Source organism: Actinoplanes sp. NPDC048796 (assembly GCF_040650035.1).
GTDB lineage: Bacteria > Actinomycetota > Actinomycetes > Mycobacteriales > Micromonosporaceae > Actinoplanes.
Window position 1 is genome coordinate 1 of record NZ_JBEZGO010000016.1, and the last position, 57,671, is coordinate 57,671.

The 57,671-nt window shown below is 67.8% G+C and carries 48 protein-coding genes; 20 read left to right on the forward strand and 28 right to left on the reverse strand.

What is annotated here, in order from left to right; all coding sequences use genetic code 11:
* Positions 1–113: 113 nt before the first annotated feature.
* From AB0C26_RS39140 to AB0C26_RS39160, 5 genes are all read left to right on the forward strand, one after another.
* Positions 114–1,385, forward strand: coding sequence for a site-specific integrase (locus tag AB0C26_RS39140; protein ID WP_360258282.1), 1,272 nt, complete (start codon positions 114–116; stop codon positions 1,383–1,385).
* A 702-nt stretch (positions 1,386–2,087) separates the two neighbouring features.
* Positions 2,088–2,513: a hypothetical protein gene (locus tag AB0C26_RS39145; protein ID WP_360258284.1), complete on the forward strand. Its 426-nt coding sequence runs from the start codon at positions 2,088–2,090 to the stop codon at positions 2,511–2,513.
* A gap of 49 nt (positions 2,514–2,562) precedes the next feature.
* Positions 2,563–4,761 carry a DUF262 domain-containing protein gene (locus AB0C26_RS39150; RefSeq protein WP_360258287.1) on the forward strand — a complete coding sequence of 733 codons (2,199 nt, stop codon included), beginning with the start codon at positions 2,563–2,565 and terminating at the stop codon, positions 4,759–4,761.
* A gap of 289 nt (positions 4,762–5,050) precedes the next feature.
* A complete protein-coding gene (locus AB0C26_RS39155) occupies positions 5,051–5,917 on the forward strand; it encodes a hypothetical protein (RefSeq protein ID WP_360258290.1) in 867 nt (288 codons plus the stop codon).
* A 216-nt stretch (positions 5,918–6,133) separates the two neighbouring features.
* Positions 6,134–7,015, forward strand: coding sequence for a hypothetical protein (locus AB0C26_RS39160; protein ID WP_360258292.1), 882 nt, complete (start codon positions 6,134–6,136; stop codon positions 7,013–7,015).
* A gap of 574 nt (positions 7,016–7,589) precedes the next feature.
* Here AB0C26_RS39160 and AB0C26_RS39165 read toward each other — a convergent pair.
* From AB0C26_RS39165 to AB0C26_RS39200, 8 genes are all read right to left on the reverse strand, one after another.
* Positions 7,590–9,467, reverse strand: a complete 1,878-nt coding sequence (locus tag AB0C26_RS39165) for an adenylyl cyclase (RefSeq protein WP_360258295.1) — start codon at positions 9,465–9,467, stop codon at positions 7,590–7,592.
* Positions 9,468–9,682: 215 nt separating this feature from the next.
* On the reverse strand, positions 9,683–10,312 hold the full coding sequence (locus AB0C26_RS39170; protein WP_360258297.1) for an MBL fold metallo-hydrolase: 630 nt from the start codon (positions 10,310–10,312) through the stop codon (positions 9,683–9,685).
* Positions 10,309–11,427, reverse strand: coding sequence for an S-(hydroxymethyl)mycothiol dehydrogenase (locus AB0C26_RS39175; protein ID WP_360258299.1), 1,119 nt, complete (start codon positions 11,425–11,427; stop codon positions 10,309–10,311). The genes AB0C26_RS39170 and AB0C26_RS39175 overlap by 4 nt, the downstream gene beginning before the upstream one ends.
* A gap of 5 nt (positions 11,428–11,432) precedes the next feature.
* Positions 11,433–12,620, reverse strand: a complete 1,188-nt coding sequence (locus tag AB0C26_RS39180; protein ID WP_360258303.1) for a cytochrome P450 — start codon at positions 12,618–12,620, stop codon at positions 11,433–11,435.
* Between the two features lie 8 nt (positions 12,621–12,628).
* On the reverse strand, positions 12,629–13,573 hold the full coding sequence (locus tag AB0C26_RS39185) for a PDR/VanB family oxidoreductase (RefSeq protein ID WP_360258305.1): 945 nt from the start codon (positions 13,571–13,573) through the stop codon (positions 12,629–12,631).
* Between the two features lie 85 nt (positions 13,574–13,658).
* On the reverse strand, positions 13,659–14,426 hold the full coding sequence (locus AB0C26_RS39190) for an IclR family transcriptional regulator (protein ID WP_360258307.1): 768 nt from the start codon (positions 14,424–14,426) through the stop codon (positions 13,659–13,661).
* A gap of 19 nt (positions 14,427–14,445) precedes the next feature.
* Entirely contained in the window at positions 14,446–14,979 is a 534-nt protein-coding gene (locus AB0C26_RS39195) for a hypothetical protein (protein WP_360258309.1), read from the reverse strand.
* Positions 14,980–15,052: 73 nt separating this feature from the next.
* Positions 15,053–16,051, reverse strand: a complete 999-nt coding sequence (locus AB0C26_RS39200) for a LacI family DNA-binding transcriptional regulator (RefSeq protein WP_360258311.1) — start codon at positions 16,049–16,051, stop codon at positions 15,053–15,055.
* Between the two features lie 227 nt (positions 16,052–16,278).
* Here AB0C26_RS39200 and AB0C26_RS39205 point away from each other — a divergent pair, with 227 nt between their 5' ends.
* From AB0C26_RS39205 to AB0C26_RS39255, 11 genes are all read left to right on the forward strand, one after another.
* A complete protein-coding gene (locus tag AB0C26_RS39205; protein WP_360258313.1) occupies positions 16,279–17,601 on the forward strand; it encodes an extracellular solute-binding protein in 1,323 nt (440 codons plus the stop codon).
* A 62-nt stretch (positions 17,602–17,663) separates the two neighbouring features.
* On the forward strand, positions 17,664–18,548 hold the full coding sequence (locus AB0C26_RS39210) for a sugar ABC transporter permease (protein WP_360258315.1): 885 nt from the start codon (positions 17,664–17,666) through the stop codon (positions 18,546–18,548).
* Between the two features lie 2 nt (positions 18,549–18,550).
* Positions 18,551–19,453: a carbohydrate ABC transporter permease gene (locus AB0C26_RS39215; protein WP_360258317.1), complete on the forward strand. Its 903-nt coding sequence runs from the start codon at positions 18,551–18,553 to the stop codon at positions 19,451–19,453.
* Between the two features lie 2 nt (positions 19,454–19,455).
* Positions 19,456–22,050 (forward strand): glycoside hydrolase family 78 protein, encoded by a 2,595-nt coding sequence (locus AB0C26_RS39220; RefSeq protein ID WP_360258319.1) that lies wholly within the window; start codon positions 19,456–19,458, stop codon positions 22,048–22,050.
* Between the two features lie 62 nt (positions 22,051–22,112).
* On the forward strand, positions 22,113–23,126 hold the full coding sequence (locus tag AB0C26_RS39225; protein WP_360258321.1) for a LacI family DNA-binding transcriptional regulator: 1,014 nt from the start codon (positions 22,113–22,115) through the stop codon (positions 23,124–23,126).
* Between the two features lie 310 nt (positions 23,127–23,436).
* Positions 23,437–24,339 carry a LysR family transcriptional regulator gene (locus AB0C26_RS39230; protein WP_360258323.1) on the forward strand — a complete coding sequence of 301 codons (903 nt, stop codon included), beginning with the start codon at positions 23,437–23,439 and terminating at the stop codon, positions 24,337–24,339.
* 131 nt (positions 24,340–24,470) lie between these two features.
* Positions 24,471–25,601: an FAD-dependent monooxygenase gene (locus AB0C26_RS39235; RefSeq protein ID WP_360258325.1), complete on the forward strand. Its 1,131-nt coding sequence runs from the start codon at positions 24,471–24,473 to the stop codon at positions 25,599–25,601.
* A gap of 8 nt (positions 25,602–25,609) precedes the next feature.
* Positions 25,610–26,548, forward strand: coding sequence for a VOC family protein (locus tag AB0C26_RS39240; RefSeq protein ID WP_360258327.1), 939 nt, complete (start codon positions 25,610–25,612; stop codon positions 26,546–26,548).
* On the forward strand, positions 26,548–27,495 hold the full coding sequence (locus AB0C26_RS39245; RefSeq protein ID WP_360258329.1) for a fumarylacetoacetate hydrolase family protein: 948 nt from the start codon (positions 26,548–26,550) through the stop codon (positions 27,493–27,495). The genes AB0C26_RS39240 and AB0C26_RS39245 overlap by 1 nt, the downstream gene beginning before the upstream one ends.
* A 22-nt stretch (positions 27,496–27,517) precedes the next feature.
* Positions 27,518–28,663 (forward strand): alpha/beta fold hydrolase, encoded by a 1,146-nt coding sequence (locus tag AB0C26_RS39250; RefSeq protein WP_360258331.1) that lies wholly within the window; start codon positions 27,518–27,520, stop codon positions 28,661–28,663.
* Positions 28,660–29,628: a cyclase family protein gene (locus tag AB0C26_RS39255; protein WP_360258333.1), complete on the forward strand. Its 969-nt coding sequence runs from the start codon at positions 28,660–28,662 to the stop codon at positions 29,626–29,628. The genes AB0C26_RS39250 and AB0C26_RS39255 overlap by 4 nt, the downstream gene beginning before the upstream one ends.
* Before the next feature lie 492 nt (positions 29,629–30,120).
* On the opposite strand, the gene AB0C26_RS39260 is transcribed toward AB0C26_RS39255, so the two are convergent.
* The 3 genes from AB0C26_RS39260 to AB0C26_RS39270 all read right to left on the reverse strand — a co-directional run bounded on the left by AB0C26_RS39260 (position 30,121) and on the right by AB0C26_RS39270 (position 33,417).
* Positions 30,121–30,279, reverse strand: coding sequence for a hypothetical protein (locus AB0C26_RS39260; RefSeq protein ID WP_360258335.1), 159 nt, complete (start codon positions 30,277–30,279; stop codon positions 30,121–30,123).
* A 972-nt stretch (positions 30,280–31,251) separates the two neighbouring features.
* Positions 31,252–32,382: a tyrosine-type recombinase/integrase gene (locus AB0C26_RS39265; RefSeq protein ID WP_360258338.1), complete on the reverse strand. Its 1,131-nt coding sequence runs from the start codon at positions 32,380–32,382 to the stop codon at positions 31,252–31,254.
* A gap of 903 nt (positions 32,383–33,285) precedes the next feature.
* On the reverse strand, positions 33,286–33,417 hold the full coding sequence (locus AB0C26_RS39270) for a hypothetical protein (RefSeq protein WP_360258340.1): 132 nt from the start codon (positions 33,415–33,417) through the stop codon (positions 33,286–33,288).
* Between AB0C26_RS39270 and AB0C26_RS39275 the strand changes: the two genes are divergently transcribed.
* The 3 genes from AB0C26_RS39275 (at position 33,418) to AB0C26_RS39285 (ending at position 35,547) form a co-directional block, all read left to right on the forward strand.
* A complete protein-coding gene (locus tag AB0C26_RS39275; protein ID WP_360258343.1) occupies positions 33,418–33,567 on the forward strand; it encodes a hypothetical protein in 150 nt (49 codons plus the stop codon).
* Between the two features lie 124 nt (positions 33,568–33,691).
* Positions 33,692–35,209, forward strand: coding sequence for a hypothetical protein (locus AB0C26_RS39280; protein ID WP_360258346.1), 1,518 nt, complete (start codon positions 33,692–33,694; stop codon positions 35,207–35,209).
* 47 nt (positions 35,210–35,256) lie between these two features.
* The gene (locus tag AB0C26_RS39285) at positions 35,257–35,547 is read left to right on the forward strand and encodes a hypothetical protein (RefSeq protein ID WP_360258348.1); all 291 of its coding nucleotides are present in this window, start codon (positions 35,257–35,259) and stop codon (positions 35,545–35,547) included.
* A 164-nt stretch (positions 35,548–35,711) separates the two neighbouring features.
* Here AB0C26_RS39285 and AB0C26_RS39290 read toward each other — a convergent pair whose 3' ends face one another.
* The 8 genes from AB0C26_RS39290 to AB0C26_RS39325 form a co-directional block, all read right to left on the reverse strand.
* On the reverse strand, positions 35,712–36,710 hold the full coding sequence (locus AB0C26_RS39290) for an endo-1,4-beta-xylanase (protein WP_360258350.1): 999 nt from the start codon (positions 36,708–36,710) through the stop codon (positions 35,712–35,714).
* Between the two features lie 274 nt (positions 36,711–36,984).
* Positions 36,985–39,414 (reverse strand): family 78 glycoside hydrolase catalytic domain, encoded by a 2,430-nt coding sequence (locus AB0C26_RS39295; RefSeq protein WP_360258352.1) that lies wholly within the window; start codon positions 39,412–39,414, stop codon positions 36,985–36,987.
* Between the two features lie 247 nt (positions 39,415–39,661).
* Positions 39,662–42,025 (reverse strand): glycoside hydrolase family 3 N-terminal domain-containing protein, encoded by a 2,364-nt coding sequence (locus AB0C26_RS39300; RefSeq protein WP_360258354.1) that lies wholly within the window; start codon positions 42,023–42,025, stop codon positions 39,662–39,664.
* A gap of 65 nt (positions 42,026–42,090) precedes the next feature.
* Entirely contained in the window at positions 42,091–43,527 is a 1,437-nt protein-coding gene (locus AB0C26_RS39305) for a GH1 family beta-glucosidase (RefSeq protein ID WP_360258356.1), read from the reverse strand.
* Positions 43,520–45,409: a glycoside hydrolase family 3 N-terminal domain-containing protein gene (locus AB0C26_RS39310; RefSeq protein WP_360258359.1), complete on the reverse strand. Its 1,890-nt coding sequence runs from the start codon at positions 45,407–45,409 to the stop codon at positions 43,520–43,522. The genes AB0C26_RS39305 and AB0C26_RS39310 overlap by 8 nt, the downstream gene beginning before the upstream one ends.
* Before the next feature lie 6 nt (positions 45,410–45,415).
* On the reverse strand, positions 45,416–46,309 hold the full coding sequence (locus AB0C26_RS39315; protein ID WP_360258361.1) for a carbohydrate ABC transporter permease: 894 nt from the start codon (positions 46,307–46,309) through the stop codon (positions 45,416–45,418).
* Positions 46,306–47,241 carry a sugar ABC transporter permease gene (locus tag AB0C26_RS39320; RefSeq protein ID WP_360258364.1) on the reverse strand — a complete coding sequence of 312 codons (936 nt, stop codon included), beginning with the start codon at positions 47,239–47,241 and terminating at the stop codon, positions 46,306–46,308. The genes AB0C26_RS39315 and AB0C26_RS39320 overlap by 4 nt, the downstream gene beginning before the upstream one ends.
* Before the next feature lie 2 nt (positions 47,242–47,243).
* The gene (locus AB0C26_RS39325) at positions 47,244–48,605 is read right to left on the reverse strand and encodes a sugar ABC transporter substrate-binding protein (protein ID WP_360258367.1); all 1,362 of its coding nucleotides are present in this window, start codon (positions 48,603–48,605) and stop codon (positions 47,244–47,246) included.
* A gap of 104 nt (positions 48,606–48,709) precedes the next feature.
* Between AB0C26_RS39325 and AB0C26_RS39330 the strand changes: the two genes are divergently transcribed.
* Positions 48,710–49,333 (forward strand): TetR/AcrR family transcriptional regulator, encoded by a 624-nt coding sequence (locus AB0C26_RS39330; protein ID WP_360258369.1) that lies wholly within the window; start codon positions 48,710–48,712, stop codon positions 49,331–49,333.
* A gap of 271 nt (positions 49,334–49,604) precedes the next feature.
* Here the strand turns inward: AB0C26_RS39330 and AB0C26_RS39335 are convergent, their stop codons facing one another.
* From AB0C26_RS39335 to AB0C26_RS39375, 9 genes are read right to left on the reverse strand one after another with little or no spacing between them, the layout of a single operon-like run.
* The gene (locus tag AB0C26_RS39335) at positions 49,605–50,876 is read right to left on the reverse strand and encodes an FAD-dependent oxidoreductase (protein WP_360258371.1); all 1,272 of its coding nucleotides are present in this window, start codon (positions 50,874–50,876) and stop codon (positions 49,605–49,607) included.
* Entirely contained in the window at positions 50,873–51,196 is a 324-nt protein-coding gene (locus tag AB0C26_RS39340; protein ID WP_360258373.1) for a 2Fe-2S iron-sulfur cluster-binding protein, read from the reverse strand. Before AB0C26_RS39340 ends, AB0C26_RS39335 begins: the two co-directional genes overlap by 4 nt.
* Entirely contained in the window at positions 51,193–52,407 is a 1,215-nt protein-coding gene (locus AB0C26_RS39345; RefSeq protein WP_360258375.1) for a cytochrome P450, read from the reverse strand. The genes AB0C26_RS39340 and AB0C26_RS39345 overlap by 4 nt, the downstream gene beginning before the upstream one ends.
* Positions 52,404–53,318 carry an SDR family NAD(P)-dependent oxidoreductase gene (locus AB0C26_RS39350; RefSeq protein WP_360258377.1) on the reverse strand — a complete coding sequence of 305 codons (915 nt, stop codon included), beginning with the start codon at positions 53,316–53,318 and terminating at the stop codon, positions 52,404–52,406. Before AB0C26_RS39350 ends, AB0C26_RS39345 begins: the two co-directional genes overlap by 4 nt.
* Before the next feature lie 24 nt (positions 53,319–53,342).
* Complete coding sequence (locus AB0C26_RS39355; RefSeq protein WP_360258379.1) at positions 53,343–54,257, reverse strand: SMP-30/gluconolactonase/LRE family protein; 915 nt, start codon at positions 54,255–54,257, stop codon at positions 53,343–53,345.
* Positions 54,254–55,210, reverse strand: coding sequence for an alpha/beta hydrolase (locus tag AB0C26_RS39360; RefSeq protein ID WP_360258382.1), 957 nt, complete (start codon positions 55,208–55,210; stop codon positions 54,254–54,256). Before AB0C26_RS39360 ends, AB0C26_RS39355 begins: the two co-directional genes overlap by 4 nt.
* A gap of 12 nt (positions 55,211–55,222) precedes the next feature.
* The gene (locus tag AB0C26_RS39365) at positions 55,223–56,083 is read right to left on the reverse strand and encodes an SDR family NAD(P)-dependent oxidoreductase (protein ID WP_360258384.1); all 861 of its coding nucleotides are present in this window, start codon (positions 56,081–56,083) and stop codon (positions 55,223–55,225) included.
* Positions 56,080–57,210, reverse strand: a complete 1,131-nt coding sequence (locus AB0C26_RS39370) for a serine hydrolase domain-containing protein (protein WP_360258387.1) — start codon at positions 57,208–57,210, stop codon at positions 56,080–56,082. Before AB0C26_RS39370 ends, AB0C26_RS39365 begins: the two co-directional genes overlap by 4 nt.
* The gene (locus tag AB0C26_RS39375) at positions 57,207–57,641 is read right to left on the reverse strand and encodes a nuclear transport factor 2 family protein (protein WP_360258390.1); all 435 of its coding nucleotides are present in this window, start codon (positions 57,639–57,641) and stop codon (positions 57,207–57,209) included. The genes AB0C26_RS39370 and AB0C26_RS39375 overlap by 4 nt, the downstream gene beginning before the upstream one ends.
* Positions 57,642–57,671 lie beyond the last annotated feature (30 nt).

A 57,671-nucleotide genomic window follows, 5' to 3' on the forward strand; every position in this document is an offset into this window, starting at 1 on the left:
GCCCGGTTGACCCCTATCGACTACGAGACCATCATGACCCCACCGGCCAGTCAGGCCGCGTGACTTGATCTGTCACCTGCCGGTGCAGCAGACCCGCCACGGTCGCCGGACCGGTGGCGTGCCTCGAACGCGGTATACGACGGCAGCGACGGGCGAGCAACGCTCGGGGCATGGCACATGTAACCAAGCGAGGAACCTCGTTCTGTCTACGGTGGCGGTTCGCGGGCCGCCAGCAGTGCTGCACGTTCCGCGGCCCATCGGACGCGAAAGCAGCCGCTGCCAAGCAGTTCGCCGAAGCCCAGCAGCACAAGGTCACCAGTAGCCAGGTGTACGCGGCGTTCGACCCGGCGTTGGTGCGGCGCCGGCGGGCGCCGTTGCTGCGGGACTGGATCGAACGGTGGCTCGAACTGAAGATCGACGTCTCCCCCGCTACGCACGCCGAGTACGCCCGGATCCTGCGGACCCGTGTCACCCACGATCTCGGTGCGCTGCGCGTCGACGAGATCACCCGGCACGAACATCTGGATCCGTGGAAGGCCGCCCTGGCCCGGGAGTTGATGCCGACCGGGGTGAAGAAGCATTGGACGGTGTTGAGCCAGGTGATGCGTGACGCGGTCCCCCATCTGCGGGCCGACAACCCACTGCAGCGACTGCCCGGCCGTCGTGGCAACGGGTTGCCGCGCGAGCTCGCCCACAAGGCGTGTCTGCTCAGCGGCACCGAGGCCGGCATCCTCATCGCCAACTGCCGAGCGTCGATACGCACTCTGGTCATGACCGCGTTGGCCACCGGCATGCGCCGGGGCGAACTACTGGGCCTGCGCGTACGCGACGTCGACCTCGGTGGTCCGGTCCCGACCGTACGCATCGAGCAGGTCTTGCTGCGCGACGGTACATTCGCCGGGCCGAAGACCACCCGGTCCCGGCGCTCCGTCTCGCTGCCGTCCTCGCACACAGAAGACCTCGCCGTCCAGATCGATGGCAAGGCCGCGGACGAGCTGGCGTTCACCGCGCCCGACGGCGGCCCCTGGGACATGAGCAATCTGCGGCGGCGCTACTGGCGGCCCGCCGTGATCGAAGCCCAACGATGCGGGCAGCATCGGCCACGTCAGCTAGGAAGCGAAGCGGTGTCCCCGTGCCGCTGCCCGGGCAGACTGCACGTCGCGCCGCGGTTTCAGGACCTGCGTCATTCACATGTCGCGTACCTGATCGCCGCCGGCTGGGACTTCTACACCATCCAGTTGCGGCTCGGGCACGCATCGATCAAAACGACCTTCGACACCTACGGACACCTGCTCCCCCACGGCGAGCCTGCTCGGCTGGCGGCCCTAGATCGGCTCCTGCCCTCAGATGCTGGCAAGCCATCGGTCCAGGACCTCCGCGGCTGAAAGGGGAACTTTTTGCCGCCCAGGTGCTGAGCGGTCCAGCCATCCCCGCTGGCTCTGGCGCGCAAGCACCAAGGCGCGCCGCAGCGTGCGGCAGCCGTCAGGCCGAGCGTCGGAACGGATTACTCGCTGTCCGCTCCGGACAGCCAGCCGTCGACGAGGCCAGAAGCAAGGCCGTCCACCGTTGCGTCCCACGTCAATGTTCGCGCTCGGTGGAGTCGCTGAAATTCGCGTGGTGTGCCCAAAGCCGCGTCGCGCCGGGCTGCCGGCCTTCGCGCGGGCGCGGCAACATGCGCAACGAGCGGGGCAGTTTGAGTGCTCGTTACCTCACCGAGAGTGCGGGTCGATAGGGAGGTTGCTTGTCGAGTTCCGGACACCTCGGCCAGAAAATATCGACGGTTATCTTCACCAGGGCAGTGTTGAGCGACCGATTACGATGGGGTGCCGATGGGCGGGAACGTGCTTGTCAAGGACTTTCGTAACGACCCCGGCGCTACCTTCGTAGCGCTCATCCGTGACGCCGATCGGCCGGTTCGTCTCGGCGACCTCAGGCAGAGTCTGCAGTCAGCCGGTGTGCCAGCAGACGAGGTCAACCGGGAATGGAACCGGCTGCGAAGTTCAATTCAAGATCATCCCCGAATCACGAGGCCGGACACGTGGCAATACGAGTGGTCGCCGGTCAACCCACCGTCGGGGGACTCCTTTATGAAGCTGCTCGCGAAGGTGAGCAAGCGCGGCCAGGCGTGGTTGACCCAGGCGTACGCGGACAACGTCATGGACACGCTGGCGAGGGAGGAGACCTCAGGGGCTCGGGCACAGCTCGGGTGGTCGCAGCAACGGGAACGGGAGAAGGCGACTCTGCTGGCCGAGGTCGTCGCAACGGTCGAGATGCTGGCCGCCGAGGGTCAAGCTGCGTCGGCCATCGCGGACCATCTGCGGGAACGGGCACGCTCGCGTCAGCTCACGCCGATCGGCCGGATCGGCGAGACCGAGGAGTTCGACCGGTCCAGGCACGATCCGAACGGCGACCGCCAGCCCCGGGTGCGCCAACAGGTCCGAGTCCTACGGCCCGGCTTCGTCTGGTCGGGTGTCAGCGAGCCGGTGGTCGTGGCGAAAGCCCTCGTCGAGTAAGAGCCGACTGAACCCTTTTCATCGGTTCGCATTCAGATGAGGAGCGCTCATGAGCTGGGCGAGAGCCGGCGAGCCGATCGTCGAGGCCCGCGGGATCACGATCCGTACCCTATTCGACCAGCGGTCCTTCCACGTGGAGCCCTACCAGCGGGCGTACGCCTGGGAACGGGCCCAAGTTGACCGATTGATCGAGGACTTGTCCGGCGCGTTCCTGGCCCAGTGGGATCCCCGGGATGGCGACGCCGACGTCGACCGATACGACACCTACTTCCTTGGTTCGATCATCGTTTACACCAAGGACGACAAGGTCTATCTCGCCGACGGTCAGCAGCGGGTGATCACACTTTTGCTCCTGCTTCTGCAGCTGTACGTGCTGATCGAGGGTCGTGACGACGCCCGTGATCAAGAGGCCGTGCTACGCCTGCTGATTCGCGGAGATCACCGGTTCGGTCCCACGTTCGCCGTTCGGATCGACACGTACCGCGCCTGCTTCGACGCTCTGCTGCAGCACGAACCGTTCAGCACTGACGGTGTCCGGCCGGAGGTAAAACGCGCGTGGCATGCGTCGCAGCACATCGTCGAGGCTCTCCGCGGCGAACTGGGTGACGAGTTACAAGGCGAGGCGATACTGCCTTTTATCCGGTGGATCCTCAATCGTGTCTCCGTCGTAGAACTGGACGCAGACAGTCCACGACGAGGCAACGCGATGTTCATCGCCGTGAACGACAGAGGCAAACGGCTCGCCCCGCTCGATCTGCTTAAAGAGTTCATCCTCGATGACGCCCCTGGCGACCTGGAAAAGCTCGACACGCAGTGGCAAACGATGATTGCCACGCTCGAGGCGATCGACAAGGACGCCCCGCTCGATTACGTGCGGGCCGTCCTGCGAGCCCAGTACTTCGATGTCGACCCGACCGAGGAGTCGACCTGGGCACGGCACGAAACCCCGCACGAGTGGTTGAGCACCCACAAGAAAACGATCTGGCCCACAGCCAGAAAGGGCGCACAGGTCCGGTTGTTCACCGAACTGCTGGAACCCATGCACCAGCCCTATGCCGATCTGCTTCGTGCCCGCACCGTGTATACCCCGCGGCTGGAAGCGGTGTGGTGCAACGCCCTCAACGGGCTCACCCGTCAATTCGACCTCACCATGGCTGCCGTCCGCCCGGAAGACTCACCACCGACGTTTCTGCGCAAGGCGCGCACCGTCGCCAACTTCGTCGACCTCTTCGTGGTCACCCGCGGTATCAGCGATGACTCTTACAGCCAGTCAGAGCTGGACAGTGTCGTCGATGGACTGTTACCCGGCGTACGCGAGTCGCGAACGGAAGAAGGTCTTCGTGACCTGCTCGGTTCCGAGGCCGCGACCTGGAAGCCCGACTTCGCGGCGCTGACCGAACTCCGTTACCGGGAAAGCAGGAACCGGCCGTTCGTCGTGTATCTGCTGGCTCGGCTCACCGCCTGGCTGGAGAACGGGGTCGGCAAAGGCGACCCGACACCTCTACTGCTCGCCGAACCAGAGCGAAAACGGCCCCAAGAGGTTGAGCATCTCTTCACGAAACGATCCGGCGCATACCAGACCGCAGACCCGGCCGGCTCACCGTTCCAGCGCGTCAGAGCCCTGATAGGTGCGCTCGTCCTGCTCGACGGATCGGACAACGCGAGCCTCGGCGGCGGCCTGCTCCGCGACAAGACCGGAGCCTACCGAGCCGCGAACTGGCTCGCGGCCTCACTGGATCCTGCGTCGTACCAGCGAGGCAACACAAGATTCCGTGACTTCATCGAGGAGCAGGGCCTGACCGACATGTTCCGCGCCTACCAAGACGGCGAACCGATCGAGAACCTCATCCGGGAACGCGGCCTGCTCTACCGGGCAATCGCCCAGCGAATCTGGGCTCCGCAAATCCTCGGCCTCAACGCGCCGCGCACCGAACCCGCCGCCCAGGCCCCGGAACGAGCTGGACCCGACCGCCGACGAAGTAAAGTCACGCTGTTGAACCTTCTGAGGGCTGGCCTGCTCCGGGCCGACTCGGCCTTAATCGGCCGGCGCCAACGTATACAGCACCGCGCCACGCTGCTCGAAAACGGCAAAATCCGGATCGCCAGCGGCGAGCAACACGCCGCGCCAACCCGCGCCGCGGTGGAAGCAACCGGAGCACGCTCAGCGAACGGCTGGACATTCTGGCGCATCGAAACCAGCGGAGAAACGCTCGGCGCGGTGCGCGACCGTTTCCGGCCGCCCGGATAGTCAGGTCGTACGAGGATCCGACGCCGCAAACGGCTGCTCAAGGTCAACTCGCTCATGTGGCCCCCTCTGTGTCAAGAGACAGTGAGAAGCGGTGTCCAGGCTGGGGCTCGGTTGGGACGGACGTGACTTCTCCGAGTGTCGAAACACGATCGTTCGGTTCGGCAAGCGCGCCGCACCGCCGCCGGGCCGGTTCCGGCAGGCGGCCGTCATAGCCAAGACCAGTCGCCGTCGCTACGGTGCGAGGGTGTCCACAGACGTACCTCCGAGACGTGCTGCGACGCTGGCCGAGATGGCTTACCCCCGGCAGCGGATCTGCGACGAGCACATGTTCCGGCTGCCGGCCGGCGCACGGTATCGGGCGACGTTTCGGCTACAGCTGTTCACTGCACCGGGTGCCCGCCCAGTCGCGTTCGCCACGCAGATGACCGCCGACGGCGACGGTGCGTCACTGATGAACGTGGCCGAGGATGGCGCGGCTGCGGTCTGGCGCCGGTATTTCCCCGACGACGCCGCGCCGCCCATTTGGATCCAGCACATGATCATGGGTGAGCGGCGCCGACTGGCCTTGGTGAGGTTCACCCCGGGACCGGGTGAGCACACGCTGCGCAGCCCCCGGTGGACGCCTATTAGCGCGGACGATGTCGGCACGCTGGTCGGCGGATCGGTTGATCTCGAGCGTGGCGACGGTTTCGTGCCGGCCGAGCCGGATCCGGAGCCTGATTCGGCGTACGCGTTCGCGCTGGTGGTGTTGCTTCCGCGTCCGCGGCCGTTCCGGGAGAAACTGTGCATGGCGGTCGGTGTGCCATGGTGGCGTCGCATTGGCCGGCAGCTCGTGTCTCGCCGCGGTGGCCGTGGCTGCTGCTGGTATCACGGCGGGGACTGGCATGCGGTGTCCCGCACGGCCGTGCGGCTGGCCGGGCAGGCTCGTGCGGCAGGGGTCAGTTTCGAGAACACCGCAGCCTACGTCGGAGACCATCCGGACGTGCAAGCCTTCTCCGAGTGGGAACGTGAAGCCTTGTTGTCGCTGTTCGAGGACACTATCCGGCCATACGCGCGGTGGCCTTCATCCCATGGCTACAACAACGGCCAGCACCGTGCGCAGGCGCTCATCGACGCCGGCGTGCGCCGCACCCTGATTGAGAAGACCTCCGACTGAGCGACTGGCATGCCTCTGGCTGTGACAATGAAGCAGTATGGGCAGGTGCGCGGCCTCATCGGCTCCCGCAAGACGATCAGACGTGCTTCGCCGGTCATTTGCTGCGCTTCGAGGCCGAGCGGTTCAGCCGACGCTGGTGTGCACCTCGGCCGGGGACTACACCCGGGGTGCGACCTGTGCGCCGGGAATCTCGTCTTGCCCAGGCATAATTCACCGATGTCTGACCCTGAAGTCCGTCCTCCCGCCCGGCGCCTGCGCTACCAGGACGTCAGCGCCGAGGCGCGGGAGCTGCTCGCGTCCGAGGGCGAGTCCGACCGGTTCGAGTTCAAGGAGAAGGCCGACGCGGTCAAGGGCAAGGTTTTGGTCGCGGCCGCCAATGCCGTCGTGCTCGAGCGCATCGCCAGCGGCTACGTCACGATCCTGGTCGGTGTGAAGGAAGTCGCCGACGAGCTGACCGGGGTGGTCCGTGGCGAGGTGATCGGGCTGACCGGGATGAATGACTCGAAGGCGCGGCGGGCGTCGATCGAGAAGGCGCGGCAGAGTATTCAGAGCACCGCGGCGGAGACTTATCCCATCCCTGTTGGGCTGCGGATCATCGAGGAGGGTGTCGATACCACGGCGCCGTTCCTTCGGCTTGAAGTGTGGCCGACGCGGGCGCCGCACTATACGCGGGACGGGATGCGGGTCACTCGGGCCGGCGCGTCGACGCGTGCGATTACGGACGATGAACTCGTCGAGATGTATCTGGCGCGGGAGGCGGAGATCTTCCGTCAGCGGTTCAGCGACATCACCGCCGAATTGGCTCGCAGTATCGAGGATCCCGGCGAGAGCGTGCGTACGACAGCGGCGCAGATCGTCAAGGAGCTTCGCGCGGTCGAGGACAGCGCTGCCTTCGCAGGCGGTGAAGCGTCCGAAGCTGCGAGCACGCTGCGCGATCTGGAGATGCAAATCCAGGATCTGCCCACAGCCGACGAGCTTGTTGACTGGCTTGAGCAGGGTGAGCGCCATACCTCGCGGGTTGCCACGTACATCATCCGCCGGGTCACCGCGGTCAGCCGGAAGGCCGGCGGCTCACCTCTTGGACGGCCAAGCGGCTGAGGGTTTCTGCTCGTGCCCGACCGGTGCTAAGCCGTCGGAGGCTGGCCGTTGCGCGCTGTTCAGTGCAGCGACCGGCCGCCGCGCTACGAGTACCGGTTCATATTCGGCGTCTCCGTCCGCGCCGCCGGTTGCGCACGCTAGTGGGGCAGGTGGAAGGATCGCGATGTCTTGAGTGCGTGCCTCGGAACGGCAGATCGCGGCGACGCTCGGGGTGTGGGGGGTCATCGACGTCCACGGCACGGAAGGCTCGCCCGTGCCCTAGCCGAGCAGCAGGCTGGCATGCGAATCGACTGCGGTCGCGGTGAGATCGGCGGCGGCGACGATCGAGGCTCTTTGCCGACTACGATCGAACAGCGCTACGAGCCGCACCCTCGCCCTGCCTGACCGCCATCACCCGCCGACGCGAATCCGGGCCACCGGCGAAGTTTGAGCTGACCTCGCGACTCCGGCGGCAGAGGCGGACCGTTGTCAAAGGCTCGCCGACCCGAGAGGGTTTCCGGGGATGGTCACCGACCCGTGAGCGGTCGGTGACCATCGTGCGTCGCCATGCCTCGGTCAGCGCTCGGTCAGGTGATCAGTGGGGGTATGACGCCAACCGGGCGGATGCCGTGAAGCCGGGGACCACCTGGTTGGGCTGGGTCGAGTCCACGGCGGCGCCGGTGTCGTTGACGATGTGCCGGATGCCGCCTCCCAGAGCGATCACTGCGGTCGTCATCGATTTGAATCGGACGCTGGGGCGCTGGGGTGCCTCGATTGAGGTCCAAGCGTGTGCCGGTGCGCCGGCGAAGGTGGAGTCGAGGAACAGCGTGTAGATGGCCGTGCCGGTGGCGGAGTGGGTCGTCACGCTGGGCGAGACCTTGTAAGAGGTGTAACCCTCATTGGTTCCGTCCCTCCATGCGGCCTGGTTCGGCGGGTCGTACGGGAACTCACTTTGGTAGAAGACTGTGGTGCCGCGCTCGCCGTTCCAGATGACCTGGTTCTTCTGGTGGTGCTCGACGAACAGGCCGAGGGCGGTCACGTCCGTGCCGTTGACGACGAGTCCGGTGTCGCTGGTGTTGCTGGTCCAGCCCACGCCGGTGCCGTGGTCGGCGCGCCAGATCCAGTTGTCGTCGAGGATGACTTTGCTTTGGTTGACCTGCAGTGCGGTCTTGCTGGAACCGGCTTGGGCGCCTCCGATCCGAATGAACAGGTCGCTGAGCGTCGTGGGGTTCGTGGCGTCGCCGAGGTTGTTGGCGTTGCCCGTGCCGACCTTGACCAGGACGTTGGAGCCGGGGCCGGCGTCGACGAGCAGACTGGAGATGACGACGCCCTTGACGTCACCGACTTCGATCGCGGCCTGCCCGCCGGTGGGTGCCAGCGTCGCGTAGCCCATGCCCATGACGACCGTGTCGGGCCGGGTCACCTTGATCGGTGCGTTGAGGCGGTAGATGCCCGGCGTCAGGATGAGGTGTTTGCCGGCGGCCAGCGCTGTGTTGATTGTCGTTGCGGTGTCGGTGCCTGCTTTGGCGATGTGGAATCGGGAGATCGGGATGCTGATGCCGGCTGTGCTGTCGGTCGCCCAGTTGGCACCGGAGGCGTTGGTGCGTGCCTTCGGCACGAAGACCGAGTAGGCGTCGCCGCTCATGGTCAGGAATGGGGCGGACCTGGAGGTGGGGGTGGTCGCCAGGGTGGTGATGCCGCGGCCGTTGAAGTCGCCGGCTGGGGCACCCTGTACGCCGGAGAAGACCAGGTTGGCTGAGCCGCCGTTCCAGTTGCCGATCTGGCTGTCGCGCACGTAGTACTGGGCTTGGCCCGGTCCGGCGTTGCCGCCGCTGTTGACGCTGCCGGTGATGCGGCTGTCGGCCATTTCGGTGCCGAAGAGTGTGGCTCCGTAGGCACCGTTGAGGTCCAGGTTGCCCTTGATGTCGACCCGGCGCAGCGACGATGCCTGAGAGGTCGCCCACCGCATGGTGTGTGCCGGCGCGACGCCTTCCGGCCTGGCTCGTTGAGCGTCGGCACCCACCGGCCGCTGGATCGGGTTGACCGAGATGTTGGCCAGCGACCGGTAGAAGTTCGTCAGGCCGTCGGAGGACCCGTCGGCGTTCTGACGTGGCTCGGAGTGCAACGATCCGTTGATCTTGACGCTGGTGGGCGAGGTACCCAGTCCGGCGATCGAGGTGTAGTAGCCGACCTCGCTGTTGACGATGCCGGTGGCGGTCGCCGGGTCGTTCTGGCCGGCGGCGCTGCCGTAGGTACCGGGCTTGAAATACACCGCGTGCCGGTTGGTGCTGAACTCCGGCTCGGCCGAGATGCTCTGCAGGTAGGCGTTGATGTCAGCGACCGGCGTACTGGCGTCGAAGATCTTGACGTTCGGACCGAAGTCGACACTCGACGAGGCCGGTGCCGCTGAAGCGGGGACGGCAACCGCGAGAGTGCTGACGGGTCCGAGGATGGCGAGCGAGAGACTCCACACCCGCCTCGTGGTGGATCGCCCGGCTGCCAGTGAGGCAGCGCCTGTTGGTCTGTCTGTTCGCACGGTTCTCCTCAGCTCGGCGCGCCGACCAGGGTGGCTGTGGTTGGGGATGGCGCGCGGGGGTGCCGTGACCGTGCCTCAGGGGGCAAGCCGCGGAGAAGACGAAATTGTGTATGCGATGTATCCGTCGTGTTAATAAATGAAGGTCGTCGCCTTCACTGCTGGCGCTCGGTTGAGCGCCCGAGTCGGCGCCGTTCGGACTCGATGGTGGTGTCGGCGCCGTGGCCGGTGTGCACCACGGTGTCGTCCGGCAGGACGAGCAGCTTCGCCGTGATGGACTCGACGATCTGATCCGCGTCCGAGTACGAGCGGCCGGTCGCCCCTGGTCCGCCCTGAAACAAGGTGTCCCCGGTGAAGACACATCCCAGTTCGCTCGCGTAGAGGCAGACCGCGCCGGGCGCGTGCCCCGGCGTGTGCAGCACGGTCAGCGCCGTGCCACCCACCTGGATGACCGCCCCGTCGGCAAGGTCGGCGTCCCAGGTCACCGTCTGGCCGTGGGTGAGTTCCCACAGCGGCCGGTCATCGGGGTGCAGCAGGATCGGGGCGCCGGTTCGATCGCGCAGGGCCGGAGCGGCTCGCACGTGGTCGTCGTGGGCGTGTGTGCAGATGATTGCCACTACCGTGCGGGAGCCGACCACCTTCAGGATGGCGTCCTCGTCGTGCGGGGCGTCGATGACGACGCATTCGGCGTCGTTCCCGACCACCCAGATGTTGTTGTCGACGGCGAAGGCCTGTCCGTCGAGGCTGAACGTGCCCGAGACGACGGCGTGATCGACGTGGCTCACAGGACGACCACCGAGCGCAGCACCGGGGTGCCGCCACCGCGCATGCTGGTGAACGCGGCCTCGACATCCGCCATCCCGATCTCCTCGGTGACGAACGCGTCGAGGTCGAGGCGGCCCTGCCGGTAGAGGTCGACCAGCATCGGGAAGTCGCGGCTGGGCAGGCAGTCGCCGTACCAACTGGACTTGAGCGCGCCGCCGCGGCCGAACACGTCGATCAGCGGCAGCTCAGGCACCTTCATCTCGGGCGTCGGCACGCCCACCAGCACCAGCACGCCGGCCAGGTCACGGGCGTAGAAGGCTTGTTTCCACGTGTCCGGCCGGCCCACCGCCTCGATGACCACGTCGGCGCCGTCGGCACCCTCGTACGTCGCGGCCGCGATGCGCTTGATCTCCGCGACTGGATCGGTCTGTGACGAGTCGACGAGGTGGGTGGCGCCGAGCTTGCGGGCCGCCTCCAGCTTCGCCGGGTCGATGTCGACGGCGATGATCGGGCTGGCGCCGGCCAGGGCGGCACCGGCGACTGCCGCGACGCCCACTCCCCCACAGCCGATCACTGCGACCGATCTGCCGCGGGTCACGCCGCCGGTGTTGATCGCGGCGCCGATGCCGGCCATCACGCCGCAGCCGAGCAGGCCGACGGCGGCGGGCCGCGCGGACGGGTCGACCTTGGTGCATTGTCCGGCCGCGACCAGGGTCTTCTCGGCGAACGCGCCGATGCCCAGCGCCGGCGACAGCTCGGTTCCGTCTTGCAGGGTCATCTTCTGCTTCGCGTTGTGTGTCTGGAAGCAGTACTGCGGCTGGCCGCGCTTGCAGGCGCGGCACTCGCCGCAGACGGCCCGCCAGTTCAGCACCACGAAGTCGCCCGGCACGATGCCGGTGACGCCGGCGCCGGCGCCGGCGCCGATCGACTCGACCACACCGGCTGCCTCGTGGCCCAGCAGGAACGGGAACTCGTCGTTGATGCCACCGTCGCGGTAGTGCAGGTCGGTGTGGCAGACACCGCACGACTGGATCTTCACCACGGCCTCGCCGGGGCCGGGATCGGGCACGTTGATCGTCACGAGCTCGACCGGCGCTCCTTTGGCGCGCGCGATGACCGCTTTCACTTGCTGCATGTGCTTCAACTCCGGTGTAGGTGCAGGGGGATGCTGCGCCAGGCGCGCAACGTGTTGTTGTGGTGGCGGCGCACGGGCCCGGCGAGTTCCAGCCGGGCGACACGGCGGGCCAGGGCGGTCACCAGCGACTCAGCCTCCAGGCGGGCGATGTGCTGGCCCACGCACTGGTGGATGCCCATGCCGAAGCCCACGTGGCCGGACGGGTCGCGGGTCAGGTCGAAGTGGTCGGGGCCGTCCCAGCGGCGTGGGTCGCGGTTGGCGGCGCCGAGGAACATCAGGATCTTCGCTCTGTCCGGGATGACGCTGTCGCCGACGGTGACGTCGGTGGTGGCGGTCCGGAAGAAGGTTTGCACCGGCGATTCCCAGCGCACCGCCTCGTCGAAGGCGACTCGGGCCAGCGCCGGCTGCTCGCGCAGACGCTGCCACTGGGCGGGGTTGGTGGCGAAGGCGTAAAGCACGGCGGACAGGCCGTGCACGGTGGTGTCGACCCCGGCGGACAGCAGCGATCGCACCACCAGCGGCGCCTGCTCCGGCGTGAGTTCCCCGCGGTCGGCGGCGGCCCAGATGGCGGCGCCGAATCCATCCGGGGTGAGCATGTCACGGGCGCACTGCGCGTTGACCCAGGCCGACAACTCGGCGACCCGTGGGATGCCGTTGGCGACCAGGTCGTTGGACGGCCCGAAGGCGTTGAACAGATGATCGCCGTACGGCAGCAAACTCTCCCTACCCTCGGCGGGAATGCCCACGGCGTCCGGGAAGACCCGCAGCGGGAAGGCCTCGGCCAGAGCCGGCACCGCGTCGGCGGTGTCGCCCTGCGCGAGAACCCGGTCCACGAGCTCGGCGGCTTCGGCGGCCCACCGCTCGCGCAGTCGGTGCAGTGACCGGGGACCGACGATCTTGGACAGGACGCGGCGCGGGGCGTCGTGCCGGGGCGGGTCGGCTTCCAGCAACAGGCTGGGCGGGCGCCACGGTTTTTCGGTACGGAAGTTGCTCAGTCCGACGCCGGCGCCGGATTCGAAGCGCTGCCAGTCGGTGAGGGCGGCGTACACGTGCTCGTAGCGGGCCAGGGCGTAGGTGTCGTAGCGGGTGAGGTGGACGACCGGGCCGGCCTCGCGCAGCTTCTCGTGCATGGGTCCCGGGTCTTCGAGGTTCTCGTGGTCGAACGGGTCGGCGTCGCTGACCGGCAGGCTCATGGCTACTCCTAGAGGTCGAGGACGAGGCGGTCGGTGCGAGATCGGGAGACGCAGACGAACATGCAGGTGCCGGCGGCGCGTTCGGCGTCGTCGAGGACGCTGTCGCGGTGGTCCGGCTCGCCCGCGAGAACGATCGCCTCGCAGGTGCCGCACACCCCTTGGCGGCAGGAGGACAGCACGTCGGCGCCGGCCGCGGTGATCACGTCGAGCACGGAGGACTCCGCGGGCACGGTCAGCACCGTTCCCGTACGGGCCAACTCGACCTCGAACGGCGTGCTGCGCACCGCCGTGCTTCCTTCGGCGGCCACGAACCGTTCAGTGCGCAGGGTGTGCGGCGGCAGATCCGCGCACGCCTGCTCGACCGCGGCCAGCAGCGGAGCCGGCCCGCAACAGTAGACGCGCGTGCCCGGTTGGTGGCCGGCGATGAACGTGGGCAGATCGAGCAGCCCGTACTGGTCCTGCGGCCGGATCTGGACGCGGTCGCCGTACCGGATGAGGTCGTCGCGGAACGCGATGCTGGCGGCGCTGCGCCCGCCGTAGAGAAGACTCCAGTCGGCGCCGAGCAGATCGGCCTGATGGATCATCGGCAGCAGCGGTGTGATCCCGATGCCGCCGGCGACGAACAGATAGTGCTGCGCGGGAACGAGCGGGAAGTTGTTGCGTGGGCCGCCGAGGCCTACGGCCTCACCCACATCCAGAACATCATGGACGTACGCGGATCCGCCGCGCCCGTCCGCCTCCCGCAGCACTGCGATCCGGTAGGTGAACGGGTCCCAGCGGTCGCCGCACAGCGAGTACTGGCGCACCATGCCACTGGGAAGAAACAGGTCGATGTGCGCGCCGGGCGTCCAATCGGGGAGACGTGCGCCGGCCGGGTCGGCCAGGGTCAGCGCCACCACACCGTCGGCAATCGGCTCTTTGCCGACGATGCGCAGAGTTCGTGTTTCCGCCACGTGAACCTCCTGTGACATGAGGCCGCCAGAATGCGACCCCGGTCACAGCGGACACAGCGGGCTTCTCACTCAACGAGAGACGAATTCACCGAAGATGACGGGCGATGCCACGGGCGGCGGCCAGCAACGCGGGCAGCAGCTGCGGCGCCCGACCGTCGTTGGGCACGATCGCCGACAGGCCGGCCACCACCGAGCTCGCCGGGTCGGGGCTCGCGCGCACCGGGACGGCGACCCCGGAGGCGTCGGCGTGGATGTGCCCGCTGGAGACGACGTGCCCCTGCCGCCGGATGCCGTCGAGCACGCGGCGCAGCCGTCCCGGCGCCGTGATCGTCTCGGGCGTGAACGCGGGCAGCGGTCCAGCGATTACCTGCTCCTGCAGTTCATGGGGCGCGTATGCGAGAAGCACCAGGCCCGCCGACGAGGCGTGCAACGGCAGCCGCCCGGCGATCCGGGTCACGTTGATCACCGCATCACGGGCGGAGAGCCGCTCGACGAACAAAACCTCGCCACCGTCGAGCACGCCGAGCTGCACATGGTGCCCGATGACCGCGTGCAGGTCCTCGAGGAACGGCATGGCCGCCTCCCGCAGCCCCAGGGTCGGCGAGGCGCGCTGGGCCAGTTCCCACAGCCTTACGCCGATGCGCACCTTGCCGTTCGCGGCGCGGGCCAGCAGTCCTTGCTCGACGAGGGCGGCGATCAGACGGGATGCGGTGGCGACGTGCAGCCGGGCCCGGCGGCCGATCTCCGAAACCGACAGCTCCGGCTCCTCCGGGGTGAAGGCCTGCAAGATACGCGCGGCGCGGGCGAGCACCGGCTCGCCCCGGGGCCGGTTGCCGCTGTCCACAACGCCCATGCTGACACGCTGTGGCCCGTCAATGAGCCCGAGAACGGTCGGCGCTGGAACCAGAGTTGGCCCGGGCGACGTTTCCCAGGAGAAGCAGAAGCCGACCGGCCGAGGCCGCCCGGTGTGTGGCGGGCACTTCGCGCCGCAGGTCGGCGACGCCGTCGAGATGGGTCACGCATTCCTGAAGCGCGGGGCCGCCAAGGCGTGCGGACACGAAGTCGCGTTGCCGCATCGAGGCCGGCGCTGTCCAGAGAAGGCCACCCAGCAGGGCGTCATGGCGCACCCAGAACAACTCGCGGTTGAGCAGATCCACGGGGAAGTAGCCGTGGTAGATCTCGAGGTCCTCGCACTGCTGGTATTCCTGTCGCACGCCGGGCCACGCCAGAGTCACATCTCCGGCTGACACCTGCCGCAGGCCGGCCAGCGATCGGTGCATTCCTTCGCCACCGATCGCGACGGCGATCTCGACGAGGCGGTGAGCATGTGCGGACTGATCACCGTTGTACCGGCGGCGTTCCGCGTACGCGAGCCCCCCGCCGGACGCCTGCGGTGAGGAGAACACCAGCTCACGCTACCCGCAGAAGTTGCCGGTCAACCGGCGTGCCCATTATGAGGCGCGCCACGGGACGCTGCGGTCAGCCCGTGGTGGACTGCCGGACGATCAGCTCAGGGTCGAAGACGATCTGCTGGTGGCTATGGTCGGCGCCCCGGTCGATCTCGTCGAAGAGCAGGTCGGCGGCGACCTGACCCAGGCGCTGCCGGGGCTGGCGGATGGAGGTGAGCGGCACGGCCGCGGCGGCCGCGTACGCGATGTCGTCATAGCCCACTACGGCCAGATCGTCGGGAAGGCGCAGCCCGTCACGGGTCACTGCCTGAAGAACGCCGAGCGCGACCAGATCATTGCCACAGAACACTGCGGTGGGCCGCTTGGCGGATGACCGCGCAGCCAGCGCGGCGCCGACGGTCCGGCCGGCCGCGACGTCGAGCCGCGACGTCTCCAGCACTTCGAGAGTCGCACCGGCGGCGTCGGCTTCACGGCGTGCGCCGGCCAGGCGGTCGGCCACCTGTCCGAGGGCCAGCGGCCCGCCGGCGAAGGCGAGCCGGCGATGGCCCAGCGCCAGCAGATGCGCGGCGGCGAGCCGCCCGCCGGCTTGATTGTCGACCGCGACTGAGCACACGGCCGCCTGTTTCGAGCCCCGGTCGATCAGAACGACCGGGGTGCCTCGGCGGCGGACGGCCTCGAGCATCTTGACGGCTCCGCCGACCGGCGTGACCAGCACACCTTGAGCGCGCTGCTCTTCCAGGCGGCCGAAGTGGCGCAGTTCCCGGTCGGCGGATTCGGCGCTGTTGTACAGGGTCACGATCACGTCGTGGCGATCGGCCACCCGCTCAGCGCCGCGGGCGACATCGGCGAAGAACGGGTTCGCGATGTCCGGGACGATCAACCCGACCGTACGGCTGCGGCCGGCTTTGAGCGCCCGCGCGGGTTCGTGGAGAACGTAACCGAGGCTGGCGATGGCCGCGGTGACCCGCTCGCGCGTGGCCGGCGCCACCACGTCGGGGCGGTTGAGCACGTTGCTGACCGTGCCGACCGACACGCCCGCCTGACGGGCGACGTCCTCGATCCTCGCCACGGCGCCGAGCGTACGTCATGGTCCGGCCAGTGGATCTTCTCCACCCCGCCGCGCCGGGTTATTGAACCGTTACAATGACAGTTTCCGCAGGTCAGGATCTTGTTTCCGAGAGATCAAATACCGGTTATCAGCGTGATCTTCTTGACGGAGGTTGTAGCCGGGCTCACTCTTTAGACGCTTCAACGCCTCTTAGACGTTTCAATCGGCGGTCACCAAGGAGACTCCCCGTGGCGCACACCTTCCGACGGCTTGCACGACCCACGTACGCGGTGACGGCCGGCGCCGTCGCCCTCGTCCTATCCCTGTCCGCCTGCGGTGGCGGCGACAGCGACAGCGGCGGCGGTTCCTCAGCCAAGAGCTTCTCGTTCCTGTCGATCAACGAGAACACCACGATCCCGACCACGCTCACGACCTTGAGCACGTCGACGTGCGCCACCGAGAACAAGGCCCAGCCGCTGGAGATCAAGAAGCAGGCCCAGGGCAGCCTCGACCAGCAACTGCAGTTGCTCGCCGGGCAGGGCGCCCTGCCGCAAAGCTTCATCGCGGCCAACGCGCCCGCGCTGACCAAGCAGCTGTACGACAACGGCTCGGTCCTCGACGCCGGCGCGGCCGCGCAGTCGGCCGGCGTCTCCGGCGACATCCTGCCTGCCGCAACGTCGACCATCGAGAAGCTCTACGACGGCAAGCAGCTCGTGCTGCCGACCGAGCTCAACATCGAGGGCATCTGGTACAACAAGAAAATCCTGCAGGACAACGGGATCGCCGTCCCGAAGACCTGGGAAGAACTGGTCGCGGCCTTCGCCAAGCTCAAGGCGGCCAACATTCAGCCCGTCTCGAACGCCGGCAAGGGCGGCGACGGCTGGGGCATCACCCGCTGGGTCGGCAACTACATCCTGCGCCAGCAGGGCCCCGACGCGCTGCAGAAGGTCAAGGACGGCCAGGCCAAGCTGACCGACCCGCAGTACGTCGCGGCCGCGCAGGCGATCGCCGACCTCGGTAAGGCCGGCTACTTCGGCAAGTCGCCGACCTCCATCGACTACGCCACGGCGCTGAACACCTTCGCCACCGGCAAGGCCGCGTTCATCTACATGGGCTCGTGGGCGCTGTCGGTCTTCAACGACCCGAAGCAGGCCACGATCGGCGCCGACAACATCGGCTTCATGAACTTCCCGACCGTCGCCGGCGGCGCCGGCGCCGCCGACCAGGTCCCGGCCAACGTCGGCACGGCGGTCGCGGTCTCCAAGAAGGCGTACGACAACGACAAGAACACCCAGGCCTGGGTCAAGTGCATCATCGCCAACTACGGCACCGTGGCGCTGCGCGACTCCAGCCAGATCACCGGCTTCAAGACCGACGCGAGCGTCAAGGTCCCGGCGCTGACCCAGCAGATCCAGACCGAGATCGGCAACATCAAGACGAGCGTCCTGTGGTTCGAGGGCTATTTCTCGGCCAAGGCCACCACGGTGAGCCAGAACAACGGCGGACTGCTCGGCGGCGGCCAGCTGTCCGGCGAGAAGTTCATGCAGACCGTCAGCACCAACCTCGGCTGAGTGGGCTCGGCGGTGGCCGCCCCTCCGGGCGGCCACCGCGCGCCATCGAAAGAAGGACATTCATGCACAGCGTTCTGGGTGACCGGAAGTCGGTCGCCATCCTGCTCGGACCGGCCCTGCTGGTCTACTCCCTGGTGATGCTGGTCCCGATGCTGTGGTCGCTCGGGTACACCTTCTTCACCGGCAGCGTCATCTCCGGATTCACCTTCACCGGGCTGGACAACTTCAGCAAGCTCTTCAACGACCCGGCCCTACCCGGCGCGCTGTGGTTCACCATCAAGTACGCCTTGGTCATCACCGTCGGCCAGGTGCTGGTCGGCTACCTGCTCTCGCTGCTGTACGTGTTCTTCCTGCGCCGCGCCGGCGGGCTGATCCGCACCCTCGTGTTCTTCCCGGTCGTTCTGCCGACCGTCGCCGTGGCGCTGCTGTTCCAGAAGTTCTTCGAGGTGGCACCGCAGACCGGCCCGGTCAACGCGCTCCTGCAAGCCCTCGGCTTCTCCGCCGTCGACTTCTTCAGCACCCCCGGCAAGGCGTTCCTGGTCATCGCGCTCATGGACATCTGGCGCTCGATGGGCTTCTACGCGATCCTGCTCTACGCCGGCCTGCTCGACATCCCCGACGAGCTGATGGAAGCCGCCGCCATCGACGGCGCGACCACGTGGCGGCTGATCCGCAGCATCATCATCCCGCTGTCGATGCCCGTGCTGGTCTCGTCGCTGGTCTTCAGCATCAACGGCACGCTCAAGGCGTTCGACTCGATCTACGCCTTGACCGGCGGCGGGCCCGGCAGCTCGACCTCGCCGCTGACGCTGTACATGTTCCAGACCTCATTCGCCTTCGGCGATTACGGGTACGGGTCCACGATCGCGCTCACGCTGACCGTGCTGTGCCTGCTGGTCACCGTCTTCATCTTCCGCGCGACCCGCCGCGACCTGGCGCAGGGGTAGACATGGCACTCATCACCGAACAACGCGCCAACCGCATCGGCGCGCCCCGCACCTCCCGCAGTCGTGGTGCGCGCAAGGCCTCCCGCTTCCTGCGCCGCCTGCCCGGCTACGCCGCCGTCGCGGTCCTGCTGATCCTGGTCGTCTACCCGCTCATCTGGCTGCTGCTGGGTTCCTTCAAGACCCAGAGCGAATTCCTGAACTCCTCGACCACGGCCCTGCCGGACAGCTTCACCAACTTCGACAACTACTCGCAGGCGTGGTCCTCGGTCGCGCTTTACCTGCGCAACTCCCTGCTCACCGTGCTGCCGGCGCTCGCACTGATCGTCGCGTTCGGCACCGCGGCCGGGTTCGCCCTGGAAATCCTGGTCTGGCGCGGCCGCCGCACCACGCTGCTGCTGTTCCTGGCCGGCATCATGATCCCGGGCCAGATGATCCTGCTGCCGCTGTTCACGGTCTACTTCAAGCTGCATCTGACCGGCACCCTGTGGCCCCTGATCATCACGTACACGGCGACCGGTCTGCCGTTGACCGTCTTCATGATGGCCACCTACTTCCGAGCCGTCCCGCGCGAGGTCTTCGAGGCCGCGACGATCGACGGCGCGAGCGTGATCCGGTCGTTCGTATCGGTCGCGTTCCCGATGATGCGCAACTCGGTGCTGACCATCGCGCTGGTGCAGTTCTTCTTCCTCTGGAACGACCTGCTCATCGCACTGACCTTCACCACCGACGATGCCCAGCGCACCGTGCAGGTCGGCTTGCTCAACTTCACCGGGCAGTTCGGCACGGTCGAGTACGGGCCGACGTTCGCCGCCATCTGTATCAACGTGCTGCTGATCCTGGCGATCTACCTGTTCCTCAACCAGCGGGTCATGCGCGGTCTGTCGGCCGGCGCGGTGAAAGGCTAGACGTGACAGAGCAACACCAGTCCGGCGTACGGGTCCTCGCGCCCCGCATCGAGCACCACACCGAGCTGCTGGGCATCGGCGAGTCCGCACCGCGGCTGTCCTGGCGGGTCGAGACCGAGGCGACCGGATGGCGCCAACAGGCGTACGAAATCGAAGCCGTCACCACCGACGGCGCGCACCTGTGGACCAGCGGCCGGATCGCCTCGCCCGACAGCGTTCTCATGCCGTGGCCCGGCCCGGTCCTGCGATCCCGCGATCGGGTCGGCGTCCGGGTCCGGGTCTGGCCGGCCGGCGACGAGACGCCCTCGCCGTGGAGTGAAGTCACCACGGCCGAGGCGGGCCTGCTCGAGCACCAGGATTGGAAGGCGTCCTTCATCAGCGCGCGCGAGCAGACGGCCGCGGTCCTGCTGCGCCGCGACTTCGCCGTCCGCGATGGCCTGGTCCGGGCCCGGATCTACGCCACCGCCTGCGGCGTTTACGAGCTCGAGCTCAACGGCGAACGCGTCGGCAGCGACGTTCTGGCGCCGGGCTGGACCAGCTATCACCATCGGTTGCGCTATCAGACGTACGACGTGACCGGTTTGCTCTCCTCCGGCCTCAACGCCCTCGGCGGCTGGCTCGCCGACGGCTGGTGGCGCGGCAGCCTCGGCTGGAACCGCGTCGCCGGCCGCTACGGCAACCGCACGGCCCTGCTGGCCCAACTGGAGCTCACGTACGCCGACGGCACCACTGAACTGGTGGTGACCGACGAGTCGTGGAGCGCCGCGACCGGCCCGATCACCCGGGCGAGCATCTACGACGGCGAGCACCACGACGCCCGGCTCCAGCCGACGGACTGGACTCCGGTGGAGCAGGTGGATCCCGAAGTCGGCGCCCTGGTCGCGCCGATCGGGCCGCCGGTTCGCCGCATCCAGGACGTCGCGCCGGTCTCCGTCACCCGCGTCGACGCCGAGACTCACCTGCTCGACTTCGGGCAGAACCTTCCCGGCCGCCTGCGGATCCGCGTGTCCGGGCCGGCCGGCACGACCATCGGGATGCGGCACGCCGAGGTCCTCGAGAACGGGCGTCTGAGCCTGCGCCCGCTGCGCACCGCCGACGCCCACGACGTTTACGTCCTCAACGGCAGCGGCATTGAGGTCTGGGAACCTCGCTTCACCTACCACGGCTTCCGGTACGCCGAGATCACCGGCTGGCCGGGCGAGATCAACCCCGGCGACGTCGTGGCCGTGGTCTGCCACGACGACATGACCCCGGCCGGCGAGTTCGACTGCTCCGACCCACTGGTCAACCGCCTGCACGAGAATGTCCGCTGGAGCATGCGCGGCAACTTCGTCTCCGTGCCCACCGACTGCCCGCAACGCGACGAACGCCTCGGCTGGACCGGCGACCTGCAAGTATTCGCCCCCACCGCGGCGTTCCTGTACGACTCCGCGGGCAGCATCGCCGACTGGCTGGCCGACGTCGACGCCGAGACCGGGCCGGACGGGCTCGTCCCGCTCTATGTCCCGCACATCGAGACTTCGTTTCCCCAGTTCCACTGCGCGGTCTGGGGCGACGTCACCACGGTGGCGCCCGCCGTGCTGCTGGATCGGGCCGGCGACGCGGGCCCGTCGGTAACCGGATACGAGACCGCCCGAGCGTGGGTGGAGGGCTGCCGGCGGCTGCTCGACGAGCACGACGTCATCTCCGACGGTCCGCAACTGGGCGACTGGCTCGACCCGGCCGCGCCACCGGACCGCCCGGGGCAGGCTCGCACCGACGCCTACCTGGTGGCCACCGCATATCTGGCGCACTCGGCCCGGCTGCTGTCCCGGCAGGCCCGGCTGATCGGCAAGCCGGACGACGCCAGCGCCTACGAGCACCTGGCCGACCAGGTCACCGCGGGCTTCCGCCGCGAGTTCCTCACCTCGGCCGGGCGATGCGTCTCCGACACCCAGACCGCGTACGCGCTCGCGATCTGCTTCGAACTTGTCGACGGTGACGAGCAGCGCCGGCACGCCGGGAACCGGCTCGCGCAACTCGCGCGGGACAACGCCTATCGCATCGGTACGGGCTTCGCGGGCACCCCGCTGATCCTCGACGCGCTCAGCTCGTCCGGCCACCTCGACGAGGCGTACCGGATCCTGCTGGAGAAAGGCTGCCCGTCCTGGCTGTACCCGGTGACGATGGGAGCGACGACCATCTGGGAACGCTGGGACAGCATGCTGCCCGACGGCAGTATCAACCCGGGCGACATGACCTCGTTCAACCACTACGCGCTGGGCGCGGTCGCCGACTGGCTGCACCGCGTCGTCGCCGGCCTCGCACCGGCGGCGCCCGGCTACCGCACGATGTCGGTCCGGCCGCAACCCGGCGGCGGGCTCACACACGCGTCCGCTCGGCATCTCACGCCGTACGGGCCGGCCTCGGTTGCCTGGCGCCGGGACGGCGCCGTCCTGCACGTCGACGTGACGGTCCCGCCCGGGTGCGAGGCGCGGGTGGACCTGCCCGGCGCCGACCTCGTCACCGTCGGCTCCGGGCGACACCGCTTCTCGCGGCCCTTCCGGGCGGCCGAGGACGACCCGGTCGCACCCGAGCCGCTTCCCTACAGGTTCTGATCGATGGCCTGCTCCCGTACGATCGGCGCACGGGAGCAGGCCGGTGGCGACAGGTGGACGACATGCGCGCGACGATCCGGGACGTGGCCCGGGTGGCCGGTGTCTCGGACGGCACGGTCAGCAACACCCTCAACCGCCCGCACCTGGTCACCGACGAGACCCGCGAGCGGGTACACCAGGCGATGGAGGCCGTCGGCTACATCCCCAACGCCTCCGCGCGGGCGCTGCGGGTGGGGCGCAGCCGCTCGATCGGACTGGTGGTGCTCGACGTCGGCAACCCGTTCTTCACCGACGTGGCCACCGGCGCGGAGGAAGCCGCCGCGGACGTGGGTGCGGACGTCGCCCTGTTCGACACGGGCCTGGGCGAGTACGACCGCGAACAGAGGCTGTTACGCCGGCTCACCGAGCGACGCCTCGACGGCCTGATCATCACCCCGCACGACGTCGAGGACCCCTTGCTGGCCGAGCTCGAGCAGCGCGGCACGCCGGTGGTCATCCTGGCCCGCGAGGTCTCCAGCCGCCGCCGTAGCGCGGTCCGCAGCGACGACGACTACGGGGGCGTCCTGGCCGCGGAGCACCTCATCGGGCTCGGACACCGCCGATTGGCGTACGCCGGCTGGCGTCACGACGAGCGCTATCAGGGCGCTGCACGTACGGCCGCCGCCGCTCAGGCCCAGCTCACCTGGCTGGAAACCGCCAACGCCGAGTTCGCCGACGGCCTCGCCGCTGGCGCACGCCTGGTCGCCATCCCGGCCGCCGAGCGCCCCACCGCCATCTTCTGCGCCAATGACCTCATCGCCGTCGGCCTCGTTCAAGAGGTGACCCGCAACGGCCTGCGTATCCCCGAAGACCTGGCCGTCGTCGGCTTCGACGACACCGACCTGGCCAGCGCCGCCTGCGCGGTCGAGCTCACCAGCGTTCACCAAGCCGCCGTTGACATCGGCCGGACCGCGGTCAAACAACTGATCCAGGAAATGAGCGACCCGGCGGTCGAGCACAAGGACATCGTTTTCACGCCCGAACTCGTCGTCCGCGAGTCGAGCACCGCCCGAATACTCGGTCGTTCCCGCGCCTGAAACAGGCCGGCACACAACGGTTGAACCGCCCGCCCCCGGTCCTGTCGTGGGTCCCAGAGGCGGGCGTGTCCGTTGGATCGGCGCCATTTCAATCGACTCCGATAATTCCCTAAAGCCGTTTTAACCTTCTGCCCAAGCAACGCCGGAATGGCGTTATCGCGGCAACGCAAAGAGTGCTCATGGCGTTGCTGAGCATTCCGTCGAAGAAAGAGGGGTGGTGGATTGACCCAGCTTTGATGACGGCGCAGAATCCGGCAAGCCGAACGTGCTGATAACCGGTATCCGTTGCATGGATGGAGCTCACCGAGCGATGACCCGCCACGTCGACCTGAACCTGCTGATCGCCCTCGACGCGCTGCTCAACGAGTGCAGCGTCACCCGCGCCGCCGAGCGCCTGGGCCTCAGCCAGCCGGCCACCAGCGCCGCGCTGGCCAAGCTGCGCCGGCACTTCGGCGACGAGCTGCTTATCCGGGCTGGCCATGGTTATCAGCTCACTCCGCTGGCCGCCCGGCTGATCGAGCGCACCGGCGCCGCCATCGCCGCGACCGACAGGGTCTTCGCCGACCAACCCGCCTTTGATCCGGCTCTCTCGGAGCGCACGTTCAGCGTGATCATGAGCGACTACGCGCTGACGGTGCTCGGTCCCGTGGTCGCCGCGATCGTCGACCGCCAGGCCCCGCGGGTACGGCTGCAGGTGCGTCCCACCAGCCGCGACAACGTCGACCAGGCGGCTGACGTCCTGCGCACCACCGACCTGCTCGTTCTGCCCCACGGCGTCGTCACCGATTTGCCGTACCACGACCTGTACGAGGACGAATGGGTCCTGCTGGTCGCCGAGGAGTCCCCGGCGCGTTCGCTGACCATGGAGCACCTGAGCCGGATGCCATGGATCATGACGTACCACAACGGCACCGCGGTCAGCATCGCCGCGCGTGAATTGCGCACGCACGGTGTCGAACTGAACATTCGCATGGTGGTGGAGAGCTATGCCGCCCTGCCGGCGCTGATCGCCGGCACCGACCGGGTTGCGCTCGTCCAGCGCCAGCTCGGCCGCGCGATGGCCGCCGGCCACCCGGTCCGCATGGTGGCCTGCCCGTTCGACGCCACGCCCTTGATCGAGGCCATCTGGTGGCACCCGATGAACGAATCCGACCCGGGGCACCGCTGGTTGCGCCGGTGCTTCGCCGAGGCGGCCGTGCAGGTTCAAGGCTGAGGCCAACGGCCGACGGCCTCGGGGGATCCGCCGCGCCTATACCGGCTATCACCGGATCGGGCTTCCGGACCTGGCGCGGCCGCGGCGAGAGTGGTGGCACTCACACCTCAAGCAACAGAGGAGTAACCCGAGTGCCCGCAGTTCGTAACGTCCTCGTGGTCGGGGCAGGCGCGGCCGGCGCCGCGACAGCCATTCTCCTCGCTTCCGGTGGCGTCTCGGTCGATCTCATCGACGCCAAACCCGACGCGGGCGCGTTCGGTTCCGGGATCACCCTGCAGGGCAACGCCCTGCGGATCCTGCGCCGGCTCGGCGTCTGGGAACAGATCTCCGAGCAGGGGTACGCCTTCAGCACGCTGGGCCTGCGCGCGCCGGACCCGCACGGGACGCTGATCGCCGAACTGGACGATCTGCGCACCGGCGGCCCCGAGCTGCCCGCCACCCTCGGCATGTACCGGCCGGATCTGGCCCGGACCTTGCTCACCCGCGCGGCCGAGGCCGGCGCCAAGGTCCGCTTCGACACCGGCTTCCGGTCGTTGGAGCAGGACGACGCCGGCGTGGACGTCACCTTCGCCGACGGCTCGACCGGCCGCTACGACCTGGTCGTGGGCGCCGACGGCATCCGTTCGGCGACCCGCCGCGGCCTCGGCATCGAGCTGGCGACCCGGAGCGTCGGGATGGGCATCTGGCGGGTCTTCACCACCCGGCCGGAGTCGGTCGTACGTACCGATCTGTACTACGGCGGACCGAGCTACATCGCCGGCTACTGCCCGACCGGCGACGACTCCCTCTACGCCTACATCGTCGAGGACGCGCAGGACCGCGGCGCGCTGACCCCTGAGCAGTCACTGGACGTGATGCGTGAGCTCGCCGGCGCCTACCACGGGCCGTGGGACGACATCCGCGCCACGCTGACCGACCCCACCCGGATCAACTACACCCACTTCGAGAGCCACCTGCTGGACGCGCCCTGGCACCGGGGCCGGGTCGTGCTGATCGGCGACGCCGCCCACGCCTGCCCGCCCACCCTCGCGCAGGGCGCCGCGCAGGCGCTCGAGGACGCCGACGTCCTCGCCGAGCTGCTGCTGGCCGCCGGCACCCTCGACGAGGCGCTGTGGCGCTCCTTCACGGACCGCCGTCATCACCGGGCCCGCACGGTGGTCGAAGGCTCGCTGCAACTGTGCGACTGGCTGCTGGCCGGCGAACGCGGCGACGTCCCCGGCCTGATGGGCCGCATCTCCCACCTGCTGGCCGACCCCGCCTGAGGAGCGTCATGGACGAACGACTGATCACCCACCTGCGGCACGTCGACCTGGCCGTGCCCGACTACGACAAACAGCTGGACTTCTACACCACCCTGTGGGGTCTCACGCCCGAGACCACCGACGACGGCCTGGCCTTCCTGGCCGCGGCCGGCTCACCCGAGCAGTACTCGGTCCGCCTGCGCCAAGCTGACGAGAAGCGCCTTGACCTGATCGCCTTCGGCGCGGCCGGCCCGGGGGACGTGGACACGCTCGCCGAGCGTCTCGGCCGCGACGGTGTGCGACTGGTCAGCGAACCCGGCACGCTGCACACCCCGGGCGGCGGCTACGGTTTCCGGTTCTTCGACAACGACGGCCGTACGGTCGAAGTGTCCTGTGACGTCGCCGTGCGCGCCCACCGCAAGGTGGAGGCCGGCGAGTCAGTCCCGGTCAAGCTGTCGCACGTGGTCATCAACTCGCCGAACCCCGAGGCGACCGTGGCGTTCTACCAGCGGCATCTGGGCTTCGCGCTGTCCGACACCCTCATGCACCCGCACATGGGCCAGATGATGTGGTTCCTGCGCACCAACACCTACCACCACAGCCTCGCGATCGCCCGCGGCCCGCACGTCGCGCTGCACCACGCCTCGTTCGAGATGCGCGGTATCGACGAGTACATGCGCGGCACCGGCCGGCTGCTGCGCGCCGGCGTGGAGAAGGTGTGGGGCCCCGGCCGGCACATGGCCGGCAACAACACCTTCAGCTACTTCCTCGACCCGCACGGCAACACCGTCGAGTACACCACCGAGCTGGAGCAGCTGGACGAGGACACCTGGCATCCACACCTCTACGACTTCACCGACCCGATGGTCAGCGACCAGTGGGGCACGGCGAACCCGATGACCGAGTTCGTGGCCAAGCAATCGTTCAACGATCCCGACCGCGGCATCTTCGTCGCCCCGCCGCTCTGATGCGCCTGGCCACCTTCACGTACGCCGGTGAACAGCACTGCGGGGTTGTCGACGGCGACGTCGTCCGCCCCTATGCCGCCAACCTCGACGCCCGTACGATCATCGCCGCTTGGCCCGACGCTCCCCCGCTCGGCGACGCTGTCCCGCTGACACAGGTGCGTCTGCGGGCACCGCTGAGCCCAGCCTCACTGCGCGACTTCGTGGCCTTCGAGGAGCACGTGAGCGGGGTGCGGCGCAGCGTCGACGGCGTGGCCGGGGTTCCGGACGCCTGGTACGACGCGCCCACCTTCTACTTCAGCAATCCGCACACGATCTACGGACCGGACGACGACGTGCCGTTCCCCGCCGCGTCCACGGCCCGTGACTTCGAACTCGAGGTCGCTGCCGTCGTCGGGCCGGCTGGCTCGATCTTCGGCTACACGATCTTCAACGACTGGTCCGCCCGCGACCTGCAGAGCCGCGAAATGCAGGTGCACCTAGGACCGGCCAAGGGCAAGGACTTCGCCGGCAGCCTCGGCCCGTGGATCGTGACCGCCGACGAACTGGAGCCCTACGCCGACCGCGACGGCTTCCTGGACCTGTGGTGCAGCGCCGCCGTCAACGGCGCCGAGGTCGGCCGGGATCTGCTGTCCAACATGGGCTGGAGCTTCCCGGCCCTGCTCGCCTACGCCGGCCGCGACAGCCGACTGGTCGCAGGCGACGTCCTCGGCTCCGGCACGGTGGGAAACGGCGGCTGCCTCGCGGAGCTGTGGGGCCGCACCGGCCGCCAGGAACCGCCACCGCTGCGTGACGGCGACGTGGTCACCTTGACGGTGCAGGGCATCGGCAGCCTCACCAACCGGGTCGTCTCCGGCCCGTCACAGCCTTCACTCACAGCGGTCCGGCGGCGGGACCCGGCCGCGGCCCGCAGTGCGGCGGCGACGCCACATCCCTCCGATCCTCTGTGAAACATCGGAAAGGCAGTAACGAATGTTCGAGTACTTCCCGGGCAACTACGTGTGGAACCTCAGCGTGGTCGCCACCCTCAACAGCGGCGGGCTCATCGATGAGGTGGATCGGGCCTGCCGCCCGATCCGGGAACTGGCCGCCCAAGGCTCCGACGTCGGCACCCGCGAGCTCATGGCCTCCTGGGCCGCGGTCGCCGAGCAACTCGCCGGGCAGGCCGCGGCCGACGAGACGGCCGGGCACACGCGTACGGCCGGGCAAAAGTATTTGCGGGCGGCGAACTACCTGAGCCAGGCCGAACGGATGCAGAGCGCCCACTCCCCCGACCGCGCCGCCGTCTATCAGCGCTGCCTGGACCTCATGCAGAAGGCCTTCGACCTGATCGACCCGGCGACCAGCCGGGTGCGGGTGCCCTTCGAGACGACGACGCTGCCGGCCTACTTCACCGACGCAGGCCCCGGCGCCCCCTGCATGATCATGTGGAACGGCCTGGACTCCACCAAGGAACACATGTACGCCGCCGGCTTCAGCCAGGAACTGGCCGCCCGGGGCATCTCCACACTCATGGTGGACTGCCCGGGCAGTGGCGAAGCGTTGCGCTTCGGCGGGCTGACCGCTCGGGTCGAGACCGAGGACTGGGCCGCGGCCTGCGTCGACTACCTGCTGGAACGCGGTGACGTGAACCCGGCCCGGATCGGCCTGGTCGGCTGGTCGCTGGGTGGCTACTACGCGCCGCGGGCCGCCGCGTTCGAGAAGCGGCTCGCCCTGTGCGTCGCGTGGGGCGCCAACCACGACTGGGGTGCCGTACAGAAACGCCGCCTGGACCGCGAGGGCGAGAACCCGGTCCCGCACTACTGGGACCACGTGCTGTGGGTGTGGGGCGAGACCGACCTCGACACCTTCATCAAGAAGGCCGAGGCGGTCAACCTCGACGGCGTCGTAGAGCAGATCACCGTGCCGTTCCTGATCGCTCACGGCGCCAACGACCGGCAGATCCCCGTGACGTACGCGCACCGCTCCTACGAACAGGCGGTCAACAGCCCCAAACGGGAGTTGCGGGTGTTCACCGCCGACGAGGGCGGCGCGGAACACATCGGCCTGGACCACCTGCCTTACGTCAGCGTCTTCATCGCCGACTGGATCGCCGGCACCTTCCGGGAGCTGCCGTGAGCCTCGACCGCACCGACCCGGCCGGCGCCATCGCCGCGGCCGCCAAACGCTGCTCCAACTGGGGACGGTGGGGCGCTGACGACGTACGCGGCACGATGAATTTCCTCACCCCCGCCAAGCGCAAGCAAGGCGCGGCGCTGGTCCGTCGCGGGGTGTCGTTCTCGCTGGCCCAGTCGTTCGACATGGACGGCCCGCAGAAAGGCTGGCGCCGCCGGACCAACCCCGTGCACACCATGCTCGACACCGGCACTGACGCCGCCGCCGGCATCCAAGGCTTCCCGCACGGCCTCGGCGGCGCCGACGACATCATCGCCATGCCCCTGCAGTGCTCGACGCAATGGGACGGGCTCGGTCACATCTTCGACCACGGGATCGCCTGGAACGGCCGGCCGGCCGGCGAGGTCGTCACCAGCCTGGGCGACGCGGTCACCGGCATCGAAACGGTGGCGGACGTCATCGCCGGGCGCGGTGTCCTTCTCGACGTGGGGCGCACGATCGGCACCGACGGAGAACTACCCGACGGGTTCCCCATCACCGCCGAACATTTACGCGCCACCATCGACGAGCAAGGGCCGACCTCGAAAGTCGCAACCGGCGACATCGTGCTGGTCCGCACCGGCCAGCTCGCCCGCGCCCGCCGCGACGGCTGGGGTGACTACGCCGGCGGACCGGCACCGGGCCTGTCGTTCACCACAGCGGAGTGGCTGCACGACACCGAGATAGCCGCGATCGCCACCGACACCTGGGGATTCGAAGTTCGCCCTAACGAGTTCGACGACGCGTTCCAGCCGCTGCACCAGGTCGCCATCCCACACATCGGCCTGTTCCTCGGCGAGATGTGGGACCTCGACGCTCTCGCCGAGGACTGCCGCGCCGACGGCGTGTACGAGTTCTGGCTGAACGCCGCTCCCCTGCCGATCACCGGCGCCGTCGGCTCTCCAGTCAACCCGATAGCCGTCAAGTGATCGCATCACGGCTGATTTGTTCTCAGGTCAGCTCGAGGAGGGCCGGTCAAGCCGTTGCGCGGTCATAATGCCGACGACGACCGCGCCCATGCATGTCGGGCCAGCGAATCGTCGTGGTGGTCGACCCGCCGCCGTAGCCAATCTGTAGGTGATCGGTCGTTCATTGGCAAATGAGCTACGCAGGTTCGGCCCCTCAAAGCTTGCTCGTACCAGGCTGGGCCGCATCGCCAAAGGCATCCTAGGAACCTAACCTGAACCTATTCTGTCAAGTGTTTGGAATGCGACGGCGCGTCCGACACAATGAGTAAGCAATAACTGCGCACAAACTCCGCTTCGCCGCTTACTATCGTCGAGAGGCGCCCAGCAGAGACCGCTGACCCCCACACTGCCAGTGTGGTGCGCGGAAGGGCCTGAACGCAGAGCGAGACCGGCCGCTGGCTCCACCTTAGTCGATGGAACCCGGCGACCCACGGTCTCGCCATGTCACCGGCCCTAGGCTCTTCCTCCTCCGAGCTTGGGCGCCGGGATGTCGGCCGAGAACGGGTGGACGGACCCAGGCGCGTCCGCGATCTGGTCGAACCAGGAGTCCACCCGCATGTCGGTGGTGCCGAACTTGCCGGCGAACTCCATGTTGTCCTCGAATCCGCCCATGTCGGCCTGGTAGAGCCACTCGTGGTCGACATCCTCGAAGGCGGCGTCGTAGAAGTCGAGGTAGAGCTCGCGTGCCTGCTCCGGCGAGAGGACCCGTGGTCGACGAGCAGGTTCTGCGCGCGGGTGACGACGAGGTGCAGAGCGAGTGCTTCCGCAACGGATGAGGGCGCCATCCACTCGGCGGCCGAGAGCCTGCCGGTGATCATTACGGTGGCCACCTGGAATCTCCGTGCGAACCGGCCGTTGTAGTGGGGTGCGAACCTGCGCGGCAGTTCGTCCAACACAAAGAATGTCGTGGAGCTGTCGAAAACGGTGCCGGCGCTGTCACCGGCGAGCGTCTCGATGTCTTGGAAGAGCTCATCGATGATCTGCGTGGCAGCCATGATCAGGGCACCGGCGGCGAGGCGTGAATCGGCCTCGCTGTTGCCTGTCGCGAATGTCTCGGATTCGAAGGCTCTGAGCAAGCCACCGTGATCCTCAATCCATGTTCGCCAGTCGACTTCGGGTTCGAGATCCTGCGAGCTAGGCATGTCATGTCCCTTCCTGCGATCGGGACGCCACGTCCACCGTGTCGACCGCCCCGAGCACTTGGAGCAATCCCTCGACGGAGACGACGTACCGGTGACCAACTCGGATGAGAGGAACCGGGAAGGCGCCGGCCCGCGCCAAGGCGTACGCGGTGGTGCGTCCGATGCCAAGCACGGAACCTGCGGTCTCGACGTCGGTTGCCACGCCGAGCTGACGAACCTCTTCGGCCGTCCATGAGCGCTTGGACACCCGAATTCCCCTTCCATCTATCGCTGCCGTCAGCCCTCGACCCCTCTGGGGTGGGATCGGGGGGCTGACGGCATGGTCTAAGCGCACCACGCGAGTCTTGGGGACCGATAGTTGTCTGGGGTTGTCTTCACCTGTCGGGTGTTAACCCGGCTTAGGACGGCCGAAGCGCGGTCGAACGCAGGTCGTTTCACACTTTCAGGCGGCTTCTTCTCCGAGGGCCGAGTCCATCAGCTCGGCGGCTTTGCGCTCGCTCTCGGGCAGCACGTGGGCGTAGACCTCGCGCGTCGTGCGGGCATCGGCGTGTCCGAGCCGCTTCTGCATGACGTGTTCCGGAACGCCGGCGTCCGCCCCGGCGGTCGCCGAGGTGTGCCGGGCGTCGTGCAGAACGATCACCGGCACACCAGCCGCGCTACAGGCGTCCTCCCACCGATCGGTGAAGTACCGCGGGTAGTACGGCTTGCCATCCTCGCGAGGAAAGACGTATCCGTAGTCGTGGTACAGCAAGCCGGCGGCGGCTTTCTCCTCGTCCTGGCGGGCTTTGTGCTCGCGCAGGACGCGCACCATCGCCGGGCCGATCGCGATGGCACGCCGGCTCTTTCCCTTGGGCGATTTCTCGAGGACCTTGTTGCCGCAGATAGTCCGCTGGATGTGGATGTGGACGATCCCGTTGTCGAGATCGACCTTCGACCAGCGCAGCCCGGCGATCTCCCCGCGACGCGTACCGGCGACCACCGGGAGCGCCCACGCCGCATACAACCGCGAATCGCGGTGGAACCTGAGGAACTGCTTCGACTCCTTCGGCGTCCACACCCCTTTGCGGCCCTGATCCTCCCGCTCGGCCGGGCGCGGCTGCCGCACCTGGCCGAGTTCGATGCCGAGATCCCGAAACGCTTTCATCAGCACACGATGAACGGTGCGGACGGTCGTGGGCGACAACGGCTTCTTATTAGCGCCGCCTTCTGTCAGCAGTGTCTTGTAGAAGTCCTGGACGATCCGCCGGTCGAGGTCATACAGCTGGCGGCCGCCGATGTGCGGGTACACGTACATCCGGAACAGGTTGCGGTAGTTGTCCTGAGTGGTCTCTTCGATGTCGAGTTCCCGCTCCGACAACCAGCCGTTCAGCTCGGCGGCGACACTGCCGTCGGCGCCGATGCTGGCCTCGCCGTACGCCTTCCGTGCTTCGCTTTCCGCTTTCTCCGCCGCCGTCCTACTTGGGAACCCGCGGCGCTTGTACTGGCGCCGTTTTCCGTCGTCGCCGACAGGCAGGTCGATGACGAAGAACCAGAGGATCTTCTTGGTGGAGAGTTCGTACGAGCCGACTGTCATGGCGGTCCCCCGTGGTCACCCGATCGAGCAGGTGAGATCCACGGTAGCCATCCATGTGACCACGCTTGTGACCACAAGATCCACTGGAGCGATCTTGGTCAAGCGACGTTCGTCCATTGAAAAAGCCGCTGACCAGGACTTTCGTCCTTGCCAACGGCTTGAAAAAGCTGGTCGGGCTGACAGGATTTGAACCTGCGACCCCTTGACCCCCAGCATTTATTGGGGGCAGCGACGTGCTAACAAACGTTTTACCAGGTCACTGAAAAGTATACTCGGCCGAGTAAAGGGGTCGCTGCCACCCTACGCCTCGAAGTGGCCCGTACCTCACTCTACCTGCGCCTTTAGACGCAGAGATGCGTCAGAGCGATTCTCTGCAGGGTTTTCTGTCGACTCAGCCCCGTCGCTCGAGCGCGACGAGCACAGCCCAGCGGCGTGCAACCCATACTCAGCCTCGCCGCTGGAAGGAACGCTGCTTAAGAATGGCCTTGGGCACGGTCACGGATGAACACTATGCATTCATATTCTTGGAGTACCGCGTCAATCCGACCGCTCCTGCTGCGGCTTCGGCTGAGCCCTTGCTGGCATCGGACTCCATGAATGGTGACGGTTGCAAACAGGCAGGCAGCCAAGTCATGGCCATGTGGCACCGAGCGGTCACCAAAGCCGCACTCGACCCTGGACAGGATTGATCTTCACGGCAGCCAATCCTGGCGAGATCAGATTGGAACCATCTAAAACCTTGACGGTGCTTCAAGAGGCAGAGTCCGAACTCCTTACCGCTATGGGTCACCACACCGGCTCGCCCTGTCTTTCGGATTGACCGCCCGGTGAAGGAGAGTAGACGCATCGTTCGACGTGAGCGGCCCGACAACGGCCAGGCAATCAAGTAAGCCCATCGCTTTGTCACGTCGGCAACGCCATGGCGGACAGCGTGTCCGGCGGTACCGCGCGGCGGCAGCGATCATCAAACGCGTGGATCATCGATTGACTTTCAAGCTTGACCTTTACCTTCAAGGCGCTGGGCAGCGTCAGCACATGGGAACACTGTATGTCCCCCAGCGTTATGCCGGCGGTGACATCTCGCTGGGCGGGCAGCACTTCGCGGTGGTCGCCATCGCGGAGGGCGCCGACGGCCACACCCTCAACGTTGTGCCGGCAACGAGTCGAGGCCCCGAGCCCGGCTAACCGACTTTCCGCGTGTGATATCCGTGGCGGCCCACGGCCTGACGCGGCAGTAGCGTCGACTGCGCTCCGCGGGACCGCTAATCACGGATGATCCCGCACGTCGGTCCCGCTATCCTCGCCAAACATGTTCGCACGGTACTTTCCGCAGGCGGCGACGCACCTGAAGGCTGCTGGTGTCGCCAGAGAGCGACTTCTTACTCGCTGGCGCGACCTGCTAGGCGAGGAGTTGTTCGACACTGGTGTCATGACGTCTTCTGACGGAGACGTCATGATCGTCGCGTACGCCGACTGGCCTGCCGGCGTGCGAGAGCAACTCACCGGCTCGTTTAAGGAATGCGTCGACGAGCTGTGGGCCTGTCTGGATGCTCTTGTCACGGAGTCCGTCACGATGTTCAGCATCCGGCACCGCCTTCGGGATTCGGATGCTCCCCGCTACTTCCCGATCGCCGACTCCCCGGAGAACTTCGCCGCGTTGCTGAAACAGTCCTGCGTCGACGGTGCCCTGGACCTTCAGGTCGCGATGATCGAGGACTGCCAACCGTTCCAGCGAGAACCCTCCGGTCATCAGCTGGATGATATCCGTGTCGGCTTGCAGCAGCTGCTCGACTGGACGAACCGTCTGGACAGTGGCTCGCTGCTCGGTGCATGGGCCACTGCCATCGATCCCCAGATCTCCATTGAGCCGCCCGCTGATGCAGTCACGCTGTGTCCGCAGCCGCCGGGAGAACTCGTGGACGAGCGAGTAGTGGCGCGATACAAGGTCGTGGGACGTGCAGCCGACGCCACCGTGTCGGGTCGGGCTGGAACCAACATCGACCTGGCCTTCCCGGACGGTTTCGTTCCCGACGGACCAGATGACACGTTGAGCGAACGTCTACTTCGTGCCGGACGTGCCGTCCGGACATTCGCCGCTGTCTTCACGAAATTCGTGGACGAGGCTCCGGGTTCCAAGCGGCTGCTGCAAGCGCCGGCCGGCGATCGGGCGGCAGCATGGAGGGATGTTCGTCGGTCATCTCGACGCTGGACTCAGCAGGAGCTCGACGCGGTCGCCGCGTCTGAGCTTGGGCTTGCAGTCCTGCGTGATGCCGATGATCTGACAATGATCGTTTCGACGCCCCATGGAACCTTTGAGCGCGTCGTCCCTGACGCCAGTCCGCTCCCCCGACGTGTTGCCCGCGGAACCGCGGCTGAAGATGCGATCCAGCACGCCGCTGCGACATGGGGACTTCCCGACTTCGTTCTGCGTCCGCAGCAAGAGCGTAAGGGTTCTGGTGTTCGGGAAGTCGGCGACGGACTACTGATCGTCGGCGAACGCGGCGTAGTGGTGCAGGCCAAGAGCCGCGATGTCGAACCTGAGAAAATGACCCGCGAAGCCGGATGGCTTGACAAGAAGATAGCGTCGGCGGCCCGCCAAGCTGATGGCACCGTCAAGCAGCTGACCGCTAGACCGAGCCGAATGATCAATGGCCGAGGAAGAGCAGTCACGGTCGACGGCAAGGCAGTCACATGGGTCACGGCCCTGGTGATCGACCACCCGGCCCCGCCGGCGGACTATCGGATACCGAAGATCGACAGCCGGGTACCAGCAGTCGTGTTACTACCGAGTGGGGGCACTCCCCGGTCAACGACCAGCAGACAGTAGCCCTCCGCGCGGCCGCGCCGGCTTGGTCGACGTGGTTCAGCAAGCACATGGCCAACGACGACTTCGCCTACGGGGCCGTCCGATTCTTCGGCGAGGTGGCCGCGGCAGCGTTCGTCCACGATGCTGTCGGCTGGCTCGCCGACCGCGAACGCTTTACCGCCCGCTCCAGCAAGAGGTTGGATTCCGCAGTCATCGAGTTCCTGGTCACCATCTCCACCCGCACCCCGAATCCGCTGCGCGCGACTGGCGCCACCGCAGATAACGGACGGCAACTCCTCGCCCGCCTCCACGGTCGAGGCAACGCCGTGGCCGGCCAGCTCCTCAACAGCCTGACCTGACCGCATCCCCGCCGGGGACTGTCAAGAAAATGGCTCTTACAGTCCCCCGCGCTGAAAGAGCGCAGAACCCCGGCGGGAAGTGGACCTCTTAAGGAGCACTTCACAACAGGGGTCCCGCGCTCTCCAACAGTCGGTATCGCCTTACTTGAGGTGGCCGATTTGGATCAATGGCTGACTAGGGCGCCCCAGGTGGCGAAGAAGGCCGGCTTCGGGCGGTACTGCTCATCGAACATCAGCGGCTTCGCGCCCGGCACCCAGGTGTAGGCGTGTTTGTCGGTGAAACCCCAGAAGTTGATGTCCCGAATGCCGGCGGTCAGTGCCTCGTTGACCACGTCGCCGTAGATTTTCGCCTGGGCGGTGAACTCAGCGTTGTCCGGCAGCGGAGACAGGTGCACGTCCATCTCGGTGATGGCCACCTGAAGTCCGAGGGACTTGTAGGAGTTGACGATGCCGGTGATCACTCCGGGCTCCGGCGCCGAGAAGGTGATGTGCGTTTCCAGTCCGACACCGGTGATCGGCACACCTCTGCGCACGAGGTCGGTGACCAGGTCGTAGAGCTCCTGACGCTTCGCGGGGTAGAACTCGACGAGGGACTCGTTGAGGAACAGCTTGGCCTTCGGGTTGGCCGCGTGCGCGATGCGGAACACCTCGGCGAGGTAGTCGGGGCCGAGGACCCGGTAGAAGTAGTTCGCATTGAGGCCGGTGCCCCCGAACGTGGAGAGGACTTCGGTGGCGACGTCCCACCGGTCGACCTTGCCCGCGTACCGGCCCATGATTGTTTTGAAGTGGACGGTCAGCGCGGCGCGTAGTTCCTCTGGTGTCTGGATCTGCTCGAGCCAGGCCGGATTGCAGCACCCGGAGATCAGGCCGTGGCCCTTCACCGTCATGCGGTTCTGCTTGGCGAAGTCGACGAGCCGGTCGAGCTTCGTGAAGTCGAAGACGCCGCGCTGCGGCTCCACGCTCTCCCACTTGAGCTCGTTCTCCGGTGACAGGCTGTTGAACTGCTGGGCGAGCACCTGCCCGAACTTGGGATCGTCGAGATAGTCCGGATTGATTGCACCGGATCCGACGATAATCCCCAGTCTGGCCGCCTGCGACCGCAGCGTGAGAACCGCCGCGTTCGCCGCCGTCGGCGCGAAGACAGCGGCGGCGACCGTGAGCACCGTGGCAGCAGCAAGTGCGCCGAGCCTCCGGAGTCCGTTACGACGGGGAATCGGCGCACCGAGCAGTGCCGATCGTGAGTTCCTCACCATACCTCCAATGGAGCCATGTATAGACAACGGTGAGCCCGGCCAGGCAACACGACCGTAACATGAAATTAGTACAGCTGATATAGTTTCGCGGACACATATTGGCGGATGTCGAGTCCTTGGAAATGCCGTCTCCCACACCGATAGCCGCTCCGCGATGCAGCGGAGCGGCTATTGACGTTTCTATTCAGCGGAGTATTACGACATGAGTGCCCGATTGCAGCACCTGGGTCAGGTCCGCCAATCGGACGACGCCGCTGGCGCCGGGCGGCACCTCGACCTCGAGGCGAATGCCGTCCGCTGTCCGGGTCCAGGCGCTTGAAGCAGTTCCGTACGGTGTCTGGATGCGTACTGAGGCGGAGCCCAGTTGCTCGGTGAATGTCGGCGCAAAGCGGATTTCGCGGTATCCGGGTGCCATCGGCGCGAGGCCCGCGACGTACTCCTGAAGAAACCGTGCCACGCCGCCGAGGGCGTAGTGGTTGTGCGAGTCGCGGGCATTGCCGTTCTCGTCGTAACCTCGCCAGCTTTCCCACATCGTGGTTGCGCCCTGTTTGAGTTGGGCGAGCCACGACGGCGCTGTGGTCTGGAACAGGAGCCGGTAGGCCACCTCGGGGTGGCCAGCGTCGACGAGTGCGGGCAGCAACAGCGAAGTACTGAGAAAGCCGGTGCCGAGGTGCCCGTCCGCCTTGTCGATGAGCTCGACGAGACGGCGGGCGGCGAGCATGCGCTGGTTGACCGGGAGCAGATCGAAGGCCAGCGCCCGGACGTAGTCGTCCTGCTTGTCCTCACCTATCCGCGCGCCGTCGTCTCGGACGAACGCCGCTCGCCACGCATGCCGCACGTTTTCGGCCAGTTCGGCGTAGTGCTTGGCGTCGGCGTCGTTGCCGAGTACGGCGGCCATCTCGCTGAGCAATGCTGAGGACTTGGCGAAATAGGCGGTGGCGACGACGGCCGGCGGATGCAGCTGATTGCGCACCCATTCGTTTATGCCTTCCTCGCCGGCTCGAAGCCACTCTCCCCAGTGGTAGCCGGAGTCGAGGATGTACCGCTCCAGGTCACCGTGGTGACGCCCGTCCGGCCGGGCGGGGCCGCTGCGGGTCGCGGCGCACGCGAGCTGATCGACCCACTTCCGCGCGCTCGGATATTGGGCGTGCAGGACGCTGACGTCACCGCGGTACTGGTAGAGGGTCCACGGCAGGATGACCATGGCATCACCCCAGCCGACCGAGCCACTGACCTCGGCGTGGAATCCGTTCGGCTTGCCCCGAGGCTGCTCGCTGGGGATGTAGGGCGGGACGCGTCCGTCGTCGTACTGTTCGACGGCGGCGTTTCGGAGATAACGGCGCAGGAAGTTGTCGGCGGCGACGAGCTGTACCGCGGTCGAGCCGAAGACCTGCAGGTCGCCGGTCCACCCCGAGCGTTCCCGCTGCGGGCAGTCGGTCGCGGTGTCGGTGAAGTTGGACCGTAGCGACCATCGGGCGTTGCTCCACAGGCGTTCGAGCCGGGTGTCGGAGGCCGTGAAGGCCGAGATCTCGGGCATGTCCGTGGACAGCACGATGCCCTCTACGTCGGTGGCGGAGAGATCCTCCGCGCCCTGCACCTCGATGTAGCGGAAACCGCGGATGGTGAACCACGGGCAATACCGCAGGGGCTCTTCGGAGAGCGTGACGGTGTCACGTTGAAAGGATGTTCCCGGGCGCCGGGGTGAGCGGATGAACAGGTGGTCCTTGTCGAGCTCGCCCTCCGGCGTGAGCACCTCGCCGTAGGTGAGCACGACCTGCTGGCCGGCGCGGCCACGAAGCGTGAGGGCGGCGATGCCGGCGAAGTTCTGCCCGAAGTCGATGAGCTGCACGCCTGACCGGCTCCGACGCACGGTACCGCTGAGGCGGGCGATGTCGCGCACCCGTTCGACCTCCTCGGCGATCAGGCTCCGGTCATGGCCGGGCAGTACCTCTGCGAACGAGGCGTCGTTCAGGGAACCGCCGACTTCGAGCCACGCGCGCTGATCGACCCGCAGATCGACCTCGACAGCCAACACCGGGTCAGCACGACGGACGGCTCCGGTTCCGACGGTCCATCGCTCGTCGGTGACGATGGTCGTGCGGGATCCGTCGCGGAACTCCAGGTCGAGCTCAAGGAGGACGCCGAGACGGTCCCCGTACCGGGCGTCATCGCAGGCTCCGTCGCCGAGTGCGCCGCGGAACCGTCCGTCGCCGACCGCGAGGCCGAGCACGTTCACCCCGCCTCGCAGGACTTCGGTGACGTCGTACACCTGGTACTCGACCGACTCGTCGAACGGCGTCCACCGGGGCACGAGCGCGTGACCGGCGATGTCGCTTCCGTTGACGAAGAACTTGTACCAGCCGAGCGCGCTGGCATAGGCGCGCGCTCGCACGACGCCGTCCGGCAGGGTGACCTCGGTCCGGAAGTACAGGACGCGCCGGTCGTCGGGGCCTGCGTACGGGGCCGAGATCCACCGGGCCGTCAGTCGGTCGTCCCCGAGCAGGCCTGTCTCGAAGGTCGCCGGGTCACTCCACGGCGACGGCGTGTCCTCGTCGAAGACCCGGACCCGCCACGAATATCCGGTGCGTGATCGCAGCGGGGTCCCCCTGTACACGACTCCGAACGGCCGGCTACCGGCCACGGCCCCTGATCGCCAGAACAGAGACGGCTCGGAAAACTGGGCTCCCTCGGCGACCTCGATCTCATACCCGCTCTGCCGCTGCCCGGCGGAGAGTTGCCACGCGAATTCGGGGGCATCGGTTCCCAGCCCCAGGGGATCGGTCCTTCCGCTCGTGGTGAGCGAGTACGGTGACGATGTCAACTGGTTCACCTCTCCGGCGGTCCACAACGGCGGCGAGCGGTCACAGGACGATGGCCGGGGCGTCGATCTTCGCCTCGGCCCGGATGTCGGCGCTGGACAGCCCGAGCAACACCGTGATCTCCCCCGCCTCGAGACCGCGGCGCCCGTCCGGCCAGGTGTAGGCGAGCCGGCTCAGAGGGACGGCGAACTCGAAAGTCTCCGCGGCGCCACCGGCGACAGCCACGCGGCGGAAGTCCACGAGCTGCCGAACCGGCCGTACGACGCTGGCTCCTTCGTCACGGGTGTACAGCTGCACCACTGTCGTTCCGGGTCGCTCACCGAGGTTGCGGACCGAGCCGCTCACGAGCAGCGTCTCCCCGTCGACGGTGACGTCATCGAAGCCGGCGTCGAAGGTGGTGTAACTGAGACCGTGCCCGAACGGGTACAGCGGGCTGCTGTCGGCGAGGTCGATGTTGCCGTGCCGCGGCTGCGTCGGGTGGTCGTAGCCGCTGCCGAGCGGGTGCCCGTGGTAGAGCGGGATCTGCCCGCCGTGGCGCGGGAAGGTGGAGGGGGTGCGTCCGCCGGGTTCGGTGACGCCGAAGAGGACGTCCGCGATGGCGGATCCGGCGGCCTGGCCGAGGAGCGGGGCGAGGAGCACCGCCGACGATGCCTCGTGCACGGACTGGAGCACCAGTGGCCGGCCCGAGACGACGACGCTGATCACACGTTTGCCCGCCTCGTGCAGGGTGGTGATGAGGTCGTTCTGATTGCCCTTGAGGGTCGGGTCCGCGGTGGTGCGTCCCTCGCCTGCGGTGTTGTTGCCGGCCCACCCGGTGCGCTCGCCGACGACGGCGATCACGATGTCCGCGTCGGCGACAGCCGTGATGACGGCCTTGCGGTCCAGTGCTGGAGCGTCCAGTTCGAGGCTTCCCAGTGCGTGGTAGCGGACGGTCGGGTCGATGGCCGACACTGCCTCGGCGATGGTCTTCGCCGCCGGGTGAAGGGCGCGAGCGTCTTTCTCGAAGATGGCCTCGGTTCCGGGGAGCCGGACTTGGAACAGGTCGGGGAACACCTCCGGAGAGGCGCTCACCCCGGTGATCTGGCCGGTCGTGATCAGGTAGACGGCCCTGGCCATCTCCGCCTCGGAGACTGTCGAGTAGGCGCCGAAGTGGATGCGCAGTTCGTCCGCGGCGGGACCGACGATGGCGACCTTCGCCGACCGGGGGCTCAGCGGCAGGATGCCGTCGTTGGCGAGCAGGGTGATGCTCGCGGTGGCGATGTCCCGGGCCGGCTGCTCCGTCGTCGGCCGTTCCGCCGCGGTCGACGGCGGGGCTGCGTTCGTCGCGCGGATTTCGGGGATGAGGTCGAGCCGGGCCTTGATCTCGAGAACGTTGGTGACGGCGCGGTCGAGGGTCTGTTCCGGCACGGTGCCGTCCTCGATGAGGTGCCGCAGTCCTCGGGTCATCGCGTTTCCGGGCAGTTCGACGTCGAGTCCGGCGGTGAGTGCCAGCGCTGCGGCGTGCCCGGGCGTCGCGGCGATGCGGTAGGTGTTGTGCAGCATCGAGACGGCGCCGTAGTCGCTGACCACGAGGCCGGTGAAGCCCAGTTCATCGCGCAGCAGGTCGGTGAGCAGCCACCGGTTCGCCGCTGCGGGAATCCCGTCGATGTCGTTGTAGGAGTTCATGATCACTGAGAGGCCTTCCTCCGCGATCAATCGCCGGAAGGGTGCTGCGTGGACGTCGACGAGTTCGCGCCGGCCCAGCTGCGTCGCGGCCTGGTTCAGGGCGCCGAGCGACGTGGCGTAGCCGAGGAAGTGTTTGCCTGTCGCGAGGACGCCGCTGGCGCCGTCCTCGCCCTGGACGCCGCGGACGAAGCCGGCAGCCATCCGGGTGATCAGCTCGGGGTCCTCGCCGTAGGTCTCGTGCACCCGGCCCCAGCGGATGTCGCGGGCCAGGTCGAGGACCGGGGAGAAGAAGAGATGGATGCCCACGGAGCGGGCCTGGGCGGCGGCGGTCCGTCCGATCGTGGTGCTGACGTTCGGGTCCCAGGTCGCGGCTTGGCCCCACGGGGTGGTGAATTGGTACCCCTGGGGGTGGACGAACCCGCTGACTCCTTCGGCGTGCACGAGCACTCCGATTCCGAACGGGTTCACCTCTTTGGCGACCTCCTGTAGCCGGGCGAGCGTGCGCCGCAGCCCGTCCAGGTCGCGGTGGAGTTGCTGTCCGAGGGAGAGGTGACCGACGCCGTGCGGGCGTACGAGCGGGAGTCGCTCCATCTGGTACTGGAAGCCCGGAAAGCTGTCGAAATCGCTGTCGCTGTCCAGGGCGGCCGAGGGATCCAGGAAGTCCTGCGGTTCGATGCCCTGAATCTGGGCGATCTTCTCGTCCAACGACAGGCGGGACACGAGGCGGCGAATGGTGGTCATGACGGTTCCTTTGCAGGTGGTCGCGGGTCCGCGGAATCAGGGCTCGAGGAGGGGTGGATGCACGGTCACAGCGCTGGGGCGCCTACATCGAGCGCGGGCAGCGTGCGGGTCGCGCACCGTTGCGCCAGCCAGTGCGCGCTCCGTTTCGGGATGCGCTCCAGCGTGTCGTAGTCCACCCGGACGACACCGAATCGTGGCCCGTAGCCCTCTGCCCATTCGAAGTTGTCCAGCAGGGACCAGACCAGGAAGCCCCGGACGTCGGCGCCCCGTTCGCGCGCGCGGCAGGTGGCGGCCAGGTGATCAGCGAGGTACGCGACCCTCTCGTGGTCCTCGACTGTCTGCTCGCCGTCGACGACCGATACGTCGTCGGCGAACGCCGCACCGTTCTCCATGACCATGAGGGGCAGCCCCGGGAAGTCGCGGCTGAGCGCGATGAGGTGGTCCTCGATGCCGCGCGCCTCGACCGTCCATCCCATCGCCGTCTTCTCCAAGTCCGCAGGGCGGAACAGCTCGACGTATTCCGAACCGGGAAACGCCGTTCCGGCCGTCGGATGATCGACTACGTCGCGTGCGGCACGCACGTGCATGACTTCGTAGTAGTTGATGCCGAGGAGGTCCAGCGGCTGGTGGCAGATTTCGGTGTCACCGGGCCGGACGAATCCCCAATCGGTGAGGTGCTGGGTGTCGTGGATCAGATCGTCCGGGTACGCCCCGCGCAGCATGGGGCCGGTGAACACCCGGTTGGCGACGGCGTCGAACCGTCGGGCGGCCTCGGCGTCCGCGGGGGTCTCGGCCTCGACGCGGAAGATGTTCAGCGTGACCGACACCTGCGCGTCGGCCCGGGTGATGGTCCGTCGTAACGCCTGCACGCCAAGACCGTGCGACAGGTTGAGATGGTGCGCGGCGCGAAGCGCGTCGGCGTGGCTGCGGACGCCGGGGGCGAAGACGCCGTGACCGTATCCGGTGAACGAGTTATTCCAGGGCTCGTTGTGGGTTGACCAGATCCGCACACGGTCGCCGAGGGCGGCGCCGACCACCTCGGCGTACTTCTCGAAGGCGTACGCCGTCTCCCTGCCCCGCCATCCGCCGTAACGGTCTTCGAGCGCTTGCGGAAGATCCCAGTGGTTGAGGGTGACGATGGGTTCGACGCCGCGTTCGATGAGCCCGTCCACGAGGTCGGAGTAGAAGGCGAGGCCGGTGTCGTTGACCCGCCCTTCGCCCTCGGGCATGACCCGCGACCACGAGATCGAGAAGCGGTAGGCATCCAGCCTTAGCGACGCTATGAGGTCGAGGTCCTCGGCGACCCGGTGGTAGTGGTCGGCGGCGACGTCCCCGGTGGCACCGCCGGCGGTTCGCCCCGGGGTGTGGCTGAAGGTGTCCCAGATCGACGGCCCGCGTCCACCGTCCGACGCGCCGCCCTCGATCTGGTAAGCGGCCGTGGAGGCGCCGAGAAGGAAGCCGGCCGGCAGCGTGATCGTTGCGGGCATGGAGGGGTCAGTCATTGGAGCTGTTTTCATCCTTCGTGAGGGGAGTGATGTCCAGGCCGGCGCCCAGGGGATAGAGGGTGCCGGCGGCGGAGAAGCCGGCATCGGCCCGACCCGCGCGCACGCTGTCCATGGACGAGGGCAGCGCGACAGGTAGCCGGCCGGCCGGTGTGATCTCCCCGGTCAGCGCGCGCAACAGCGCCTCGTCGGACACCCCGAAGGTGACGGTGAGTGCGACAGCGAGCTGCTGGATCGGAGTGAGTACCGCCGCGCGGTCCAAGGCGACGTCGACGACGAGCGGTGCCGCCTGCGCGACGCGGGCTAGGCGGGCGAGCAGTCCTGGACGGAACTCGAGCGACCCCTGATGGAAGAACGCTTCGAGAAACAGATCGTCGCGCGGTTCGAAGGGAGCGCTCAGCCGCACCAGGGCGATGTCGGCTGCTTCGGGTGCCGTGACGACGTCGCCGAATCTTGCAGCCACCTCGGCGTCGACCCCTTCGACGTACAGGCGCAGGCCGCCGAGCAGCGGCAGCGCCGGTGTGTCGCCGACAGGGTGGTTCTCCAGGACGACGACGGATTTCGACTGCGCACGCAAGCCGGCCGTCCGGTGCTCGGCGCAGCCGACCACCAGTGACGCCTGCTCCTCGTCGACGTAGGGGTCGTCGAAGAGCCCCAGGCGGAACTTCACGAGCAGGATGCGCCGGACGGAGTCGTCGAGACGAGCCTGGCTCACCGCGCCCGAGTCGACGAGAGCCGCGAGCAGATCGACACATTCTTCGCCACCGAACTGGTCCGCACCCGCGTCGAGGATCCGCTGCATCCGGCCGGCGGCGTCGAGGTGCTCGACCCCCCACGCCCGGGCGGGCAACACCTGATGCCCGACGATGTTGTCGTTGACCAGTTCCCAGTCGGTGAGGACGACGCCGTCGAAGCCGAGCTGGTCCCGGAGCAGGCCACTGAGAATGCGCCGGTTGAACCCGAATCCCACTGGCTCGACCGGCTCTCCGTCCAGGACGAGGCCGACGGGCATGCCGTAGTACGGCATGATCCCGGCGATGCCGTTCGCGATCGCCACGCGGAAGGGCTCGAGATGCGCGTCGAAGCGCCCGCCGGGATAGATCTGCTCCCGTCCGTACGGGAAATGCGCGTCTTCGCCGTCCTTCTGCGGGCCGCCCCCGGGGAAGTGCTTCGCGGTGCAGGCGACGGAACCCGGCCCCACCTCGCTCCCTTGCAGACCGCGCAGATACGCCCCGGTGTGCGCCCCGACGCGCTCCGGATCCGCGCCGAACGTCTGGAGCTGCCGCGCCCACCGCGGTTCGGTCGGCAGGTCGATCTGCGGGTGGAGGGCCGCTCGGATACCGACCGCGCGGTACTCCCGCCGCACGATGTCCGCGAACGCCTCGGTGACGCTGGGGTCGTCGATCGCGGCGAGGCCGAGACCATCAGGCCACTGCGAGAACGGGCCGGCCGAGAATCCCACGCCGACGTTGTCGGCGAAAGCGTGGCGAGGATCGGTGGAAATGGTCACCGGAATGCCGTGCGGTGTCTGCTCCGCAAGTGCCTGCAACGCGTTGTTCCACCGGGCGGCCTCGCCCGCGTTCATCACGGCATGCACATTGAAGTGGTTCATGAACTTGTCCAGAACGACCGCCGACGTCGGCGACTTGCTGATCCGCCCCGGGCTCTCCAACAGAGTCCCGTTCTCCCCCATTTCGATGACCGTCTGGAACATCAGGCCGGCCTTCTCGCGCACGCTGAGGCGTCCGAGAAGATCGGCCGCGCGCTCCCGGGCCGGCAGGAGCGGATTCTCGTAAGGGTCCATCACGCCGTTGCCGTTGAGGTCCCGGTACCGTACGCCGTCGGCCGTCGTGGAGAAACGGATCCGGTGGTGCTCCGACATCGCCGATCAGCCCTTGATTCCCGAGCCGACCGACGAACGGATGAAGTAACGCTGGAAGACGAAGAAGATCAGCAACACCGGCAGGATGTACAGGACGGCGGCCGCGGCCTGCACGGTCGGGATGACGTTTCCGGCAGGGTCCTGGTACCAGGCGGTGATCGCGACGGCAAGGGTCGTCCGATCCAGGTCCAGGAAGATGGCCGGGGCGATGTAATCGCTCCAGGACCAGGTGAACGACAGCAGGAAAGATGTCAGCAGCACCGGACGCGACAGCGGCAGGAAGATGGAGAAGAAGATCCGGCCCCATCCGGCACCGTCGATGATGGCGGCGTCCTCCAACTCGCGGGGCAGCGTCGTGAAGAACTGGCGGAACAGGAAGACCATGAACGGCGACGTCGCGAGCCCCCACAGCACCCACGGCCAGTAGGTATTGATCAGACCGACCTGGGAGAACATCACGTACGTCGGCAGGAGCGTGAGGATGTTCGGCAGCATCATGGTCGACATGAGCACGACGAACATGGCCTTCTTGCCGGGTGCCCTCAGCCGAGCGAAGCCGAATCCGACGACCGCGCTGGACAGGGTGATCAGCACGGAGTAGATCGTCGCGAGGAACAGGGAATTCATGGTGTAGGCAGTGAAGTCCATCTCCGTCAGGGCTTCGACGAAGTTGTTCCACTGCGCCGCGGCCGGCAGGATGTTGATCTGCACTGAGGTCCATTCACCGGGCGTCTTCAGCGCTGCGAGCACGAGCCAGATGAACGGACCGATGAAGAATGCGGTGAGGGCGAGGATCAGGATGTAGATCCACCCCGGACGCCGCCCGCGCCTGACCGTACGCGCCGGGTTCGACGTGACCTTTTCGGCGGTCAGTGGCTCCGCCGGGAGTGTCGAGGTCATCGTGCGGCCTCCTTCGGCGCGGGGTCGGTATCGACTTCGTAGTAGACGAAGGAACGGGTCGTTTTCAGCAGCACGAGCGTCAGGCCGAGAATGGCGAGGAAGTACACCCAGAGCATGGCCGAGCCATAGCCGAACCGGTTGTTGAGGAAGAACTCCTGATAGACCTCGATCATGTAGAGCCGGTTGCTCTGGGGCACGGTGCCCACGCCTGTCAGACCAGTCGCGTTGGTGAGCAGAAGTGGCTGCACGAGGACCTGAAGGGCGACGATGACGCCGGTGATTCCCTGGAAGAAGATGATCGGCGAGATCATCGGCACGGTCACGTGCCGGAAGACGGACCATTTGCCGGCGCCGTCGACGATGGCGGCCTCTTCGAGCTCGGGTGGAACACCCTGAAGCGCAGCAAGCATGATCACCATGCCGCCCCCGAGTCCCCACAACATCACGACGACGAGTGCCCAGAACACCGTGGGGTCGACCAGCCAACCGACCGAATCGAGGCCGAGGGCACGCAACGTGACGTTGAGGATGCCGGCGTCCTTGTTGAAGACGAGCTTCCACATGATCGCCATCGCCACGACGGGTACCACCGACGGCAGGAAGAAGACGGTCCGCCACAGGCCGACAGCGATCAGCCGTCGATTGATGATCACCGCCAGACCCAGCGAGCCGGCGACGCTGAGCGGCACGACGAGGGCGGCGAATCCCAACGTTCGCACCAGCGCCGCCCAGGCATCGCCATCGCTCATCAGTTCGACGTAGTTGCGTAGTCCTACCCACTTCCAGCGGGGCGAACTGCCATCGAAGTTGGTGAGGCTCACGAGGAAGCCGTACACGAGGGGAAGAGCGGTCAGAAGGATGAATCCGATCGCCCACGGTGCGGTGAAGGCGTAGAACGCCTTCTTGGGGTATCGGGTCCATTTGCGAGCCATGATCAACCCACCTGGTCTTTACCCTGCGCCAGTGCCTTGTTGATCTCCTTGGTCGCCGCAGCGGTGGCCTGATCGACCGTCGCGTTGCCCTTGATCGCGGACTGGAGGTGCTTGTCGAGCGTGGCGTTGAGCGCGTCCATGGAAATGTATGGAGAGTCAGGCAGAGGCTTGGCGTACTGCAGTTCGTTCTGCGCTACGGCGTACGCATCCTTCTGCCACGGCTTGTCCTGCGGCAGCCGGGTCATCAGTGACTTGAGCGAGGGAAGGCCCCAACCGCTCGATGCACGCGCCTCTGCGGGCGGCCCGGCCATGTAGTACTCCATGAGCTTCCACGCGGCGTCCTTGTTTTTGGACTTCGCGGGGATCCACCAGCCTTGGCCGCCATAGGTGGGGTTCACCCGGCTGTCACCCATCGTCGGCGCCGGCGCCATCCGGACGGTTTTCAAGGCGTCCGCGCCGGTGAAGTTGCCGCCGAACCAGTAGCCGTCCTGGGTGATGGCCATGCGTCCGGCCGAGAAGGTCGGGAAGTCCGATCCGTCGGCCAGCGGGTTCAGCGACGTGGGGCCGACACCGGCCTTGGCGAAGTCGACGTACCACTGAAACGCCCTGCGTGCCTGCGGGGTGGTGAGGTCGATTTTGGTCAGGTCGTCGTTGTAGAGCTGACCGCCCTGCTGCATGACCATCGCCGACATCGGGCCGTACAGGCTCCACGCCCATTCCAGGCCGAGGCCGTGGACTGTCGTGGTGCCGCCCTTGGCGACGGTGAGCTTCTTGGCGATCTGGAGAAGGTCGTCGTAGCTGATCGCCTTGGTATCGCTCAGGTGCGGAACGCCGGCCGCGTCGAACAGCGCGGTGTTGTACCACAGCGTCGCGTCTTGGCTCCAGTCCTTGACGATGCCGTAGATCGGACCCGCGCCGCTGCGCTTGCCGTCCCATCGGAAGCTGTCGTTGACCGACTGGAGGTCGTCCTCCTTGAGCACGGTGCTCTTCGCGAGGAACGGGGTCAGGTCGGTCGCCAGCCCTCGCGCGTTGTTGTTGGCGCTGCCGACGGCCGGCCCTGAGGCGATGTCCGGTGGCTGGCCGGCGGCCAGCATGGTGTTCAGCCGGGTGGGGTCGGTAAGTATGTGCTTGACCTTGATACCGGGGTTCTTCTGCTCGAAGTCGGCGATCATGGTGTCGGGAAGGTCCTGGGCGCCCGCCATCACCGTGATGGTGGTCGTGCCCGACGAGTCTTCTCCGCCGTCTGCGCCGCCCGCCGTGCACGCCGTAACGAGTGACGCGACCGCAGCGAACGCAACGAGCGGGAGCGCCCTTCGTCCCTTGATTGATGCTGTGCCGATCATGCAAACCTCCTGGTTCGTCATGCCGTGGACCGAGCTCGGTGGCTCGATGCGCCTCGGACCATACGCTGAAATTTGTACAGCTGCTACATTTATGACTCAAGAATTTTCGCGGTATCTTCACGCCCATGACCGAACCGAAACGCAACGGTGTCCGAGGGCCTTACGCGAAGTCCGCGCAGCGCGCCAGCGACATCCTCGATGCTGCGACGACGGTGTTCGCGACGCACGGATACAGCGGAGGGTCGTTGCGGGACATTGCCCGGCAACTCGACTTGAGCCTGACCAGCATCGTGCACCACTTCGGTACGAAATATGAGTTGTTGGAGGCCGTCTTGGAGCGAGCCGACCGCACGACGAGCGGCAACGCCGAATTCGACTTCGACGCTGCCTGCGCCGCTGACGGCGTCGCCGCCGCCACGCTGGCACGCGTGCGTTCCAATCTCGACCGGCGGGAGATCCTGCGGCTGTTCGCCATCCTGTCGGCGGAGGCCTCGGTGCCCACCCATCCCGCGCACGACTGGTTCGTCGAGCGCTATCGCCGCAAGACCGAGGCCATGACCGCGGCGTTCGCGTACGACCAGTCCCGCGGACGCGTGCACCCTGACCGCGACCCGCGCGTTCTGAGTCGGCTCCTGCTCGGCACCTGGGACGGTCTCCAGCTGCAGTGGCTCATCGACCCGTCCTACGACATGAACGAAGCGATGGCGGCGTTCTTCGCGTGGAAGATCCCGGAGAGCGTCGTCGGCTGAGAATCCGTCAGCGACTCCGGGCGACGCCCACCGTGGTTACCCCGCATGACGGTGCTGACATCATCGGGGCGGCAGAGCACGAGGAACGTTCGAGCACAACCACCGGAGTCTCCCGGCTGGCTCTCTCCTGGTGAACGTCATAACCCGGTCACGCCTGCACCACCGATGCCTACAACCTGATCGATGATCCAGTCCGCCGGCTGGATTAATAGTCGCCGGTCAACGGCATCGCGTCTTCTCCCCTCGAACTCACGCGGCAATGAACCGGACTTCAGTGGTAACTGGGACGTTCCCGGCCGAGGTGTTGCAGCCGTTTCAGAGCAGTTGCCGTGTCCGCCACCGCCTCGCGAGGCAGGGAGATGCCTTCGGCCAGGGCAGCCCGTACGGCGAGGAAGTCCGCCGGGGTGTTGAGGCACTCGACGGCGCTCATCCGGTCACCGCGGTACCGAAAGGCGATGTGTTGCCCCGGACGCTTGCCCGCGCGGATCACCACATCGTCGTCGGGGCTGGCGAGTCCGGCGATCTGCAGCTTCAGGCGGCCCTGTTCGGACCAGAACCAGGGAGTACTGCGGTACGGCCGGGGATCACCGGTCAGCGTGGCCGCGGCAGCCTTGGCCTGCTCGACGGCGTTGTCGACACTTTCCAGACGGAGGCGTTTCCCCGACGCGCCCGTTGAGGGGTCCGGCAGGTTCGCGCAGTCGCCTATGGCCAAGGTGTACCCGTCGGAGGCGCGAGAGCAGGAGTCTACGACCACTCCCCCCTCACACCGCAGGCCCGCCGCGGAGGCCAGTTCGTCGTCCGGGTGCGCGCCGATGCCGACGAGCACCAAGTCGGCGGGAATGACCGTGCCATCGGCCAGTTCCACCGCAGCGACACCGCCCCGGCCATCGGTGTGCAGGCGTACCGGGCACGCGTGGGTGCGGACCCCGATTCCGGTGGCCTCGTGCGCGGCCTGCACCGCCGCTGCCGTCTGTACGCTGACCACCCGGTTCAGAATCGACGGCGCCATCTCGAGCACCGTGACGCGCACACCGGCGGCAGCCGCGGTGGCAGCCACCTCGAGGCCCACGAATCCGCCACCGATCACGACCAGGTCGTGGGCCGTACCCAGCAGACCGGCCAGGGCCAGAGCGTCGTCGAGGGTTCGTAACACGACCACCCGGTCCAAGTCAGCGCCGCCGATCGGCAGCCGCCGGGGTCGAGCGCCCGTGGCCAGGGCCAGGCGGTCGAAACGCCACCGACGGCCGGAGGCGGATTCGGCCGTACCGGCGCCCGCCCCGGTCAGATCGATGCGTTCGACACGCTCACCGGCCACCAGGTCGACGCATTGCTCGGCGTAGAACGCGCTGCTGCGTAGCCCGATCGAACCGGCGCTCGCCGCACCGCGCAGTAACGCCTTGGACAACGGCGGGCGGGCGTACGGGGCGTGCGCCTCCTGTCCGACCAGGGTGATCGGTCCGTCCCAGCCAAGCGTGCGGACGCTGCTGATCAGTTGGGCGCCGGCCTGGCCGGCGCCGACGACGAGCAGATGTCCGGTGCTCATAGCTGGGTCTTCGGGATGGTGACGCGGATGTGCTGCCCGGCGGTCACGATGAGTTGGCAGGACAGCCGTGAGTTGTCTTCGCGGTCGGTCGCGGCGACGTCGAGCATGTCGTCCTCGTCTTCGCTGATCGGGGCGAAGCCGGCCGCATCATGGTCGTCGACAAAGACGTGGCAGGTGGCGCAGGACAGCGACCCGCCGCACTGGCCGAGGATGCCGCCGATGCCGTTGCGCACGGCGGTGATCATGACCGAGTCGCCCGGGATGGCCCCGATGACCCGTTCGGTGCCATCGGGCTGGATGTAGAGGACTTCAGCATTCACCAGGTCACCGGGAGGCTCGTCATGGGCTGGGTGAGAACCGCGCGGTTGTACTCCGGCTCACCGGCCAGCCGGATCTGCGGGAGGCGTTTGAACAGCTCGGCCAGTCCGACCTGGAGTTCCATGCGGGCCAGGGGGGCGCCGAGGCAGTGGTGCAAGCCGTAGCTGAGCATCAGGTGCGGGTTGTCCTTGCGGGCGATGTCGAAGCGGCCCGGGTCGTCGATGGCGGCCGGGTCGTGGTTGGCCGAGCCTGGGTCAAGGCTGACCGCATCGCCCGCGGCGATGAGCTGGCCTTCGATCTCGACGTCCTCGGTGGCCACGAACGGGACCAGGCCGCCACCGCCGGCCACCGGCTGGCCGACGGCGAAACTGCCGTGGCGCAGGATCTCCTCGGCGGTGGTGGGGGCCAGCCCGTCGGGGTCGGTGAGGAACTGGGCGCGTTGCTCGTCGTTGCGCAGCAGGGCCAGCACACCGGTGGACAGGAACGTCGCTGTGTTGTCGAAGCCGCCGACGATGAGGATGAAGGCGATCGGCAGGATCTCCGCGTCGGTGAGGGTCTCGTCGCGGTCGCGGGCGTGGGCGAGTGCGCTGAGCAGGTCGTCCTGCGGCTGGTTGCGACGGCGGGCGATGAGGTCGGTCATGTAGGCCGACAGGTCGCGCAGGTCGGCGGCGATCTCGGTCTCGCTCTTGCCAGCGACCGCGAGGGTGGAGGCGCTCCACCGCTCGAACTTCTCGCGGTCGGCCGACGGCACGCCCAGCAGGGTGCTCAGCATCTCGATCGGCAGGCTTACCGCGTAGTCGGTCACCAGGTTGCGCGGGCCGCCGCGGGCGGTCATGGCGTCGATCAGCTGGTTGGCGAAGGTGACGGCGGAAGCGCGCATGGCGGCCACGCGTTTCGGGGAGATCGCCTTCTGCACGAGTTTGCGCAGTTTGGTGTGCTGCGGAGGGTCTTCGAACTGCAAGGTGGTGCGCAGGAAGTCCGGGAACGGCACGAAGAACGGCACCGTCCGCTCGCCGGTGCGGAAGGGTCGGCGGATGAATCGGGGATCGGCCAGGACGGCCCGGGCGGCGCTGTTGCGGTGCACCAGCCACACGTCGCCGCCGTACGGCATCGTCATTTTGGTCATGGGCCGGTCGGCGACAAGGCGGGCGGTGTGAGCGACAGCCTCCGGCACCGTCATCGGGCCGAAGGGGTATTCGGGGGTGGCGGTCATCGTGACGCTCCTTGCGGCTGCGCGGGGAAGGCGACGAGGTCGGGACGCGCGTCGGGGGTGAGTGCCATGATCTGGTCGAAGCCGCGGGCCACGGTTTCGATCGTCAGGTCCGGATCGGTGATGCCGGTCGTCGTGACGACCACGGCGCGGTTGACGGTGCCGCCGGCAGCGTTGAACAGTTCGCCGCTGACGGTGCTGGACGGATGCACCAGGTACGCCGCGAGCGGGCTGACCTGTTCGGGCCGCAGTTGGGTGCGCAGATAGTGCATGACTTCGGGGGTGAGTGACGCGGCTGAGCTCTCGGCCATGCGGGTGCCGGCGCCGGGCGCGATGGCGTTGACGGTGATGCCGTGCGGGGCGCCTTCGAGGGCGAGGTTGCGGGTGAGGGCGAATACCGCGCCCTTGGAGCTGCCGTAGTGGGTCATGAGCGGATTGCCGAGCATGGCCGCGGAGACCGTGTTGACGATGCGGCCGGTGCCGGATGTGATCAGGTGTGGCCAGGCGGCGCGGCACACGTACAGCGATCCGAAGAAGTGCACATCGAGGTTGCGCTGGTATTCCTCGATGCGGATCTCGTCGAACCGGCCCGGCCGGACGATACCGGCGTTGTTGATGACGGCGTCGAGCCGGCCGAACTCGTGCACGGCCAGGTCGACGAGCTCGGTGGCTTCGTCCTGGCGGGAGATGTCGGCGCGGCAGGCCACGGCGTGGCCGCCGGCGGCCCGGATCTCGTCGGCGACACCGCCGGCCGGGTCGTCACCGTCGACGCCGTAGCCGTCGACGCGGGCACCGCGATCGGCGACGACGACGGACGCGCCGCGGGAGGCCAGCAGCAGGGCGTGGGCGCGGCCGATGCCACGGCCGGCGCCGGTCACGATCACGACGCGGCCGGCGAAGGACAAGGGGTCCATGGTTGTTTCCCTTCGGCGAGGTTTTCAGGGGCGGCTGTCGCCGCCGGGCACGGTGACCTCGGCCGTCCAGATGGAGCCGGACCGGTTACGGCGGGACTGCTCGAAGTCGAGGACGTCGAGGCCAGCGCAGATGTACAGGGTGCGACGGTCGTCGCCGCCCAGCACGACCGCGGGCGGCAGGGCCCGGGTGACGTCGAAGGGGATGACGTCGGTGACCGTTCCGCCTTCGACGATGCGGGCGACGGCGGGTACCGAGGGCATGCCGGTCCAGACGCCGCCTTCGGTGTCGAGGCAGATGCCGTCGGGCAGCGAGGTGGTCTCGGCGAAGACGCGACGGTTGCTGAGCCGGCCTTTGTCGTCGCGGTCGACGACGGTGATGCGGTTGGCGAACGCCTCGGCGGTCAGCAGCCGGCAACCGTCGCCGGTGATCGCGATGCCGTTGGCGCCCGCGAAGCCACCGAGATCGTCGAGAGCCGCCGCGCCGCCGTTCGGCTCGACGACCAGCAGCGCCGAATCGCGGGGCTGTTCGCCGGCGAACAGCTCGAAGCCGAGCTGCGTGACGTAGGCGCGGCCGTCGGCGTCGACGACCATGTCGTTGATCGGGCCGGTGGCCAGTGCGGTCAGGTCGGCGTGGACGGTGACCCGCTCGCCGTCGAAGGCGAGCACGAGCCGTTCGTGCATCGAGGTGACGATCAGGCGTCCGTCGGGCAGCCAGCCGAACCCGCCGGGCACGACCTCCGCCCCGCGATCGGACAGGTCGAGCACGATCTCCGCGGCGCCGGCCTGGTCGAGCCGCGTGATGCGGTGGTTGTACATGTCGCTGAACCAGAACGCGCCGTCGTGCCAGCGCGGACACTCGGTCCAGGTGTAGCCGCCGGACAGGCGACGTGCTTCGATCTCACGGGCGTCGGCGAACGGGCCTGCGACGATGCCGGTCATGCGTCCTCCTTCAGGTGCAGCGGGTGGGTGAACTTGGCTCGCAGCAGCGCGCCGGTCTCAGCCAGGGCGAGCCGGCCGCGGGCGAGATATCCGGCTTGCAGCACGAACCCGTGGTGAACGCCGGGACAGCGGGTGATGGTCGTCTGCACGCGCGCGTCACGCAGCCGGGTGGCGTAGCGCTCGCCCCAGTCGCGGATCGGGTCGCATTCGGCGGTCACCACAATCGCCGGTGGCAGGCCGGTCAGATCGGCGGCGTACGCCGGGATCCGGTACGGGCTACTGGGGTGCCCCAGACCGGCGTCGGCCAGCTCGTTGAGGTAGCGGACGTCGTCGCCCGACAGGATCGGCGCATCCGCGTAGGCGGTCATCGACGCAGCGGCCAGGTCCCGGTCGAGACCGGGGTAGATCAGCACCTGGCAGCCGATGGCCGGGCCGCCGCGATCGCGGGCGGCCAGTGCGACGGCGGCGGCGAGGGTGCCGCCGGCGCTGTCCCCGGCCACGGCAAGACGGTTCGGGTCGGCGCCCAGCTCGATGGCGTGCTCGGCCACCCAGCGGGTGGCTGCCCACGCGTCGTCGAACTGGGCCGGCGGCGGGTGTTCGGGGGCGAGCCGGTAGCCGACCGACACGACGACGGCGCCGCTGTCGTGAGCGAGGCAGCGGGCGACGGGCTCGAACGAGTCGATCGAGCCCATGCACATCCCACCGCCGTGCAGGTAGACGACGGCCGGCAGCCCGTCGCCGGGCACCGGCCGGTACACGCGGACCGGGATGTCGCCGTGCGGACCGGTCACGATGCGGTCCTCGATGCGGTCCACGGCGGGTAGGCCAGGAGGACGGGGTGCACCCTCGAGGGCCTGCCGCACGGCGTGAATCCCTCGTTCGCGCATGGACGGCATGTCGGCCACCGCCGCGGCGATGGCGGCGGCGTCCGGATCCAGCAGTGGTGCGGTCATGGCGGCTCCCGCTCAGTCGGTGACGGCGAACTCGCCGGTGAGCAGCTGCGGCGTCCGACGGTGCAGCAGGGTGTCGGCCCGGCCGGCCATCACGCCGCGGACGAAGCCCTGCGAGGTCAGGTAGAACTCGCCGTCGGCGGCCTGGTCGAAGAAGACCCGGGCCGCGTCCAGCGGGTCCATGGCGGTGGCCTTGATGCGCAGCATCGCGGCCCGGTGCTCCTCGGCCGCCGTCGTGTCACCCTGCTCGACGCCTCCGGCGGTCTCGAAGATGCTGGAGGCGACCGCGCCCGGAAGGACGGCCTGCACGTGGACGTGGCCGGCGTGCCCGGCCAGCTCGACCTCCTGGTGCAGGCATTCGGTGAGGGCCAAGACCGCGTGCTTGCTCATGATGTACGGGGCCTGGAGCGGGCTGGCGCTGACAGCGCCGACCGACGACAGGTTCCAGATCCAGGACTGTCCCGGCTCGGCCAGCATGGCAGGAACGAAGGCGCGGATGCCGTGGAAGACGCCGCTGATGTTGATCGCGAGCAGCCTTTCCCAGTTCGCCTCGGGGGTGTCCCACAGGTAACCGAACTGCTCGACCCCGGCGTTGTTGACCAGCAGCCGGACCGGGCCCGCCTCACCGAGGGTGCGTTCGGCGAGACGACGTACCGCCTTGGAGTCGCGCACGTCACAACGGATGTCGAGTGCCTTCGCGCCGCCGGCCTCCAGCTCTGCACGCAATGCGGCGACGGCGCCGGTGTCCACGTCGGCCAGCACGACGGTCATGCCCAGATGCAGGCCCGCGTACCGGGCCAGGCCGGCGCCGATACCCGCACCGGCTCCGGTGATCACCGCGACGCCGCCGCCGAACAGTTCCTTCGCCGTGCTCATCGGGTGGTCCCTTCCCTTTCGGCGACGATCTCCCGGATCGCCCGCACGACCGGCGCGAACGTGCGCTCGGGCTCCAGGACGGCCGGGGTGTCCATGTTGTTGTGGCAGATGGCGACGGCGATCCGGTCTCGCAGGTCGGCCCAGGCCAGCGAGCCACCGGCGCCGGGGCTGTAGACGATGTCGCGGTGGTCGCCGACCAGCGGGTCGGAGGCGTTGGGCTCGCCGCCGAGCCAGTAGCCGGCCGCGCCGAACCAGACCGGGATGGTCAGCACCCGGTCGGGGTCATGCGCGCCGTCCCGCGGCCGGGTGAGCCCGGCGACGCGGTCACGCGACAACAGGCGTACGCCGTCGAGTTCGCCGCCCTCGGCCAGCACCGCGAAGATCCGGGCGACCGATCCGGCGGTGGCGATGGCGCCCGCGCCGGGGTCGACCGCCTGCTGCACCACCTTCTGGTTGTGCACGTCCGAGCCGGGGAAGACGGCGGCGGGGCTGATGCCGTGCTCGTCGACGATGGCGAACTCGTTGCCGCCGGACAGTTTCGCCACCCGTGGCAGGTCGGCGTCGGGCACGCCGAGGTGGAAGTCGGTGACGCCGAGCGGCCCGGTGATCTCCTCGGCCACGAAGCGCTCGAAGGGGCGCCGGGCCGGGTCCGTGCGGCGGACGACCTCGCCGAGGATCCAGCCCCACACCAGTACGTGGTAGGCGTTGGCGGTGCCCGGCTCGAACAGCGGGATGGAATCGGCGATCTGCTCGGTCATCCACGCCCAGTCGGCCATTAGCTCCGGGGTGACACCGTCGGGCATCTGCGGGATGCCGGCGCGGTGCGAGAGGGCCTGTTCGACGGTGACGGTGTCCTTGCCGTGGCGGGCGAACTCCCGCCAGTACCGGGCGATCGGCGCCCGCAGGTCGAGCCGGCCGCGCTCGGCTTGCAGGTGCACGGCGAGGGCGGTGACGCCTTTGGTGACCGAGAAGATGGGGAACAGCGTGCGCTCGTCGGCGTCACCGGCCACGGCGTCGACGATGAGCTCGCCGCGGTGGTACGCCGCCACGCCGATCCCGGTCTCACCCAGTTCGAGGGATCGTTTCAGGGCGGCCCGGATCCGCGGGTCGTCCGGCCGGGCGCTCACGTGGTCACCCGCCGGTCGGCCAGCAGCCAGCGGCCGTCGGGGGTACGCCGCAGCTCGTCGGCGTAGGACCCGATGACCGTGATCGGCGCCGGGGTGCCCGGCGAGACGAGCTGGAAGTAGCTGTGTGCGGTGGCTGCTTCGCCGTCGCCGTCGAGGTAGACCTCGACGTTGGTGACGACGTGCCGGTTGCCCGAGGCGGGACCGGCGTAGCCCAGCTCGCGCATCCGGCCCAGACCGGCGACCACGTCGCCGCGGCCGTGCCAGGTTGCCTCGGCCATCCGCCAGACGATGTCCTCGGCCAGATCGGCGCCCAGCTCGGTCAGCTCGCCGACGTCGGCCAGGCGGGCGAACCGATGCAGGAGATTGGTGATGTGCGCGGTGTCGCCGGCGTCGGTGGCCGGGGGCGCCGTCCGTGCTGGAGCGTTGTCCATGGCTGACGATGATTGGCGATCCGGCTCGAC

Coding starts and splice junctions, on each gene's coding strand:
- AB0C26_RS39285 (WP_360258348.1), top strand. CDS start 35,257: ATGGCCAACGACGACTTCGCCTACGGGGCCGTCCGATTCTTCGGCGAG.
- AB0C26_RS39160 (WP_360258292.1), top strand. CDS start 6,134: ATGTCTGACCCTGAAGTCCGTCCTCCCGCCCGGCGCCTGCGCTACCAG.
- AB0C26_RS39145 (WP_360258284.1), top strand. CDS start 2,088: ATGAAGCTGCTCGCGAAGGTGAGCAAGCGCGGCCAGGCGTGGTTGACC.
- AB0C26_RS39320 (WP_360258364.1), bottom strand. CDS start 47,241: ATGGCTCGCAAATGGACCCGATACCCCAAGAAGGCGTTCTACGCCTTC.
- AB0C26_RS39360 (WP_360258382.1), bottom strand. CDS start 55,210: ATGACCGCACCACTGCTGGATCCGGACGCCGCCGCCATCGCCGCGGCG.
- AB0C26_RS39315 (WP_360258361.1), bottom strand. CDS start 46,309: ATGACCTCGACACTCCCGGCGGAGCCACTGACCGCCGAAAAGGTCACG.
- AB0C26_RS39280 (WP_360258346.1), top strand. CDS start 33,692: ATGTTCGCACGGTACTTTCCGCAGGCGGCGACGCACCTGAAGGCTGCT.
- AB0C26_RS39265 (WP_360258338.1), bottom strand. CDS start 32,382: ATGACAGTCGGCTCGTACGAACTCTCCACCAAGAAGATCCTCTGGTTC.
- AB0C26_RS39335 (WP_360258371.1), bottom strand. CDS start 50,876: ATGAGCACCGGACATCTGCTCGTCGTCGGCGCCGGCCAGGCCGGCGCC.
- AB0C26_RS39325 (WP_360258367.1), bottom strand. CDS start 48,605: ATGACGAACCAGGAGGTTTGCATGATCGGCACAGCATCAATCAAGGGA.
- AB0C26_RS39190 (WP_360258307.1), bottom strand. CDS start 14,426: ATGGGCGTTGTGGACAGCGGCAACCGGCCCCGGGGCGAGCCGGTGCTC.
- AB0C26_RS39305 (WP_360258356.1), bottom strand. CDS start 43,527: ATGACTGACCCCTCCATGCCCGCAACGATCACGCTGCCGGCCGGCTTC.
- AB0C26_RS39150 (WP_360258287.1), top strand. CDS start 2,563: ATGAGCTGGGCGAGAGCCGGCGAGCCGATCGTCGAGGCCCGCGGGATC.
- AB0C26_RS39175 (WP_360258299.1), bottom strand. CDS start 11,427: ATGCAGCAAGTGAAAGCGGTCATCGCGCGCGCCAAAGGAGCGCCGGTC.
- AB0C26_RS39260 (WP_360258335.1), bottom strand. CDS start 30,279: ATGGGCGGATTCGAGGACAACATGGAGTTCGCCGGCAAGTTCGGCACC.
- AB0C26_RS39155 (WP_360258290.1), top strand. CDS start 5,051: ATGGCTTACCCCCGGCAGCGGATCTGCGACGAGCACATGTTCCGGCTG.
- AB0C26_RS39225 (WP_360258321.1), top strand. CDS start 22,113: ATGCGCGCGACGATCCGGGACGTGGCCCGGGTGGCCGGTGTCTCGGAC.
- AB0C26_RS39210 (WP_360258315.1), top strand. CDS start 17,664: ATGCACAGCGTTCTGGGTGACCGGAAGTCGGTCGCCATCCTGCTCGGA.
- AB0C26_RS39245 (WP_360258329.1), top strand. CDS start 26,548: ATGCGCCTGGCCACCTTCACGTACGCCGGTGAACAGCACTGCGGGGTT.
- AB0C26_RS39240 (WP_360258327.1), top strand. CDS start 25,610: ATGGACGAACGACTGATCACCCACCTGCGGCACGTCGACCTGGCCGTG.
- AB0C26_RS39330 (WP_360258369.1), top strand. CDS start 48,710: ATGACCGAACCGAAACGCAACGGTGTCCGAGGGCCTTACGCGAAGTCC.
- AB0C26_RS39300 (WP_360258354.1), bottom strand. CDS start 42,025: ATGACCACCATTCGCCGCCTCGTGTCCCGCCTGTCGTTGGACGAGAAG.
- AB0C26_RS39230 (WP_360258323.1), top strand. CDS start 23,437: ATGACCCGCCACGTCGACCTGAACCTGCTGATCGCCCTCGACGCGCTG.
- AB0C26_RS39355 (WP_360258379.1), bottom strand. CDS start 54,257: ATGACCGGCATCGTCGCAGGCCCGTTCGCCGACGCCCGTGAGATCGAA.
- AB0C26_RS39275 (WP_360258343.1), top strand. CDS start 33,418: ATGGGAACACTGTATGTCCCCCAGCGTTATGCCGGCGGTGACATCTCG.
- AB0C26_RS39345 (WP_360258375.1), bottom strand. CDS start 52,407: ATGACCGCCACCCCCGAATACCCCTTCGGCCCGATGACGGTGCCGGAG.
- AB0C26_RS39180 (WP_360258303.1), bottom strand. CDS start 12,620: ATGAGCCTGCCGGTCAGCGACGCCGACCCGTTCGACCACGAGAACCTC.
- AB0C26_RS39365 (WP_360258384.1), bottom strand. CDS start 56,083: ATGAGCACGGCGAAGGAACTGTTCGGCGGCGGCGTCGCGGTGATCACC.
- AB0C26_RS39375 (WP_360258390.1), bottom strand. CDS start 57,641: ATGGACAACGCTCCAGCACGGACGGCGCCCCCGGCCACCGACGCCGGC.
- AB0C26_RS39310 (WP_360258359.1), bottom strand. CDS start 45,409: ATGTCGGAGCACCACCGGATCCGTTTCTCCACGACGGCCGACGGCGTA.
- AB0C26_RS39215 (WP_360258317.1), top strand. CDS start 18,551: ATGGCACTCATCACCGAACAACGCGCCAACCGCATCGGCGCGCCCCGC.
- AB0C26_RS39250 (WP_360258331.1), top strand. CDS start 27,518: ATGTTCGAGTACTTCCCGGGCAACTACGTGTGGAACCTCAGCGTGGTC.
- AB0C26_RS39350 (WP_360258377.1), bottom strand. CDS start 53,318: ATGGACCCCTTGTCCTTCGCCGGCCGCGTCGTGATCGTGACCGGCGCC.